This is a genomic window from Telluria sp. GW821-FHT07G12, assembly GCF_059418525.1.
On record NZ_JBWKQA010000002.1, the window covers coordinates 25840 to 83510 of the forward strand.

47 protein-coding genes and 3 tRNA genes (1 of these 50 running past the window's edge) are annotated in these 57671 nt (G+C 66.6%); 25 read left to right on the forward strand and 25 right to left on the reverse strand.

Translation table 11 applies throughout. The features are described 5' to 3' along the window. Position 1: 1 nt before the first annotated feature. The 3 genes from AC07PE_RS08420 (at position 2) to AC07PE_RS08430 (ending at position 339) form a co-directional block, all read left to right on the forward strand. Positions 2–77 (forward strand) — tRNA-Gly (locus AC07PE_RS08420). A gap of 38 nt (positions 78–115) precedes the next feature. Beyond that, positions 116–191: transfer RNA gene (locus tag AC07PE_RS08425), tRNA-Gly, on the forward strand. A gap of 74 nt (positions 192–265) precedes the next feature. Beyond that, a tRNA-Cys gene (locus AC07PE_RS08430) sits at positions 266–339 on the forward strand. Positions 340–587: 248 nt separating this feature from the next. On the opposite strand, the gene AC07PE_RS08435 is transcribed toward AC07PE_RS08430, so the two are convergent. From AC07PE_RS08435 to AC07PE_RS08465, 7 genes are all read right to left on the reverse strand, one after another. Further along, positions 588–1709 carry an alkene reductase gene (locus AC07PE_RS08435; RefSeq protein WP_498763118.1) on the reverse strand — a complete coding sequence of 374 codons (1122 nt, stop codon included), beginning with the start codon at positions 1707–1709 and terminating at the stop codon, positions 588–590. A 52-nt stretch (positions 1710–1761) separates the two neighbouring features. Next, the gene (locus AC07PE_RS08440; protein WP_498763120.1) at positions 1762–2166 is read right to left on the reverse strand and encodes a hypothetical protein; all 405 of its coding nucleotides are present in this window, start codon (positions 2164–2166) and stop codon (positions 1762–1764) included. 1 nt (position 2167) lies between these two features. Further along, positions 2168–2662: a cupin domain-containing protein gene (locus AC07PE_RS08445; protein WP_498763122.1), complete on the reverse strand. Its 495-nt coding sequence runs from the start codon at positions 2660–2662 to the stop codon at positions 2168–2170. Between the two features lie 22 nt (positions 2663–2684). Then, positions 2685–3503, reverse strand: coding sequence for an alpha/beta fold hydrolase (locus AC07PE_RS08450; protein ID WP_498763124.1), 819 nt, complete (start codon positions 3501–3503; stop codon positions 2685–2687). A 17-nt stretch (positions 3504–3520) separates the two neighbouring features. Further along, positions 3521–4264, reverse strand: a complete 744-nt coding sequence (locus tag AC07PE_RS08455) for an SDR family oxidoreductase (protein WP_498763126.1) — start codon at positions 4262–4264, stop codon at positions 3521–3523. A gap of 33 nt (positions 4265–4297) precedes the next feature. After that, entirely contained in the window at positions 4298–5590 is a 1293-nt protein-coding gene (locus AC07PE_RS08460) for a putative bifunctional diguanylate cyclase/phosphodiesterase (RefSeq protein ID WP_498763128.1), read from the reverse strand. Positions 5591–5694: 104 nt separating this feature from the next. Beyond that, positions 5695–6441 carry an SDR family oxidoreductase gene (locus AC07PE_RS08465; RefSeq protein WP_498763131.1) on the reverse strand — a complete coding sequence of 249 codons (747 nt, stop codon included), beginning with the start codon at positions 6439–6441 and terminating at the stop codon, positions 5695–5697. A gap of 116 nt (positions 6442–6557) precedes the next feature. Between AC07PE_RS08465 and AC07PE_RS08470 the strand changes: the two genes are divergently transcribed. The 10 genes from AC07PE_RS08470 (at position 6558) to AC07PE_RS08515 (ending at position 28247) form a co-directional block, all read left to right on the forward strand. After that, complete coding sequence (locus tag AC07PE_RS08470; RefSeq protein WP_498763133.1) at positions 6558–7493, forward strand: LysR family transcriptional regulator; 936 nt, start codon at positions 6558–6560, stop codon at positions 7491–7493. A 191-nt stretch (positions 7494–7684) separates the two neighbouring features. After that, the gene (locus AC07PE_RS08475; protein WP_498763135.1) at positions 7685–10516 is read left to right on the forward strand and encodes an ATP-binding protein; all 2832 of its coding nucleotides are present in this window, start codon (positions 7685–7687) and stop codon (positions 10514–10516) included. 83 nt (positions 10517–10599) lie between these two features. After that, positions 10600–13362: an ATP-binding protein gene (locus AC07PE_RS08480; protein WP_498764741.1), complete on the forward strand. Its 2763-nt coding sequence runs from the start codon at positions 10600–10602 to the stop codon at positions 13360–13362. A gap of 14 nt (positions 13363–13376) precedes the next feature. After that, on the forward strand, positions 13377–16088 hold the full coding sequence (locus AC07PE_RS08485) for an ATP-binding protein (RefSeq protein WP_498763137.1): 2712 nt from the start codon (positions 13377–13379) through the stop codon (positions 16086–16088). After that, entirely contained in the window at positions 16085–18895 is a 2811-nt protein-coding gene (locus AC07PE_RS08490) for an ATP-binding protein (RefSeq protein WP_498763139.1), read from the forward strand. The genes AC07PE_RS08485 and AC07PE_RS08490 overlap by 4 nt, the downstream gene beginning before the upstream one ends. Before the next feature lie 8 nt (positions 18896–18903). Further along, complete coding sequence (locus AC07PE_RS08495) at positions 18904–21375, forward strand: ATP-binding protein (protein WP_498763141.1); 2472 nt, start codon at positions 18904–18906, stop codon at positions 21373–21375. Positions 21376–21395: 20 nt separating this feature from the next. Beyond that, positions 21396–23861: an ATP-binding protein gene (locus tag AC07PE_RS08500; RefSeq protein WP_498763144.1), complete on the forward strand. Its 2466-nt coding sequence runs from the start codon at positions 21396–21398 to the stop codon at positions 23859–23861. Next, positions 23858–26560 (forward strand): ATP-binding protein, encoded by a 2703-nt coding sequence (locus AC07PE_RS08505; protein WP_498763146.1) that lies wholly within the window; start codon positions 23858–23860, stop codon positions 26558–26560. Before AC07PE_RS08500 ends, AC07PE_RS08505 begins: the two co-directional genes overlap by 4 nt. A 142-nt stretch (positions 26561–26702) precedes the next feature. After that, positions 26703–27638: an alpha/beta fold hydrolase gene (locus AC07PE_RS08510; RefSeq protein WP_498763148.1), complete on the forward strand. Its 936-nt coding sequence runs from the start codon at positions 26703–26705 to the stop codon at positions 27636–27638. A 9-nt stretch (positions 27639–27647) separates the two neighbouring features. Then, on the forward strand, positions 27648–28247 hold the full coding sequence (locus tag AC07PE_RS08515; RefSeq protein ID WP_498763150.1) for a flavodoxin family protein: 600 nt from the start codon (positions 27648–27650) through the stop codon (positions 28245–28247). A gap of 55 nt (positions 28248–28302) precedes the next feature. Here the strand turns inward: AC07PE_RS08515 and AC07PE_RS08520 are convergent, their stop codons facing one another. Beyond that, positions 28303–28998, reverse strand: coding sequence for a hydrolase (locus AC07PE_RS08520; RefSeq protein WP_498763152.1), 696 nt, complete (start codon positions 28996–28998; stop codon positions 28303–28305). Positions 28999–29207: 209 nt separating this feature from the next. Here AC07PE_RS08520 and AC07PE_RS08525 point away from each other — a divergent pair, with 209 nt between their 5' ends. Then, positions 29208–31355: a TonB-dependent receptor gene (locus AC07PE_RS08525; protein ID WP_498763154.1), complete on the forward strand. Its 2148-nt coding sequence runs from the start codon at positions 29208–29210 to the stop codon at positions 31353–31355. Here the strand turns inward: AC07PE_RS08525 and AC07PE_RS08530 are convergent. From AC07PE_RS08530 to AC07PE_RS08540, 3 genes are read right to left on the reverse strand one after another with little or no spacing between them, the layout of a single operon-like run. Further along, a complete protein-coding gene (locus AC07PE_RS08530; protein ID WP_498763156.1) occupies positions 31343–31747 on the reverse strand; it encodes a DoxX family protein in 405 nt (134 codons plus the stop codon). The genes AC07PE_RS08525 and AC07PE_RS08530 overlap by 13 nt on opposite strands. Beyond that, positions 31744–32481, reverse strand: a complete 738-nt coding sequence (locus tag AC07PE_RS08535; protein WP_498763158.1) for a hypothetical protein — start codon at positions 32479–32481, stop codon at positions 31744–31746. The genes AC07PE_RS08530 and AC07PE_RS08535 overlap by 4 nt, the downstream gene beginning before the upstream one ends. 2 nt (positions 32482–32483) lie before the next feature. Further along, positions 32484–33692 carry a hypothetical protein gene (locus tag AC07PE_RS08540; RefSeq protein ID WP_498763160.1) on the reverse strand — a complete coding sequence of 403 codons (1209 nt, stop codon included), beginning with the start codon at positions 33690–33692 and terminating at the stop codon, positions 32484–32486. Positions 33693–33876: 184 nt separating this feature from the next. On the opposite strand from AC07PE_RS08540, the gene AC07PE_RS08545 reads away from it, so the two are divergent. Then, positions 33877–34668, forward strand: a complete 792-nt coding sequence (locus AC07PE_RS08545) for an SDR family oxidoreductase (protein WP_498763162.1) — start codon at positions 33877–33879, stop codon at positions 34666–34668. Continuing rightward, positions 34650–35192, forward strand: coding sequence for an antibiotic biosynthesis monooxygenase (locus tag AC07PE_RS08550; RefSeq protein ID WP_498763164.1), 543 nt, complete (start codon positions 34650–34652; stop codon positions 35190–35192). The genes AC07PE_RS08545 and AC07PE_RS08550 overlap by 19 nt, the downstream gene beginning before the upstream one ends. A 22-nt stretch (positions 35193–35214) precedes the next feature. Here AC07PE_RS08550 and AC07PE_RS08555 read toward each other — a convergent pair whose 3' ends face one another. Continuing rightward, the gene (locus AC07PE_RS08555) at positions 35215–36531 is read right to left on the reverse strand and encodes an MFS transporter (RefSeq protein ID WP_498763166.1); all 1317 of its coding nucleotides are present in this window, start codon (positions 36529–36531) and stop codon (positions 35215–35217) included. 189 nt (positions 36532–36720) lie between these two features. On the opposite strand from AC07PE_RS08555, the gene AC07PE_RS08560 reads away from it, so the two are divergent. Genes AC07PE_RS08560 through AC07PE_RS08580 form a run of 5 tightly spaced genes read left to right on the forward strand, consistent with a single transcriptional unit; the run spans position 36721 to position 41747 of the window. Next, entirely contained in the window at positions 36721–37128 is a 408-nt protein-coding gene (locus tag AC07PE_RS08560; protein WP_498763168.1) for a hypothetical protein, read from the forward strand. A gap of 14 nt (positions 37129–37142) precedes the next feature. Beyond that, positions 37143–37658: a hypothetical protein gene (locus AC07PE_RS08565; RefSeq protein ID WP_498763170.1), complete on the forward strand. Its 516-nt coding sequence runs from the start codon at positions 37143–37145 to the stop codon at positions 37656–37658. Further along, a complete protein-coding gene (locus AC07PE_RS08570; protein ID WP_498763172.1) occupies positions 37655–39529 on the forward strand; it encodes an amidohydrolase in 1875 nt (624 codons plus the stop codon). The genes AC07PE_RS08565 and AC07PE_RS08570 overlap by 4 nt, the downstream gene beginning before the upstream one ends. Positions 39530–39539: 10 nt before the next feature. Beyond that, a complete protein-coding gene (locus AC07PE_RS08575) occupies positions 39540–40550 on the forward strand; it encodes a polysaccharide deacetylase family protein (protein WP_498763175.1) in 1011 nt (336 codons plus the stop codon). Positions 40551–40565: 15 nt separating this feature from the next. After that, on the forward strand, positions 40566–41747 hold the full coding sequence (locus AC07PE_RS08580; protein WP_498763177.1) for an MFS transporter: 1182 nt from the start codon (positions 40566–40568) through the stop codon (positions 41745–41747). Positions 41748–41771: 24 nt separating this feature from the next. Here the strand turns inward: AC07PE_RS08580 and AC07PE_RS08585 are convergent, their stop codons facing one another. After that, positions 41772–42101 (reverse strand): alpha/beta fold hydrolase, encoded by a 330-nt coding sequence (locus AC07PE_RS08585; protein WP_498763179.1) that lies wholly within the window; start codon positions 42099–42101, stop codon positions 41772–41774. A gap of 3 nt (positions 42102–42104) precedes the next feature. On the opposite strand from AC07PE_RS08585, the gene AC07PE_RS08590 reads away from it, so the two are divergent. Next, entirely contained in the window at positions 42105–42506 is a 402-nt protein-coding gene (locus AC07PE_RS08590) for an EAL domain-containing protein (RefSeq protein WP_498764743.1), read from the forward strand. 139 nt (positions 42507–42645) lie between these two features. On the opposite strand, the gene AC07PE_RS08595 is transcribed toward AC07PE_RS08590, so the two are convergent. From AC07PE_RS08595 to AC07PE_RS08615, 5 genes are all read right to left on the reverse strand, one after another. Continuing rightward, on the reverse strand, positions 42646–43242 hold the full coding sequence (locus AC07PE_RS08595; RefSeq protein WP_498763181.1) for a TadE/TadG family type IV pilus assembly protein: 597 nt from the start codon (positions 43240–43242) through the stop codon (positions 42646–42648). Continuing rightward, the gene (locus AC07PE_RS08600; protein WP_498763183.1) at positions 43229–43711 is read right to left on the reverse strand and encodes a TadE/TadG family type IV pilus assembly protein; all 483 of its coding nucleotides are present in this window, start codon (positions 43709–43711) and stop codon (positions 43229–43231) included. Before AC07PE_RS08600 ends, AC07PE_RS08595 begins: the two co-directional genes overlap by 14 nt. Next, the gene (locus AC07PE_RS08605) at positions 43708–45294 is read right to left on the reverse strand and encodes a TadE/TadG family type IV pilus assembly protein (protein WP_498763186.1); all 1587 of its coding nucleotides are present in this window, start codon (positions 45292–45294) and stop codon (positions 43708–43710) included. The genes AC07PE_RS08600 and AC07PE_RS08605 overlap by 4 nt, the downstream gene beginning before the upstream one ends. Before the next feature lie 31 nt (positions 45295–45325). Beyond that, positions 45326–45943 carry a hypothetical protein gene (locus AC07PE_RS08610; protein WP_498763188.1) on the reverse strand — a complete coding sequence of 206 codons (618 nt, stop codon included), beginning with the start codon at positions 45941–45943 and terminating at the stop codon, positions 45326–45328. A gap of 266 nt (positions 45944–46209) precedes the next feature. Beyond that, entirely contained in the window at positions 46210–47181 is a 972-nt protein-coding gene (locus AC07PE_RS08615) for an AraC family transcriptional regulator (RefSeq protein ID WP_498763190.1), read from the reverse strand. 113 nt (positions 47182–47294) lie between these two features. On the opposite strand from AC07PE_RS08615, the gene AC07PE_RS08620 reads away from it, so the two are divergent. Then, positions 47295–48128 (forward strand): oxidoreductase, encoded by an 834-nt coding sequence (locus AC07PE_RS08620; protein WP_498763193.1) that lies wholly within the window; start codon positions 47295–47297, stop codon positions 48126–48128. 55 nt (positions 48129–48183) lie between these two features. On the opposite strand, the gene AC07PE_RS08625 is transcribed toward AC07PE_RS08620, so the two are convergent. The 6 genes from AC07PE_RS08625 to AC07PE_RS08650 form a co-directional block, all read right to left on the reverse strand. Next, positions 48184–48507 carry an EthD family reductase gene (locus tag AC07PE_RS08625; protein WP_498763195.1) on the reverse strand — a complete coding sequence of 108 codons (324 nt, stop codon included), beginning with the start codon at positions 48505–48507 and terminating at the stop codon, positions 48184–48186. A gap of 52 nt (positions 48508–48559) precedes the next feature. Continuing rightward, positions 48560–50014: an MFS transporter gene (locus AC07PE_RS08630; RefSeq protein ID WP_498763197.1), complete on the reverse strand. Its 1455-nt coding sequence runs from the start codon at positions 50012–50014 to the stop codon at positions 48560–48562. A 51-nt stretch (positions 50015–50065) separates the two neighbouring features. Further along, positions 50066–50662: a TetR/AcrR family transcriptional regulator gene (locus tag AC07PE_RS08635; RefSeq protein ID WP_498763199.1), complete on the reverse strand. Its 597-nt coding sequence runs from the start codon at positions 50660–50662 to the stop codon at positions 50066–50068. A 159-nt stretch (positions 50663–50821) separates the two neighbouring features. Next, complete coding sequence (locus AC07PE_RS08640; protein WP_498763201.1) at positions 50822–51406, reverse strand: TetR/AcrR family transcriptional regulator; 585 nt, start codon at positions 51404–51406, stop codon at positions 50822–50824. Between the two features lie 9 nt (positions 51407–51415). Next, a complete protein-coding gene (locus AC07PE_RS08645) occupies positions 51416–51928 on the reverse strand; it encodes a hypothetical protein (protein ID WP_498763203.1) in 513 nt (170 codons plus the stop codon). A gap of 114 nt (positions 51929–52042) precedes the next feature. Further along, positions 52043–52477, reverse strand: a complete 435-nt coding sequence (locus AC07PE_RS08650; protein ID WP_498763205.1) for a MarR family winged helix-turn-helix transcriptional regulator — start codon at positions 52475–52477, stop codon at positions 52043–52045. Between the two features lie 340 nt (positions 52478–52817). Between AC07PE_RS08650 and AC07PE_RS08655 the strand changes: the two genes are divergently transcribed. After that, positions 52818–55988: a di-heme oxidoredictase family protein gene (locus tag AC07PE_RS08655; protein WP_498763207.1), complete on the forward strand. Its 3171-nt coding sequence runs from the start codon at positions 52818–52820 to the stop codon at positions 55986–55988. A gap of 242 nt (positions 55989–56230) precedes the next feature. On the opposite strand, the gene AC07PE_RS08660 is transcribed toward AC07PE_RS08655, so the two are convergent. After that, positions 56231–56458 carry a hypothetical protein gene (locus AC07PE_RS08660; RefSeq protein ID WP_498763209.1) on the reverse strand — a complete coding sequence of 76 codons (228 nt, stop codon included), beginning with the start codon at positions 56456–56458 and terminating at the stop codon, positions 56231–56233. Positions 56459–56571: 113 nt separating this feature from the next. On the opposite strand from AC07PE_RS08660, the gene AC07PE_RS08665 reads away from it, so the two are divergent. Next, positions 56572–57671 carry the 5' end (the start) of an Ig-like domain-containing protein gene (locus AC07PE_RS08665; RefSeq protein WP_498763211.1) on the forward strand. 2014 nt of this gene lie beyond the right edge of the window, so 1100 of the gene's 3114 nt are visible here — the first part of the coding sequence; the start codon lies at positions 56572–56574; its stop codon lies off the right edge, out of view.

The following is a 57671-nucleotide window of genomic DNA, read 5'->3' on the forward strand; positions in this document are numbered from 1 at the left end:
TGCGGGAGTAGCTCAGTTGGTAGAGCGCAACCTTGCCAAGGTTGAGGTCGAGAGTTCGAGACTCTTCTCCCGCTCCAGTGATTCGTCGCCGTAGTATTTAAGTAGTAACTCCTAAGCGGGAGTAGCTCAGTTGGTAGAGCGCAACCTTGCCAAGGTTGAGGTCGAGAGTTCGAGACTCTTCTCCCGCTCCAGAATTCAGGGAAGTCCTTCTTCCCGTGTTGATGTGGTCGATAACCCGCCAGGTCAGCATCGTCAAGTCTCCTCGGGCGAGGTAGCAAAGCGGTTATGCAGCGGCCTGCAAAGCCGTCTAGACGGGTTCGACTCCCGTCCTCGCCTCCAGTTTTCCCTCTACATCGATCCTTCAGCACTGCTTTAAAGCCGGTAGCGCACCTCGATATTGGCGGTGCACCACTTTGCGAAACGGCCACGGCCGAGGCATTGTCGTGTCAAGACCAGGGACCACCAAGAGGTGGTCCCATGGCTCCGATTAAGAAAACCAGATCCGGCACGTCCAGTTGTGCGTTAGGCACAAGTTGCTGCCCAAGAGGCTCTGTGCCACCTTCGACATCCACGGGCAGGAAAATGGATCAAGCGGCTTGCGTAGCTGATTGCGCAGGCCTGGCGGGATAATCCGTGTAGCCGAGCGCTCCGCCGCCAAACAAGGAGTTGCCGTCGAAGTCAGCCAGCGGCAGGTCCTCCGCCAGACGGCGGGGGAAATCCGGATTGGCGACAAAGGGGCGGCCAAAGGCGACCAGGTCGGCATAGCCCTGCGCCAGTATGTGTTCAGCGCGCCTCCTATCATATTTACCGGCGACGATGATGGGATGGCGGAAGCGTGCGCGGATCTCCTCGCGGAAAGCATCGGTGAACACCGGCGCGTCTTCCCAGTCCGCCTCGACCAGGTGCATATAGGCGATGCCGCGCGCCTGGAGGAAGCTGGCTGCCTCCAGCACGGTCGGCAAAATGTCCGGGCAATCCATGCCGCGTGCGGTGAGGAAGGGGGCCAGGCGAATCGCCGTGCGCTCCGCGCCGACTTCATCCGCGACCGCGCCGACTACCTCCTTCAGGAAGCGCAAGCGGTTTTCGCGGGGGCCGCCGTACTCGTCCTCACGGCGGTTGGAAGTCGTGCGCAGGAACTGGTCGATCAAGTAGCCGTTGGCGCCGTGTATTTCGACACCATCGAAACCGGCCTCGATGGCATTGCGCGCCCCTTGCCGGAAATCCTCGATTATCGCTGCGATCTCCTCGCCGGTCAGGGCGCGCGGGGTCGGACAGGCAACCATGGCGCCTTGTCCCGTGCCCACATCGACCTTCCAGATACTGCCTTCGAATGGCACCGCCGACGGTGCAACCGGGAGTGCGCCATCGTGGAAGTCCGGATGCGACATGCGTCCAACATGCCACAACTGCAGGAAGATGCGCCCACCCTCACGGTGTACGGCATTCGTCACCAGGCGCCAGCCGGCGATCTGTTCACGGCTATAAATTCCCGGCGTGAAGGAATAGCCTTTGCCTTGCGGCGAGATTTGCGCCGCTTCCGTGATCATCAGCGCGGCCGAGGCGCGCTGAGCGTAGTACAGGGCGTTCATCGCGTTCGGTACATCGCCCGGCTGAGTGCTGCGTGCGCGCGTCATCGGCGCCATCACGATACGGTGCTTGAGTGTCATGGCGCCGACGGCGACTGGTGAAAAGAGCGGATCTTGTTGCATGGTTTTTCTCCTGGATGGATGGGGGATTGCTGCATGGTTCGGACGATATACCTCAGTTCACAGGATCGGCATCGACAAGCATTGCAGGATCGAGAGCGCGAATCCGCGGCTCGACGTAGTAGCCGCCTGCTTCCACATAACTGAGGCACACTCGCCCGCAGACGCTGCATTGCAGAATCGCGCAGCGGTTGTAGGGGTAGTAATGGATGGCGATCGGGGCATCCGGTGACCAATAGGTCGTTCCTCCCTGATGAAGTTCTGCATAGGTCGGTTCGGCATAGGGATCGTCCAGCAGCGTACCGACCCTCAGCATTTGCTCCTGTGGGAAATCGGGAGGGACGCGTGTCCAGCCGCGACAGGCTGCGATTCCGCAGCTGCAATTACCCGTGGCGTGCATTGAGTCGCGCGCGAGGCCCATCAGCTCGCCAAAGCCCAGTTTGTCGGGTGCGGTAAGCATATTACGGGTGCTTCAGAGCCGGGTCGTCGGCCGGATTTTCATAGACCGTGTCGGTCGGGCCGGTACCGGTGATCAGCACGATCACCGGCTCGTCGCCCGTCATCGCGAAGTGCCCTGCGCCCGACGGTTCGGTATAGACAGACCCGGGCGGCAGGGTCTTCAAGGCCGCCGCCGAGAACGAGGCGCCGTAGCCGAAGCGCCAGGTCCCCTTGAGCACCGTGCCGATGCGCTCGCCGGCATGATGGTGGGCTGCGATCTGCGCATGCGGCTGCACTTCCAGCAGCTGTGCGTAAGGGCCTGGTTTCGCGGCGTCGCCGAGGATCGTGACCACTTTCACCTTGGCGTTACCGGAGCCGCCCACGCCGCCGGTCGGCGCCACGGCGCTTAGTTCCGGCAGCGTTTTCGCGTAATTCGGCAGGGGCGCGACGCCGCTCTGCGCTCCTGCGGTCCCGGTCGCCAACACCAATGCAAATTCCATCAACATCAAGCGTTTCATGGTTCTTCCTCCATTCATGTGATCAAAGCCGCGCGGCGGCGTCCAGGATGACTTTGGCGACTTCCTGCGGATGCGACAGCATTGCCGTGTGGCCGCCGCCGGGGACGGGCGTGACCCTGGCTTTGAGGCGCGCCGCCTCGGCATCCTGGAAGCCGGCGGGAATCATCTGGTCGCTGTCGCTCAGCACCCAGTAGCTCGGTTTGGTCTTCCACGCCGCATTCGTGATCTTGCCGAGCAGGACGGCCTGGCTGGTAGGGCCCTGCGCCGTCGCCAGCACGGCCGACTGCTCCTTCGGCAGGTCGCTGGCGAAATAGGTCTGGTAGGCCGTTGCCGTCAGCTTCAGGTAGCCCGCCGAATCCGGGACGATGCCGGCGGTCCAGGGCGCCGGCGGATAAGGGCTGACCAGGTCGTTGACGGACTCGCCGTCGCCCGGCGCGAACGCCGCCACATAGACCAGGGCGCCGACTTTCGGATCGACGCCGGCTTCGGTAATCACGGCGCCGCCGTAGGAGTGGCCGACCAGCAGCATCTTGCCGGTGCGGCCTTCCAGGGCGCGGCGGACGGTCGCCGCGTCTTCGGCCAGCGACGTCAGGTGCAACTGGACCGCGACGACGTCGACGCCTTTGGCCTGCAATAGCGGCGTCACCTGCGCCCAGCTCGAGCCGTCGGCCCAGGCGCCATGCACCAGCACGGCGGTGATGCCGGCAAGTTGCGGCGCCGGCGTGGCGCTCACGGGAAGCGGAGCCGCGTCGCTGGCGCCGCAGCCGGACAGGGTGGAACCGGCGGCTGCTGCGGCGAGCAGGAGTCCGGCGGCACGCAGGGGAAGCGAAGGCAGATGCATGACGTTCTCCTTTCGCCTCAGGCCGCGAAGCCGCCGTCCACCGGCAGGTCGGCGCCGGTGACGAAGGAGGCTTCCGGACCGGCTACCCAGGCGGCCATGGCAGCTACTTCCTCCGGCGTGCCGTGGCGGGGCAGGGCCATCAGGTCGTGCAGCGAGGCGGCGAAGTCGGTTCCGGCCGGGTTCATGTCGGTGTCGGTGGGACCCGGCAGTACATTGTTGACTGTGATGCCGCGGCCACCCAGGTCGCGCGCCAATCCTTTGACCAGACCGGTCAGCGCCGATTTGCTCATCGCGTATACCGCGCCGCCGGCAAAGGGCATGCGATCGGCGTTGGCGCTGCTGATATTGATGATGCGGCCGCCCTCGCGCATGTGGCTTGCCGCCGCCTTGGCGGCGACGAACACCGCGCGCACGTTCACGGACACCGTCTTGTCGAAATCGGCGAGCGAGAATTCGTCGATCTGCCCGGTCAGGAAGACGCCGGCGCTGTTGACGAGGATGTCGAGCCGGCCGAAACGCTCCGCCACGCCGTCGATCGCGAGCTGCAGCGCGCGCGAATCCGACGCATCGGCCTTGATGGCGATGGCGGCGCCGCCGGCGTCGCGGATTTCGGTTGCCAAAGCTTCGGCGGCATCCGCTGAGTTCTGATAGCTGAAGGCGACCGTGGCGCCCTCGCGCGCAAGGCGCCTTGCAATGGCCGCGCCGATGCCGCGCGAACCGCCGTTGATGAATGCAATCTTGCCGATCAAAGTTTGATGCATGACGTACTCCTTCAGGTGGTGGCGAATGTCGGGTCAGGCTGCCTGCCTCGACTGGTAAGCGGATGCGTGCAACCAGGCGGCCATCTGGATGGCGGGGAAAGGGCGCGCGACGAAATAGCCTTGGGCGATGTCGCAATCCAGCGCCTGGAGCATGTCCCAGATGGCGCGGTCGGCCGTTCCCTCGGCGACGACCTTGAGTCCGAGATCGTGGGCCAGCGCGATGGTGGCGCGCACGATGCTGGCGGCGCGCCGGTCGTGCATCATGCGGCTGGTGAAGCCATGGTCGATCTTGATGACCTGCACCGGCAGCTCGGCCAGGTAGGCCAGCGAAGAAAAGCCGGTGCCGAAATCGTCCACATGCAGTTCGAAGCCGAGCGCCCGCAGGCGCCGCAGCTCGGCGATGCTGTCCGCCGGGTTGCGCATCAGGGCGCCTTCGGTGACTTCCAGGCCTAGCGTATGGCTCTCGATATGTTCGCTGCGCAGGATCGCCGGCAGCAGTGCGGACAGGCGCAGGGCCGACACGTCGCGCGTCGACAGGTTGACGGCGAGCGGAATGTCCAGGCCTTGCGACGCCCATGCCGCCGACTGGCGCGCGCTGGCGCGCAGCATGTGCTCCGTCAGCAGCATGATCAGGTCCGTCGATTCGAGCAGCGGCACGAATTCGGTCGGCAGGATCATGCCGCGCTCGGGGTGATGCCAGCGTACGAGCGCTTCGGCGCCGGCCAGCTCGCCGCTGCGCATGTCGATCTTGGGCTGGCAATACAGCTTCAGGTCGCCGCGCTCGGCCGCCGAACGTAGTTCGCCGAGGAGGGACAGGCGCTCCGGCGTGTGCGGGTCGCGGCGCGGATCGTAGACGCCGACCGAGATCCCGAGATCCTGGGCCTGGTACAGCGCCACGTCCGCCTTGCGCAGCAGGACCGAATACACGTCGCCATGCAGGGGGGCGAGGGCGATGCCGATATGGACCCCCAGTTCGCAGCGGAAGCCAAGCGCCTGCAGGGGACGTTCGAAGGCGGCGCGCACCGCGCCGGCGAATTCAAGCACCTGGCGCAGCGCGAACCCGGGCAGCAGCACCGGAAAACGCGAGCCGACCCGCGCGGCCAGTGCTTGCGGCGGCAGTACGCCTTGCAGGCGCACCTGGGCCTCGGCCAGCAGCGCGTCCCCAAGATCGTGGCCGAGTGCGTAGTTGATATTCCTGAAGTGCAGGAGATTGACGATCAGGACCGCGGCGTTGCCTTGCCTGCCCAGATGCTGCGGGGCCAGGGCGTCGAGCCCGGCCCGCGACAGCATGGTCGCTTTGTGTTCGGTGTCGATGGTGCTGTACATGATGTCCCTCCTCCGGGATCGCTTGCGGCCAGTATAGGGACACCGATTTTTTCTCGTTGACGCCCGCAGGCCGGCCACGGGCGAAAACGCAACACCGCGCGGGATCAGGCCGCGAAGCCGCCGTCGATCAGCAGGTCGGCGCCGGTCACGAAGGCCGATTCCGCGCTCGCCAGATAGGCCACCATGCCGGCCACTTCATCCGCCTTGCCATGGCGCGGCAGCGCCATCAGGCCGTGCAGCCCAAGGGCGAAGTCGCTGTCGGCTGGATTCATGTCGGTATCGATCGGACCCGGATTGACGTTGTTGATGGTGATGCCGCGGGCGCCGAGGTCGCGCGCCATGCCCTTTACCAGGCCGGTGAGGGCGGACTTGCTCATCGCGTACACGGCGCCGCCGGCAAAGGGCATGCGTTCGGCATTGGTGCTGCTGATGTTGATGATGCGGCCGCCTTCAGCCATGTGGGCCGCCGCAGCCTTCGATGCGACGAACACGCCGCGCACGTTCACAGCCACGGTCTTGTCGAAGTCCTCGAGCGAGAACTGGTCGACGGGGCCGAGCAGCAGGACGCCAGCGCTGTTGACCAGGATGTCCAGGCGGCCGAAGCGCTCGGCCACGCTGTCGATGGCGCGGGTCAGGGCCACCGCGTCCGAGGCGTCGGCCTTGAGTGCGATGGCCTTGCCGCCGCGCGCTTCGATTTCCGCGACCAGGGCTTCGGCGGCGATGGCCGATGCGGCGTAGCCGATGGCGACGGTGGCGCCTTCGCTTGCCAGGCGGCGGGCGGTGGCGGCGCCGATGCCGCGCGAACCGCCGTTGATGAAGGCGACTCTGCCATTGAGTTTGGTGGTGTTCATGATGATGTCCTTTCGGGGTGGTTGAGAAACGGTAAGGACAGTATCTTCCGACGCAGGTAGTCGCGGTAGTCATCAATCCGAAACTACAGTTTCAACCAATGGTATAAAATCGGCGCATGCAAAACGAACTCACCACCCACCTCGACGCTTTCGTCGCCTCCGCCGACGAGCACAGCTTCTCGGCGGCCGCGCGCCGCCTCGGCATCACACCGGCCGCCGTCAGCAAGAGCGTGGCCCGGCTCGAGGCCGGCCTCGGCGTGCGCCTGTTCCAGCGCAGTACACGCAGCCTGAGCCTGACGGAGGAGGGCGAGCGCCTGTACAGCCAGGTGCGCATGCCCTGGAGCGAGATCGGCAACGCGCTGGAGGAGTTGCAGCAGGGCGCCGGCAAGCCGGCGGGAACCTTGAAAGTGGCCATGGCTCCGGCCGTGGGCCGGACCTATTTCGTGACCATGCTGGACAGCTTCATGGAGCGCTATCCGGACATCGTGCCGGACCTGCATTTCGATAACCGCCAGGTCGACCTGATCGCCGAAGGCTTCGATGTCGCCATCGGCGGCGGCATCGAACTGACCGAAGGACTGATCGCGCGCGAGCTCGCGCACGTGCACATCGTGCTGGCCGCCGCGCCTTCCTATCTGGCGAAGCATGCGGCGCCCGCCGAGCCGGCGGACCTGGCGCGCCACAAGGGCCTGCTGCGGCGCTCGCTCGCGACCGGCCGCCTGGCGCCCTGGGTACTCAAGAACCGGGACGGCGGCGAAGTCGTCGCCAATGTGCGGCCGGTGGCGGTGCTGGACGATCCCGAGGCGCTGGCCAGGGCGGCCGCCTGCGGGCTCGGCATCGCCATGCTGCCGCTGCCGCACGCGCTGCCTCTGCTGCACAGCGGGGAACTGGTGCGCGTGTTGCCCGACTGGCATGCGGAAACGCGGCCGCTATCGATCTATTATTCGAGCCGCAGGCTGTTGCCGGCCAAGGTGAGGGTCTTCGTGGACCACGTGCTCGGCGAAGCCAGGGCGCGGGCTTACGGCGACATTTTCAGGTACGAAAAGCCTTGACCATGTAAATATCATGAATTAGCTTAGGAAAATGATATCGATTACATGCAGATGACATTGTCAGGTCACATGGCCGTGTGAATATGTGTGAATGTCGAATTAACAAGGGTTCACTGGCAGTACAATGCCGCCGCCGCGACAATACATGCACGACGAATAAAGGTGAAAGACTGCTTCCAGGCTGCAAGACCATGACCGCCGATGACTCCAGACAGGGCGACGATGCCGGCATCGCGGACCCGCCATCCAGCCCGGCGCCCGCGCAGCCCGCCTCGGCCCTCGCTTTCGGCCCTTACCGCTTGCACACCGATCCGCTGCGCTTGTGCCGCAGGGATGAAGAAGTGCGGCTCGGCGGCCGCGCGCTCGATCTGCTGATGGCCCTGGTGTCGCGGCCCGGTGAAGTCCTGAGCCGCAGCGAGCTGGAGGCGCAGGTCTGGCCCTACTCGATCGTCGAAGACAGCAGCTTGCGGGTGCATGTGGCAGCCTTGCGGCGGGCGCTGGGCGATGGCATCGACGGCGCCCGCTATATCGCCAACGTGCCGGGACGGGGCTACAGCTTCGTGGCGCCGGTGGCCCGCGTGGGAAGCGAGGCGCCCGAGCCTGTGCCGTCCGTGCTCGACGGCGTGAACAACCTGCCGATCAGCCTGACGCGCCTGATCGGCCGCGACGCGATCGTCGCCAGCCTGTGCGTGGAGCTGGCGCAGCGCCGGCTGGTCAGCATCGTCGGCCATGGCGGCATCGGCAAGACCTCGCTGGCCCTGGCGGTGGCGGCGCAGGTCCGCGAGCATTATCCCGCCGGTGTCTGTTTTGTCGACCTCGCGCCCCTGACTGCGCCCAGCCACGTGATCGAGTCCGTCGCTTCGGCCCTGGGATTGCCGCTGCCCTCGGAATCGAACATGAGCGAGCTCGAAAACTGGCTGCGCCCGCGCCGCCTCCTGCTGGTCCTCGACAACTGCGAGCACCTGCTGGACGCGGTGGCTGCGCTGGTCGAACGAGTGCTCAGGCGCGCCCCCGGGCTGGTGATCCTGACCACTTCGCGCGAGCCGCTCGACGCCGAAGGAGAGTGGGTCCACCGGCTGCAGCCGCTCGAAACGCCGCCCGATGGCCCGCCCATCGACAGCGCCGTCGCGCTCGGCTTCTCGGCCGTCGAGCTGCTGGCCGAGCGGGCCGCCGCCAGCCTGGACACCTTCGAAATCGATGCCGGCAACGTGCACCTGGCGGCGGCCTTGTGCCGGCGCCTGGACGGCGTGCCGCTGGCGATCGAGTTCGCCGCCTCGCGCATCGGCCTGCTGGGTTTGCAGGGCGTTTGCGTTCAGCTCGACGACCGCTTGCGCCTGCTGGGCAGTGGCCGGCGCACGGCCCTGCCGCGGCATCGTACGCTGCGCGCCCTGCTGGACTGGAGCTACCACCTGCTGTCTCAGTCCCAGCAGGAAGTGCTGCGCCGCTGCGGCGTGTTCAAGGCCGGTTTCTCGCTGGAGGCGGCCAACGCGGTGATCGCCGACGAGGCCTTGCCCGCCGCCGTGGTGCGCGAGTGCCTGCTGGACCTGGTCAGCAAATCCCTGGTCCGGGTGGAGCTGGCGCACTCGCCGCCCACCTACAGCCTGCTCGAGATCACGCGCGCCTATGCGCTCGAGCAGCTCGGGGCCGATCCCATCGGCAAGGAAATGTTCCACCGCCACGCGCGCTACATGGCCGGCCTGGTACGGCAGGGTGTTCTCGACTTCGAGAAGATGTCGACGCACCAGTGGTTCTTTTCGTTCTCGGCCGACATCGGCAACTTCAGGGCCGCACTGGACTGGTGCTTCAGTGGCGAAGGCGATGCGGCGATCGGCATCGAACTCTTGGCCACGGTGCTGTATCCGATGACGCTGCTGCTCGGCGAAAGCGAATTCCGCATGCGCGCCAGGCAGGCCCTGGACGCAATTGAAGCGGGTGCGCAGGCGGACCCGATTCACCAGATGCGCATCTTCAGCATGTTCCGCTATGTGTCGCCCGGCGCCGCGGTGACCATGCCGCAGCCGATGCTGGCGCTGGCGGAGCAGGAGCAGGACGCCGGCGCCCAGCTCGAGGCGCTCTATCACTTGCAGACCTACAGCTTCGGCGGCGGCGATTACCACTTGGCCGATATGTATTCCAGGCGCAGCGAAGAAGTCGCCAGCCGCTGCGGCGCCCCCGAAATCATGCACGCCAAGCGCCTTCGAGCCCTGGCATCCCACTACCACGGCGAGCACGCGGACGCCGCCGAGTATGCGTCGACTATCCTGTATGAGGACGACCAGCCGGTGCCCCTGCGGCTGGCGGCGTGGCTGTCGCGGCGACTGTCGATGCAGATCCTGATGTCGCGCATCTTGTGGATCCAGGGGCAGGGCGAGCGCGCCATGACGCTGGCGACCGAATGCGTGCGCAGTGCCGGCGATGCCCGCTTCCCGGCGGCGCTCTCGCAGGCGCTCTGCCTCGGGGCAATTCCGGTGGCGTTCTGGCAGGGCGACGAAATGGCCGTGCGCAGCCTGTTGCAGCTGCTCGACGCCCACCTCGAACAGTGTCCCCAGCCCTACTGGATGATTTGGGCCCGGCATCTGCATGAACTGGTCGCCATGGGCGCGCATAGCGGAGGCCTGGGCGCGCCGCTGCCGGGTCCGGCCGACGCCAAGCTGCTCGACCACCTGGTGAGCTTTGGCGTCTGGATGCATCACGAACAGGCCATGGAGCGGTGGCGCCGGGGTTTCGTGGGCTGGAACGGGCCCGAATTGTTGCGGATCGAAGGCGAACTGCTGCTCCGCCGGCAAGGCCCGGCAGGCTATCGGGCGGCCCACGCGGTCTTCACCGAGGCGCTGGCGCTGGCCGAGAAGCAGCAGGCGCACGGCTGGGCGCTGCGCGTCGTGAACAGCCTGGCGCGGCTGCACAGGATGCAGGAAAGCCGGGGCCGGATTCCCGACCTGCTCGGCCCCTGGCAGGATCGCCTCGGCGCAATGGGCGGCAGCGCGGACGCCGCCGAGGCCCGGCTGCTGCTGCAGGATATCTGATTCACATCTTTTCACACCCGGTCGTCCGGCAGGCCTACTAAGATCGGCGTTGTATCGTCGATTGCCAGCAAGCTGCCGTGACCATGACCCTGGAAAACCCGAACGCGAATGCGCACGCCGAATCCGCCGTACTGGTATTCGGCCCCTTCGCCCTGCACCGCGCCAGCCAGCAGTTGCTGAAGGGCGACCAGGCGGTGCGCCTGGGCAGCCGCGCCTTCGACCTGCTGGTCGACCTGGTCGAAAGCGCCGGCCAGCTGCGCACGCGGGAGCAGCTCGAAGCCCGGGTCTGGCCGCGCTCGATCGTCGAGGAGACCAGCTTGCGGGTGCACATGTCGGCCTTGCGCCGGGCCCTCGGCGACGGGCGTGACGGCGCGCGCTACATCGAGAACATCCCCGGCTGCGGCTACAGCTTTGTCGGCACGGTGACGCGCTTGGCCGGCCCGCCCGCCGCGCCCCCGGCCGCTGACACGGGTCCGCGGCTGATCGGCCGCGCGAACGATTTGCGCGCCCTGCACGAGCAGTGCGTGCGCACGCGCCTGCTGTCGATCGCCGGTCCCGGCGGCATCGGCAAGACGGTGCTGGCATTGGCCGTCGCGGAAGCGGGCAGGGCGCAGTTCGCGGACGGCGTCCTGGTTGCCGACCTGGCCTCCGTCACGGAAGCCGATTGCGTCGTGGATGCCGTGGCCGACGCGGCGGGCGTGCGGCTGCCGGCCGCGGGGCGCCGTGCAGCCTTGTGCGCGAGCCTGGGCCGGCGCCGGCTGTTGCTGGTGCTCGACAATTGCGACCGGGCGGTCGAGGGCGCCGCGGCGCTGGCCAGCGCCTTGCTCCGCCAGGCGCCCGGCATCCACATGCTGGTGAGCACCCGCGAACCGCTCGACGTTCAGGGGGAGCGGGTCCACTGGCTGGGCAGCCTGGCCACGCCCGAGGACGATCCCGCAGACCCGCGCGAAGCCCTGACGTATCCCGCCATCGAACTGTTCGCGGAACGGGCCAAAGCCAAGGACGATCGTTTCGTGCTCGACGAAAGCAGGGTGGCCGACGTCTGCCGGCTGTGCCGCTGCCTGGACGGCATCCCGCTGGCGATCGAGCTGGCCGCCGCCCGCGTCGAGGCGCTCGGCCCGGCCGCCCTGGCCGCCAGCCTTGGCGACCTGCTGGGCCTGCTCACGCGCGCGCGCCGCACGGCGCTCCCGCGCCATCGCACCATGGAGGCGACCCTCGCGTGGAGCTACGAGATGCTGGACGAGGACGAGCGCGCGGTCCTGAGCCGCAGCGCGATCTTCCAGGCCGAGTTCAGCATCGAGGCCGCGCGCGACGTCTGCGCATTCGGCGCCGTCGACCGGGAAGCGGTCGTGCGCTGCATCGAAAGCTTGGCGGCGAAATCGCTGTTGGCGCGCCGGATGGAGGGCAGCACCGCCCTCTACCGGCAACTTCTGCTGACGCGGACCTACGGTTTCGGCAAGCTGGACGAGGAGGACAGGACGGTGCTGGCGCGGCGGCACGCGAGGCACGTGGCGGCGCTGCTCGCGCAGAGCCCGGCCGCGGTGGCCGCGCAGTCTGCGCTGCCCTGGATTGGCGCCCATGGCCGTGCCTTCGACGACGTCCGCGCGGCGCTCGCCTGGGCCTATGGTGCGCAGGGCGATCCGGCGCTCGGCATCGCGATGACGCCGAACCTGATCCATACCTTGCGCTTCCTGGGCATGCCCGATGATTTCCCGCGCCGCCTGATGCAGGCGCTCGACGGGTGCGGCGGTCCCGGGCTCGCGCCCGAGGGCGCGCTGGCGGCGTATACGGCGTTTGCCATCGCCGGCGCCTACAGCCATGCCGAATGCGAGCAGCTGCGCGAGATCGTCGTGCGCCTCCAGGCCCTGCTGTCAGCCGTCGAAGCGCCGGTCTTGCGCAGCCAGGCCCTGGTCGCCATGGGCGCCGCCACCTTCGTCATGGGCGACACCAGCCTGATGCTGGAGGTGGTGCGCGGCCTGCGGGCGCTGGCGGAGCAGGAAGCGGACGCCGCCTACGCCGTGCTGGCGGACCGCCATGAATCGGCCGTGCGCTTTTTCCGCGGCGAGCATGCGGCGGCGGAGGCGCTCTGCCGCCGCGCGCTCGAGCCGGCGCCGCAGTTGGCGGTCGGGGCTGTGTCGATCCCTGTGCCGGCCGCGGTCACCTCGCGCTGGCACCTCGCACGCATCGCCTGGATCCGCGGCAAGCCCGAGCTGGCCGCGCAGCTTGCCCATGAAGCACTCGCTTTCGCCGAGCGATGCCATTCGCTGGCGCAATGCCAGACGCTGGTGGTGATGGCCCTGCCGGTGGCGCTGTGGCGCGGCGAGCATGCCCATGCCGCGCTCCTGGCAGCGCGCCTGGCCTCCCTGGGCGAGGCCGGGGTCGGCCCGTACTGGCAGGAATGGGCGCGGACCTGGGCGGCGGCGATCGTCGGCAGCGCGCAGGGAGCCGAGGCCGCGGCGGCTTGTCCGGACGCCCTGGCGCCGATCGCGCAGGACATGCTGGCCACCTGCGGCGGCATGCTGTGCGAGGCCACGTGGGAACGGGCCGAGGCAGGCGAGATCGACTGGTGCGCAGCCGAAGTCTGGCGCGTGCGCGGCGAGCAGTTGCTGCGCCAGGGCGCAAGCGCGCACGACGCCGCGTGCGCCTTGTTCCTGCGCGCGCTCGACCTGGCCCGCAAGCAGCAGGCGCTGGGCTGGGAACTGCGCATCGCCTGCAGCCTGTTGCGGAGCTGGCGCGGCACCCCGCGCGCGGCGGAAGGACGGCGCCTGCTGGAGGACACGCTGGGCCGCTTTACCGAGGGACTCGATACTGCCGATTGCCGTGCCGCGCTCGCGCTGCTGGCCTGAGGGAGGACACGCGCATGCCCGTCTCCACCCACGACACCGGTTTCACGCTCGACCAGGCGCGTGGCGAAGCCTGGTTCGGCGGAATGCGGATCGACCTCGATGCCGACGCCTTCGCGGTTCTGCAGGCCCTTCTCTCCGCGGCCGGGGCCACGCTCGATCCGGCGGTCCTGGCGCGCCAGGATGGCGCCGCGAAGCTGTGGATGTGCATGGCAAGGCTGAACGATGCCCTTGCGCGCTGCTCGCCGCTGGCCGGCTACGTCGCCAGCCAGCCGGGCCAGGGCTACCGCCTGGTACGGACCAGGGCGCGCGACGGCCGGCTGCTTGGACGGGCCAATGAGCTGGCCCGGGTGGCGGAGCTGTTGCAGGCCCATCGCTTCGTCACCGTCGCCGGACCGGGCGGGATCGGCAAGACCACGCTCGTGCGGGCGGTGGCGGCGCGCTGCGCGGACCTGTATCCGGATGGGGTGCGCTTCATCGACCTGGCCGCACTGTCCGAAGGCCGCGAGCTGGCCGGCGCCCTGGGCGCGGCGCTGGGCATCGCACGCCTGACGCGCGAGGGCCTGGCCCAGCTCGGCGCCTTCCTGCACGGCCGGCGCATGCTGGTCATCTTCGATTGCTGCGAGCATCACACCGGGGTCGCTGCCGAAGCCTGCGAGTCGGTGCTGCGCGCCGCCTGCGGGGTCGACATCCTGTGCACCAGCCGCGAACCGCTGCTTGCGCAAGGCGAACGGATCCTGCGGCTCGGACCGATCGGCCTGCCGGAGGACGCCATGGCGCAGGATGCTGCGGCCGCGGCGGCTTGTCCGTCGGTCCAGCTGTTCGTGGCGCGGGCCACCGACGATCATGGCGCCGGCTTCGTGCTCGACAGCCGCAATGCCGCGCTGGTCTGCTCGATCTGCCGGGCGGTGGAAGGGGTGCCGCTGGCGCTCGAACTGGCTGCGTCGCTGGTGCGCTCACTGGGCCTGGGCGCACTTGCCTCGCAGACCTCGAAGTGGTTGCTGGAAGCGCCCGCCGGCCCGGCGCATCCCGGTGGCCGGCATCGCACGCTGTCCAGCATGCTGGACTGGAGCTACGACGCGCTGGCGCCGCACGAGCAGCAGGTCCTGCGCGCCTTGTCCGTGTTCCGCGGCGGCTTCACGCTCGAAGCGGCCGGCGTGGTGGCTGCCTTCGCGGACGTCGATCCCGACTGCGTGCTCGATACCGTCATCGGGCTGGCCAGCAAATCCCTGGTGAGCGCAGCGGGGGAGGGCAGCGCCCATCGCCACCGCCTGCTGGATCTGACCCGGGAATATGCGTTCGACAAACTGGCTGCCGGCGGCGAGCTGGCCAGGGTGCAGGAGCGTCATCTACGCTGGCTGTGCCAGCTGATGGAAACCCTGGAGCGCGACTGGATGACGCTGGGCTGGCGCGCCTGGGTCGACCTGTACCGGCCCTGGGTCGACGATATTCTTGCTGCGATCGACTGGGCGCTGGGGCCCGGACGGCAGCCCCTGCTGGGCGCTCAGCTGGCCGGCATCGGTTTTTCGCTGGGCGACCAGATCGGGCTCGCGCGCGAGTTCCACGAGCGTGTCCAGCATGCGATCCGGGCCGTCGAGCCGCTGTCGGACGTTCCCGCCGCGGTGCTGCTGCGCCTCAATTTCGTCAGCGCCGACGGGCCCGGCCTGTCCGCGCCCGGACAGATGAAGCGCATGTCCAGGGCCGAGTGGGTCGTCAAGCTGGCACGGGATTCGGGTTTGCCGATGCTGCAGGGGGCCTCGCTGATCGCCATCTGGGGCTCCCCTTTTTTGCGCGGCGACTATCCGCGTTCGCTGGCGAACGCCAGGCGTATCGCGCGCGCCGCCCGAGTGGAAGCCGATCCTTATCTGGAACTCATCGGGCAGCGCACGATGGCGCAATCGCTGCACTTCATGGGACGGCACGAGGAAGCCCGGCGCTGCACTGCTCTGGCCCTGGCCAACGGCGGCATGCGCATTCCGCTGGCCTACCAGCCGTCGCCGGTGCAGGTCGGCACCTCCTGCCGCATCATTCTGGCGCGCCTGCTGTGGATGCAGGGTGCGGCGGACCAGGCGCTCGCGATGTGCGAGGAAGCGCTGGCGGCGTCGGAGAGTGACCGCCCCTCGGCAATGTGCCAGGTGCTGTCCATGGCCGCGGTGCCGGTCGCGCTGTGGCGCGGCGAAACTGCGCACGCGGCCGCCCTGGTGCGGCGCCTGCGCGGCCGCGCGGAGGCGCACGGCATGGGCTTCTGGATCGAATGGGCGCAGCGTTTCGAGGACGCGCTTGCGGTGATCGATGGCGCCGCGCAGCCGCAAGACCTCCCTTCCTTCGGCGACAGGCGCGAATTCCTTGCCAAGTGCCGCGACCACCTCGTCACCTTTTCCACCAGACTGCTGAGCGAGGAGGCGGTCGAGCGCTGCGAGGCGGGCCTGGTCGCATGGTGCCTGCCCGAGTTGTTGCGCGCGCAGGCGCTCCACCGCCTCGCTTCGGATGCGCCGCAGCTTGCCGGCGCCGCGGAAATGCTGTTGCGCCGGTCCCTGGATGTGGCGCGGCAGCAGGGCGCGGCGGCGTGGTCGCTGCGCAGCGCCACCAGTCTCGCGCTTCTGTACCAGCGCCGGGGCGAGCAGGCGGCGGCGCGCGCCACGCTCGAACCGGCGCTGGCGTGCTGCCGCGAAGGCGAGGCGACGGCTGACCTGCGCGCCGCCCGAAGCTTGATGGATGTTCTGGGATGAACGACAGCATGAACGCTCCCGGCAACCAGGTGCTCGAAGCCAGCCAGGCGGCCATGCTGGCCTTCGGTCCTTTCCGCCTGCAGGCCGACGGCTTGCGGCTGTATCGCGGGGACGAGGAAATAAGGCTCGGCGGCCGTGCGCTGGCCCTGCTGCTGGCCCTGGTGTCGCGGCCGGGTGAGATCTTGAGCCGCGGCGAGCTCGAAGCCCAGGTATGGCCATACTCCGTGGTCGAGGACAGCAGCCTGCGGGTCCATGTGGCGGCCGTGCGGCGCGCACTCGGCGACGGCGTCGGCGGCGCTCGTTACATCGCCAATATCCCGGGGCGCGGTTACAGTTTTGTCGCCACGGTGTCGCGCAGCGGCATGGAAGCGCCCGGCGCCGCGGCGGCTCCGGTCCAGTCGGAAAGGATCAACAATCTGCCGACCTGCCTGACCCGCCTGATCGGGAGGGAGGCTAGTGTCCGCGTCCTGTCCTCCGAACTGGCCCTTCGCCGGCTGGTGAGCATCGTCGGCCATGGCGGCATCGGCAAGACATCGCTGGCCCTGGCCGTCGCGGCCCAGGTGCAGCAGCAGTTCGCCGGCGGCGCCTGTTTCGTCGACCTGGCGCCGCTGATCGCCTCGGACCACGTGGTCGAAGCTGTCGTTTCGGCCCTTGGCATATCGATGTCGCAGGAATCCCAGATGGGTGAGCTCGAGAGCTGGCTGCGCTCGCGCCGCCTGCTGCTGGTCCTGGATAATTGCGAGCATCTGCTGGACGAAGTGGCGGGACTCGTGGAACGCCTGCTCAAGCGCGCACCCGGCCTGGTGATCCTGACGACTTCGCGCGAGCCCCTCGATGCCGAAGGCGAGTGGGTGCACCGGATCCAGCCGCTCGACGCGCCGCCCGATGGGCTGGCGATCGACAGCACGCGCGCACTCGGCTTTTCGGCGGTCGAGCTGCTGGCCGAGCGCGCCATGGCGAGCCTGGATGACTTCACGATCGACAGCGACAACGTCCACCTTGCGGCGGCGCTGTGCCGGCGCCTGGATGGGGTGCCGCTGGCCATCGAATTTGCCGCCTCCCGCATCGGGCTGCTCGGCCTGCAGGGTGTCTGCGTGCAGCTCGACGACCGCCTGCGCCTGCTCGGCAGCGGGCGCCGCACGGCCCTGCCGCGGCACCGGACCCTGCGCGCCTTGCTGGACTGGAGCTACGACCTGCTGGCCCGGCCGCAACAGGAAGTGCTGCGCCGCTGCGGCGTGTTCAAGGGCGGCTTTTCGCTCGAGGCGGCCAACGCCGTGATCGCCGACCCGCAGCTGCCGGCCGCGCTGGTGCGCGATTCCCTGCTCGATCTGGTCGCCAAGTCGCTGGTCCGCGTGGACCTGGCGGACACGCCGCCGCGTTACAGCCTGCTCGAGATCACCCGCGCCTACGCCCTCGAGCAGTTGGACCGCGACCCACGCCGGAACGAAGTGCACCGGCGCCATGCCGGCTACATGGTCGACCTGGTCAAGCGCCGCGCGGCCGAATGGACGGAAAGCTTGCCGCAGCAGTCTTACCTCAGCTATGCCTCCGAGGCCGGGAATTTCCGCGCAGCCCTCGAATGGTGCTTCGGTCCCGAGGGCGATGCGTCGATCGGCATCGCTTTGCTGGCGACCGATTTTCATCCGATGGCCCTGTATCTCGGCGAGAATGAATACCGCATGCGCGCCAGGCAGGCGCTGGACGCGATCCTGGCGGGTACGCCAGCCGACCCGATGCACGAAGTCCGCATCTTCAGCGTGTTCCACTACATTTCGGCGGCCGACGGCGACAAGCCGGCGCTCGACCGCCTGCACCAGATCGCCGAGCAGGGGACCGACGAGGGCGTCCGGCTCGAGGCGCTCTATCAGCTGCACGCCCATAACTTCGGACGGGGGAACTACCACTTGTGCGGTCCGCTTTCCCGGCGCAGCGAAGAAGCGGCGCGCCGTTGCGGTCCCGCCGAGATGCTGCACGCCAGGCGGTTGCGGGCCCTGGCATCGCATTACGGCGGCGAGCATGAGGTCGCGGCGGAATACGCATCCTCGCTGCTGTACCACGACGACCAGCGCGTACCCTTGCGGCTCAGTGGCTGGCTGTCGCGGCGCCTGTCGATGCAGATCGTCATGACCCGCGTGTTCTGGATGCAGGGACAGGGCGCGCGGGCGAGCGAGCTGGCTGCCGAATGCTTGCGCCATGCCCGGGCTGCGCGCTTTCCGGCAGCGCTCTCCCAGGCGCTGTGCCTGGCCGCGCTGCCGGTGGCCTTGTGGCGCGGCGACGACGGCCTCGCGCGCTCGCTGCTGCTGGAGCTCGAATCCCATCTTGCCGAACATCCGCAGAAATACTGGGGTCCCTGGCTGAACGACCTGCAGCAGGTGATGGCCTTGCGCGCCCTGCCGCCCGTCTTCGTTACGCGCCTGCCTGACGCCCCGGACGCCAAGCTGCTGGATCATCTGGTGACCTTCGGCGCCTGGGGCTACCAGGAGAAAGCGCTGGAACGCTGGCGCCGCGGCATGGTCGGCTGGAACGGTCCCGAATTGCTGCGTATCCAGGGCGAACTGCTGCTGCGCGGCGCCGCCGCCGGCGACGCGGCCGCGGCGGAAGCCGCGTTCATGGAAGCGCTGGCGCTGGCACGCCAGCAGCGGGCCCACGCCTGGGGTCTGCGCGCGAGCAACAGCCTGGCAAGGCTATGGCTGGCGCAAGGGCGCCTGGAAGACGCCGGAAAGCTGCTCGAACCATGGCTGCCGCGGCTCGAAGCGATGGGCGAAGCCGTGGATGCGAACGAAACACGATTGCTGCTGGAACGCTGATGACTCACATGATTTCATATCAGACCTGCCCGCCGCCCCGGCCGTCCCAGTCGCCCCCGGGCAAGCGTATGCTGGGCCGCGCGGAAGAACTGGCAAGGGTGGCCGAACTCCTGCAGGAATACCGCTTCGTGACCATCGTCGGGCCCGGCGGAATGGGCAAGACCTCGCTGGCCGCAGCGCTGGCGAAGGAGTGCGCGGAACTCTACCCGGACGGCGTGCACTTCATCGATCTGGCAGTGCTTGCGGAAGGACGCGATGTGATCGGCGTCCTCGGCGCCGCGCTCGGCATCGCCCGGCTGACGCGCGACGGCCTGCCGCAGCTCGCCAGCCGGCTGCGTGGGCAGCGGATGCTGATCGTCTTCGACTGCTGCGAACGCCATACCGGGCCGGCCGCGCACGCCGGCGAAGCCCTGCTGCGCGCGGCGAACGGCATCGACGTGCTGTGCACCAGCCGCGAGCCCCTGCAGGCGCGCGGCGAGCGGATCGTACGCCTCGGGCCGATCGGCTTGCCGGACGCGGGCCATGCCCCGGATGCGGCGGCGCTGCGCTTTCCCGGCATCGAAATGTTCCTTGCGCGCGCACAGATCGACGGTCCCGCCGGCCTGCTCCTCGATCGCCGGAGCATCGCCCTGATCTGCGAGATCTGCCGCGCGGTGGACGGTGTTCCGCTGGCGCTCGAGCTGGCGGCTGCCCTGGTCCGGCCGCTGGGCCTGGAACGCCTGGCGCGGCAGACCTCGCAATGCCTGCTGGCGCCAACGCCGGCGCAGGCGCCCGCGGAGAACAGGCACGGCACGGTCGCGGGCATGCTCGACTGGAGCTACGACATGCTGTCCGCCGATGAACAGCGGGTATTGCGCTGCCTGGCGGTGTTCCGTGGCGGCTTCACGCTGGAGGCGGCGGGCGCGGTCGCGGCCTGCATGCCGGCCGATGCCGACGCTGCGCTCGACACCGTGATCGAACTGGCGGGCAAATCGCTGGTGAGCACAAATGCCGCCGGCGGCGCCGTTCGCCCGCGCCTGCTCGACCTGACCCGCGAATATGCCTACGGCAAGCTGGTGCGCAGCGGTGAACTGCATGCGGTGCAGGAGCGCCATGCGCGCTGGCTTGGCGGCCTGGCGGAAAGGCTGGAGCGCGAGTGGATGGAACTCCCGCGCGGCGCCTGGCTGGAGCTGTACGGTCCCTGGGTCGACGACATCCTCGCCGCCATCGACTGGGTGCTGGAATCGGGCGGGGATGCGCTGCTCGGCCTCAAGCTGGCCGGCGCCGGCTTCTTCCTCGGCGACCAGCTCGGCGTGGCCCGCGAGTTCCAGGGCTGCGTGCAGCGCGCCATCGAAGCATTCGGCGATCCGGAAGATGCGCCGACGTCCACCATGGAACTCCTGTGGCGCCTGAGCTTCGCGGATACGGATGGACGGGACCTGAGCGGACACGACTACCGCAAGAAGATAGCCGATGCCGAGCGCAATCTGGAATTCGCGCGCAGGAGGGGCTCCTCCCTGCTGCAAGCCTTTCCGCTGATGGCCATGTGGGGATGGCCTTATATCCGCGCCGATTATCCAGCTTCGCTCGCCGGTGCGGAGCGGGCCGCCAATGCCGCGCGCGAGCACGCCGATCCTTACCTGGAGCTGTTCGGGCAGCGCACGATGGCGCAATCCCTGCACTACCTGGGCCGTCACGCCGAGGCGCGCCGCTGCGCCACCCTGGCGCTGGAAAAGAGCGGACTGCGGATCCCGCTGGCCTATGCGCCGACGGCCGTGCAGGTGGCGACCTCGATGCGCATCGTGCTGGCGCGCGTGCTGTGGATGGAAGGCGCCGCCGACCAGGCGCTCGCGATGAGCGAAGAGGCGCTGGCGGCGGCGGAACGGGACCGTCCGGCGGCGCTGTGCCAGGCCCTGTGCCTGGCCGCGGCGCCAGTCGCCATCTGGCGCGGCGAGCTGAGGCCGGCCGCGCGCCACCTCGCGCGCCTGCGCGATTGTGCCGAAGGCCATGGACTGGGCTTCTGGCTCGACTGGACCAGGCGCTTCGAACATGCGCTGGCCGTGATCGAGGGGAGGGCGGATGCGCATGGCCTGCCGGGCTTCGACGATACCTTCGAGTTCTCCGCCAAATGCCGCGATCAACTGGTCACCTTTTCGCCTGGGCTGCTGGCCGACGATGCGCTGCTGCGCAGCCGGAGCGGCCTGGTGGGGTGGTGCCTGCCGGAGTTGCTGCGCGCGCAGGCACTGCGCCTGCTGGCCTCGGATCCGGCCGACGGCGCGGGTAGCGCGGCGGCTTTCCTGCAGCAAGCAATGGCCGTGGCGGAGCGGCAGGGAGCGCTGGCCTGGACCCTGCGCGGCGCCACCAGCCTTGCCGTCCTGTACCGGAGCCGCGGCGCGGCGGGCCAGGCGCGCGCCGTCCTCGAACCCGCGCTGGCCCGCTGCCGCGAAGGGGAGGCGACCGCCGACCTGCGCGCAGCCCATGCGCTGGTATCCTCCCTTTGATCTTGTCGAAGGAGACATCCATGATACCTGCCATTCCCGATACACCTGGCGCCCGCCGGCGAACGCCGGCGATGGCCGGGCGCCTGCTCGGCCGCGCGCCGGAGCTGGCGAAGGTGTCCGAATTGCTGCAGGCGCAGCGATTTGTGACCGTCGTCGGTCCTGGCGGCATGGGTAAAACCACGCTCGCGCGGGCGGTGGCGGCGCATTGCGCCGAGTTCTACCCGGACGGTGTGCATTTCGTCGACCTTGCCGTGCTGGCGGAAGGCCGCGAACTGGCGGGCGCAATCGGCGTGTCGCTCGGTATCGAACGCCTGACGCGCGACGGCCTCGGGCAGGTGGGGACATGGCTGCGCGGCCAGCGCAAGCTGATCGTGCTGGATTGCTGCGAGCGCCATACGGCGGTGGCGGCCCATGCCAGCGAAGCCTTGCTGCGTGCGGCGCCGGAAATCGATGTCCTGTGCACCAGCCGCGAACCCCTGCTGGCGCGCGGCGAAAGGATCGTCCGCCTCGGGCCGCTGGCCATGCCCGGGCCCGCCGAGGCCCAGCATGCGGCGCTGGCGGCGCGTTTTCCGGCGGTCGAACTGTTCGTGGCGCGCGCGGGCGGCGAGGACGCGGCGGCCTTCACGCTCGACGACGGCAACGCCGCGCTGGTATGCGACATCTGCCGTGCGGTCGAGGGCGGGCCGCTGGCGCTCGAACTGGCTGCATCCCTGGTACGACGGGTGGGAGTACGCCAGCTGGCCCGGCAGACCTCGAGATGGCTGCTCGACGCCGGCTGCGTCCAGGACCAGGCGGCCGACCGGCACCGCTCGGTCGTGAGCATGCTCGACTGGAGTTACGACACCCTGACGGCGCAAGAGCAGAGGGTCTTGCGCAGCCTCGCGGTGTTCCGCGGCTCGTTCACGCTGGAAGCGGCCGGCGCGGTGGCCGCCGGCCCGGATGACGAGCGTACGGACATCCTCGACACCGTGATCGAGCTGGCCGGCAAATCCCTGGTCAGCATGAGCGCGGAATCCGCCCACAAGCCGCGCCTGCTCGACCTGACCCGCGAATATGCCTACGACAAGCTGGTGCGCAGCGGCGAGCTGGATGTCCTGCGGAGGCGCCATGCCGAGTGGCTGGGCGAGCTGATGGAAACGCTCGACGTGGACTGGATGACGCTGCCGCGCAGCGACTGGGTGGCCCGCTACAGTCCCTGGATCGACGACCTGCTGGCCGCGATCGACTGGGGCCTCGCGCCCGGCGGCGACGCGCTGCTCGCAGCCCGGCTGGCCGCGGTCGGGTTTTCCATCGGCGACCAGATCGGCTATTCGCGCGAATTCCACGACCGTGCGCAGCTTGCCGTCGAGATCGTCGGCAAGCTGGCGGACCAGCCGCCGACTACCGTGCTGCGCCTGTTGTCGGTGGTCGGCGATGGCCGCGATCTCTCCGGCCATCCGATCTTCCGCTTCAATGCCGAGTTTGCGGATTGCCTGGAAGCCGCCAAGCGAGCAAAGATCCCGTTGCTGCACGGCGCGCCCCTGATATCGCGCTGGGGCGGGCCCTATGTGCGCGGCGATTACCCCGACTCGCTCGAGGGCGCCGGGCACATGGCGGAGGCCGCGCGGGAAAGCGGGGACCCGTACCTCGAGCTCATCGCCCAGCGCACGATGGCGCAATCCCTGCATTTCCTGGGACGGCACCGCGAAGCATGGCCTTTCGCCCGGCTCACCCTGGCCAACAGCCACAAGCGGATTCCTCTGGCCTACCTGGTGTCGCCGATGGACGTGGGCGTGTCGATCCGCATCACGATCGCCCGCATGCTGTGGATGGAAGGCGCCGCCGACCAGGCCGTCGCGATGAGCGAGGAGGCGCTCGACCTGTCGGAAAACGACCGCAAGGTGTCGATGTGCCATGTGCTGGCCATGGCCGCGGTGCCGCTGGCCCTCTGGCGCGGCGAAACGGCCTACGCCGGGCAGTTGACCCGGCGCCTGCGCGAGCGTGCGGAGCGCCACGGCATGGCCTACTGGGCCGGCTGGGCCCAGCGCTTCGAAGACGCACTGGGGGTGATCGAAGGCCGCGCCGATGCGCAAAGCCAGCCCTTCTTCACCGATACCCATGCCTTCTCCGCCAAGTGCCGCGATCATCTGGCGACCTTCTCTCCCTTGTTGTTGACGGACGATGCGGTCGCGCGCGCCGATGCCGGCAAGGTCGGCTGGTGTGTGCCGGAGCTGTTGCGCGTGCAGGCGCTGCACCGCCTGTCCGGCGATGCGGACGACAGTAGCGGCGCTGCCGCAGCGCTGTTGCGCAGATCGCTGGCCGTGGCGCAGGAGCAGGGCGCGCTCGGCTGGGCGCTACGCAGCGCCACCAGTCTTGCCGCCCTCTACCTGCACCGGGGCGCAGCAAGCCTGGCACGCGCGACGCTGGAGCCGGTCCTGGTGAACTGCCGCGAAGGACATGGCACGGCCGACGTGCGCGAGGCTCTCACACTGACGGCATCCTTGTGACAACGCCGCACGCCATCACGCTCGACCGCAGCCGTGGCGAAGCCCATGTAGGCGCTTCGCGTCTCGAGCTCGATGCCGGCGCCTGCATGGTGCTGGCGGCCTTGCTCGACGCCGACGGCGCGATCGTCGATCCGGCGACCCTTCGCGCGCGCTGCGGCGCCTCCCGGCTCTGGGACAGCGTGGCGAACCTGAACGACGCACTGGCCCGTTGCGCACCGGCGGCAGGCCATGTCGCCCATTTCCCGGGGCTGGGTTATCAGCTCGTGCGCGGTATGCCGTCCTCGGCGCTCCCACTCGGGCGCGCCGCCGAGCTGGCCCGGGTGGCGGCGCTGCTGGCAGCGCATCGCTTCGTCAGCATCGTCGGACCTGGCGGGATGGGCAAGACCACGCTCGCGCGCGCCGTCGTGGCGCAGCTTGCGGGCCGCTATCCGGACGGCGTACGCTTCATCGACCTGGCCGTCCTTGCGGAAGGGCGCGAACTGTTCGGCGCGCTCGGCGCTGCGCTCGGCCTGTCGCACCTGACGCGCGAGGGGCTGCCGCGCCTCGCCGCCTCGCTGCGCGGCCTGCGCATGCTGGTTGTCCTGGATTGCTGCGAGCACAGCACGGGCGCGGCAGCGCAGGCCAGCGAGGCCCTGCTGCGAGCCGCGCCCACGCTCGATGTCCTGTGCACCAGCCGCGAGCCGCTGCTCGCCCACGGCGAACACATCGTCCGCCTCGGACCCCTCGGTCTGCCGGACGCCGGCATCCCCTGCGAGGCTGCCGAAGCCGCCCGTTTCCCCGCCGTCGAACTGTTCGTGGCGCGCGCGGACGCCGACAGTCCGGCCGGCTTCGTGCTCGACGATGGCAATGCCGCGCTGGTATGCGAGATCTGCCGCTCGGTGCAGGGCCTGCCGCTGGCGCTGGAGCTTGCGGCATCGCTGGTTCGGCCGCTGGGCTTGCACAAGCTGGCGCGGGAGACCGCGGCATGCCTGCTCGGGGCCGAGGCCGCCCAGGCACATCTGGGCGGACGCCACCGCACGCTGTCCAACATGCTCGACTGGAGCTACGACGTGCTGGCGCCGCATGAGCAGAAAGTGCTGCGCTCCCTGGCCGTGTTCCGCGGCGGGTTTACGCTGGAAGCGGCAGGCGCGGTGGCGTCCGATGCGGCCATGGACGCCGACGCCGTGATCGACACCGTGATCGACCTCGCCAGCAAATCGCTGGTGAGCATGAGCCCGGAGAATGGCGCGTACCGCCCCCGGCTGCTCGACATCACCCGTGAGTATTTCTACGACAAGCTGGTCCGCAGCAGCGAGCTGCACGCCGTCCAGGACGCGCATGCGCGCTGGCTGGACGCGCTGATGTACAGGCTGGAAAGCGACTGGACGGTGCTCGCGCGCCGCGCCTGGGTGGACCTGTACGGCCCGTGGATCGACGACATCCTCGTCGCCATCGAATGGGCGCTGGGTCCGGGAGATGCGCCACTGCTGGCCGGCCATCTTGCCGGCATCGGATTCTTCCTCGGCGACCAGGCCGGCCTTGCCCGCGCTTTCGACGGCAGCGTGCAGCGTGCGCTTGCGGCGGTCGGCAAGCTGCCGGACGCGCCGGCGGCCATCCTGCTGCGCCTGATCATCGTGAACGCGGATGGGCGCGACCTGTCGAATCATCCCTTTGCCAGGCTGGTCGCGGAGGCCGAGGACTGCCTGCAGCGGGCGCGCGACTCCGGCCTGCCGCATCTGCAAGGCGCGCCACTGTCGTCATTGTGGGGATGGCCCTACGTGCAGGGCGATTATCCGCTGTCCTTTGCCGGCGCGGAGCGGATCGCACAGGCGGCGCGGGCCAGCGCCGATCCCTACCTCGAACTGATCGGACAGCGGACGATGGCGCAGTCCCTGCATTTCATGGGCCGGCATCCCGAGGCGCGCCGCTTCGCCATGCTGGCGCTGTCGAACAGCAGCCGGCGGATTCCCTTGTCGTACTCGCCGTCGCCGGTACAGGTCGGGACATCGATGCGCATCATCGCGGCCCGCCTGCTCTGGATGGAAGGCGCCGCCGACCGGGCCCTTGCAATGAGCGAAGAAGCGCTCGATTCGTCGGAGAACGACCATCCGGTGGCGATGTGCCAGGTGCTTGCGATGGGAGCGGTCCCGGTCGCGTTCTGGCGCGGCGAACTGGCGCGCGCGGCGCAGCTGGTCCGGCGCCTGCGCGAACGCGGCGAACGCCATGGCATGGGTTATTGGGTCGACTGGGCCGCGCGTTTCGAGGACGTGCTGGACGTGCTCGAAGGCCGCGCCGGGCCGCAGGACCGCCCCTCGTTCGCCGATACCCGGGAGTTCTCGGCGAAATTCCGCGATCATCTGGCTAGCTTTTCGCCGGCGCTGCTGACCGGCGACGCCATCGCGCGCGTCGAGGCCGGCAAGGTCGGCTGGTGCGTGCCCGAGCTGCTGAGGGCGCGGGCCCTGCGCGCACTGTCCGGGGACGGCGACGACGCGAATGGCGCCGCTGCGGCGCTGCTGCGGCGGGCACTGGCCGTCGCGGCAGAGCACGGCGCGCCGGCATGGGCGCTGCGCAGCGCCACCAGCCTGGCGGCCCTCCATGTGCAGCACGGCAGGAAAGCACAGGCGCGCCAGGCGCTGGAGCCGGTGCTGTTGCGCTTGCGCGAAGGCTGGGGCACGGCCGACCTGGAGGCCGCCAAGGCGCTCATGGTAAAGCTGGACTGAATCGCGCCGCGCTTCACGGTTTTTCACGCCGCACCATCCCGTGAATTCACCTCGTTTCACTCGGCATCGCGCAGCGGCTGCTCCAAGATAAGTGTACGCACATGGCGTGCGGTGCCCAGTCCACTTATCCAAGGAGCCATCCATGAAAGTCCCCCGTCTCTCATTGTTCCACGCGCTCAAGCGTGGCGCGTGTGGGCTCGTCCGCAGTCTGATGATGTTCGCGCTGCTGTCACCCCCGGTGTTTGCCGAGACCCCGCAAAGCAAATTCGCCGAGGTCAACGGCTACAAGATCCACTATCTCGTGGCCGGCAAGGGCGATCCCGTCGTCCTGCTGCACGGCTATACCGAAACCAGCCACATGTGGCTGCCCCTGATCGACAAGCTGTCGCGCGACCACATGGTCATTGCGCCGGACCTGCGGGGCTTCGGCGAATCCTCGCTGCCGAAAGACGGTGTGACCAAGGCCGAGCAGGCCCAGGATGTGCATGCGCTGGTGGCCAGCCTCGGCCTGCCGAGCGTGAAGGTGGTCGGCCACGACATCGGCCTGATGGTCGCCTACGCCTACGCTGCCCAGTACCGCGACCAGGTCAGCAAGATCGCCCTCATGGATGCCTTTCTGCCGGGCGTGGGCAACTGGAAGGACGTGTGGCTGCTGCGCGACCTGTGGCACTTCCATTTCTACGGCGAGACACCGCTGGCGCTGGTGAAAGGCCGCGAGCGCACGTATTTCGAGCATTTCTGGAATGATTTCGCCGCGGACAGGAAGCATTCGCTGCCGGAAGCGGACCGGAAGTATTACGCGGCGGCCTATGCCCGTGAAGGGCGCATGCGCGCCGGCTTCGAGGCCTTCAAGGCTTTCGAAAAGGATGCCGCCGACTTCGCCGGCTTCGCGAAAACGCCGCTCACGATGCCAATGCTCGTCCTGACCGGCGAGAAGGCGTCCGGCCAGGTCCTGATCAACCAGGCCAAGCTGGTCGATACGAATGTCGAAGGCGTCATCGTTCCCGGTGTCGGCCATTGGCTGATGGAAGAGGCGCCGCAAGTCGTCATTCCGAAACTCGTCGATTTTCTGAAATAAGGAGCCATCATGCGTAAAGTTACCGTCGCAATCGTTTATCACTCCGGCTACGGCCACACCGCGCGCCAGGCCGCCGCCGTCTGGCGCGGCGCGAATGCCGTCGAAGGCGTGAATGCCCGGCTGTACGCGGTCGAAGGCGCCGACGCGCCCTGGGCCGAATTGACCAGCGCCGACGCCCTGATCTTCGGCGCCCCGACCTACATGGGCGGCCAGTCGGCCCAGTTCAAGGCCTTCCAGGACGCCACCTCGCGCACCGTGTTCGCGGCCGGCGCCCTGTGGCGCGACAAGGTGGCGGCGGGCTTCACGAATTCCGCTTCGCGCTCGGGCGACAAGCTGGCGACGCTGCAGCAGCTGGCCGTGTTCGCCGCCCAGCACGGCATGCACTGGGTGAACCTGGGCCTGCCGCCGGCAAACAACTCCAGCACGGGATCGGAAGAAGACCTGAACCGGCTCGGTTTCTTCATGGGCGCCGCAGCCCAATCGAATGCCGACGAGCCGCCGGAGCTGGCGCCGCCGCAGGCCGACCTGCTGACGGCGGAGCACCTGGGCCGGCGCGTGTCCGAGGTCACGCTCAGGCTCATGCACGGCGAGGCCGCTCTGGCCGGATGAAAGAAAAAGGGGCCAGTTCAGTTCAGCGGCCCCTTTTTTGCTTTCTACCCCTCGATCAAAGCAGCTTTTCCGGCAGGTAGGACGGGTACACGGTTTGCGGCGCCTTGTGCACCATCGAATACGCGTACTCGACCCCGACGCCGTAGGCGCCGCAGTGCGTGCGAACGATGTCCATGACGGCCTCGTAGGTGTCACGCAGCGCCCAGTCGCGCTGCCATTCGAGCAGCACGGACAGGGCGGTCACGGGCTTCGCGCCCGCCTGCTCGACGCGGCGCATCGCGTTGTCATGCGCCATTTTGCTGACGTCTCCACAGCAATCCTCGGCGACGTAGACTTCATAGCCGTCCGCGATGGCCTGGACGGTCGGCAGCGCTACGCAGGTCTCGGTCCACAGCCCGGCCAGGACGATCTTCTTCTTGCCGGTGCGGGCAATCGCGGCGACGAAATTGTCGTCGTCCCAGCTGTTCATGGTGCTGCGCTCGACCGGCTGCTGGCCGGGAAAGACGGCTTGCACCTGCGGCCACATGTAGCCGCTGAAGGCCCCGGTTTCCACTGTCGACAGCACGGCGGGCACGCCGAACACCCGCGCCGCCTTGGCCAGGACCAGGTTGTTGTTGACGATGCCCTGGCGGTCGGCGCTGCCGACGCCGAACAGCATCTGCGGCTGCAGATCGATCAGCGCGAGCACGCAGTTGTCCGGCGTCAGCAGGCCTTTGCCGCTACGGGCGGCAAGCCGTGGCGTTTCATTCATGGCGATCTCCTCGACGAAAAGCGGCCCCTGGCCGCAAGCGCACGGGATGTGCGGCTTTCGAGACCAGCTTAGGGAATGCGGCTGCAGACCGACAGTAAATTGGCGTGAAGTCCGAGCGGGCCGGGCGGCGGCCGGCCGCTATTCACACATATTCACACCGCCCCTTCGGGAAGCTCTTTTATCATGCCGCTAACAGTCAGGAGAACGGCATGAACCGCACACGACGATCATTCAAGCAGGGCCTTTTGCTCACCGCCTGCGCCTGCAGCTATGCGCATGGGCAGGAGAAACCTTCCACCGAGCTGCCCGAGGTGATCGTCACCGCAGAGCGCGCCACCAGCCTGGCGCGCACGACACCGGTGTCGGTGGGCGTGGTCGAGCGCGGCGAGATCGACAGGAAGGGCGTCAACGACCTGCACGACCTGGTCGGCGTGGTCGCCGGCGTCGCGGTGCCGAATGGCTTCAGCAACATGCCGCAGGCGGTGGCGATCCGCGGCATCGGCGCGTCGAACCCGGCGATGAGCCAGGCGGTCGGGATCTACGTCGACGATGTGCCGCTGCTGCGCGGCTATGCCACCGGCCTGTGGGACTTGCCGGACATCGAGCGCATCGAAGTGCTGCGCGGGCCGCAGGGCACCCTCTACGGCCAGAATTCGAGCGGCGGCGCGGTCCGCTTCGTGACGCGCGACCCCTCGGCCGAGAAGACGGCATGGCTGGCGGCGGCCGCCGGCAATTTCGGCACCTTCGAAACGCGCGGCTACGTGAACGGCGCCTTGAACGAGCGCTGGAGCGCCAGCCTGGCCTTCTCGCGCCGCGCCAATGACGGCTTTTCCTACAACGCGACCCGTCGAGAGGATGTCAACAACCTGGACGTCGCCCAGTTCCAGGCCAAGCTGCGCTACGCCCCGCGCCCCGGCCTGGAAGCAATCCTCGCCGTCGACGGCGCCGAGGACCGCTCGGACTCCAACACCACCAATTACCCGCTCAACCATCCGGGCGCCGCGCCGCGCGTGACCTTCACCAATCTACCGCGCGGCGCCTTCCGGCGCGATGCCGGCGGCCTGTCGCTGCGCATCAAGGACGAGCTGGGCGGCGGCTTGACGCTGCGCTCCATCACCGCCGTGCGGCGTTACCACGACGATCCGGCCGTGGTCGACTACGGCGGACTGGAAGTGCAGCGCTTCGGCATCTCCCAGAAGGTGGACCAGACCGCGGTGTCGCAGGAGGTCCAGCTGCAGTCGAAAGCCGAGCGGCTCAGCTGGACCAGCGGGGTGATGCTGGTGCGCGACCGCTTCAACTTCGACCGCCTGTCGTCGGTCGCTGCGCTGGCCGCCCCGGCCACCGCGTATTCGCAGGCCGTGACCTACCTCGAGACGCTGGACGCCGGCATCTACGGCCAGGGACGCTACCTGCTGGCGCCGGACACCGGCTTGACGGCCGGCCTGCGCGCCTACCGGACGCGCCAGACGGGTTCGAACGGCTTCTGGCGCACCGACGCGGCCGGCCGCCGCACGGCCGAGGTCTATGTGGCGCCGGACCTGGAGACCACCTCCTCGGGCGTACTGCCGCGGATCGGCCTCGACCACCAGTTCAACCCGGACACCTTCGTCTACGCCAGCATCGCGGAGGGCGCCAAGTTCGGCGGCTTCAACCGCGCCGCGGAATCGCTGCTGTCGGCCCAGGCGGCGACCAGACCGGAAAAAGTGCGGACCTGGGAGGCCGGCGCCAAGCTGCGCCTGGCGGGCGGCAGGGCCAGCCTGAATGCCGCGCTGTTCTACAACGATTACCGCGACTACCTGGCCTCGCTGAGCGGCATCCGCATCAATGGGGTACTGGTCAACGACGCGGTGATGGTCAACGCCGGGAAGGCCCACACCTACGGGGTCGACCTCGAGCTGGCCGCGCAGATCGCCGCGCATACCCGCTGGACCATGACACTCGAAGCGCTCGGGTCGAGGATAGACGCGTTCACGAACCCCGCCGGCACCGCGACCGGCAACGTGGTCGGCCACAGGCTGCCGAACGCGGCGCCGCTCAGCGCCGGCACCAGCATCTATCACCAGCAGCCGCTCGCGAACGGCGCCGCGCTGGCGCTCGAACTGTCGGCCATCTACCTGCGTTCGCAATTCCTGGACGTGGCCAACAACCCCCTGACGCGGATACCCTCGCAGAACTACCTGAACGCGGATCTGTCGTGGCGCTCCCCGGACCGCCACTGGACCGTCTCCCTGCGCGGCAAGAACCTGGCAGGGAAGAGCTATGCCATGCTGCGCCAGGTGATCCCGCCGCTCGGGGTCGACGCCAGCTATTACAACCCGCCGCGGACCATCCTGCTGACCGTGCGTCACGACTGGTAGCGCGCGTCGAGCGACCAGCGTCCGGGCCCGCACACGCCGACCGTCGAGAAGATGACGATCAGCAGCCAGCCGAACTGTCCCTCGGCGATGCTCCAGCCGGAGTGCACGACCAGCATCGCGACCGCCAGCACGGCCAGCACCACCAGGCTGGCAGCCCGGGTGAACAGGCCGCATGCGATCAGCAGCGGACACAGGACCTCGGCGGCGATCGCGGCCGCCAGCGAGACCGGGGCGCCGAAGCCGAAAGGGTCTTCGATGCGGGCCAGCTCCGCCTGCGAGTGGACCAGCTTCGGCAAGCCGTGCACATAGAACAGCAGGGCGCTGCCGGCAATCCTGAGCCGCAGCAGGCCGGCATCGACCGCGGCCGCTGCACCGGGACGCGCGGCCTTCATGGCGCCCCCACCAGGAAGCCGACACTGGCGCCATCCTCGCAGCGCCTTTCGCTCTGGCGGCGCTCCTCGAAGGCGGCGCACAAGCGGTTGCCGGCAGGGTCTTCCAGCCCGGGATGGACGCGTACCCGATAGCTGCCCCGCTTCCACGGCGAGCTTGGCACGAAGCGCCACTCGGTCTCGCCGGCGCCCAGCACCGCCTTGCCGGCGACGTGGCGGCCATCCGGGCCCGCTACCGCAATCAGCGCGGCGGCGCTGGCATTGATGGCCGACGGCAGGCCGAGCACCAGCGGCGCCTTGCTGCGCGCACGGGGCGCCTGCAGCTTCCATGCCGCCGGCGCCAGTCTGTGACCGTAGGCGGCGCCGACATGCCAGGACCGGACCAGCGGGTGCGCCAGACGCGGATCCCTGACTTCGATGCTGATCCGGTCGCCCTCGTGCAGCGCCGGCCCGATGGCCAGGTTCGGCCCGACCCCGTGCTTGATGCGTCCGGGCTGCATCAGTACCACAAGATTGCGCTCGCCGCTGTCCGGCAGGGCGATGTCGAGCAGGGCGTCGGCGATCGGCTTGCCGGCCGCATCGCGCAGGACGATCGCCTGCAGGGGCAGCGCCGGTAACGGCCGGTTGAAATGCAGCTCGATGCGCAGCAGATTTGCCGGCACCTCGGGCCCCGACGGCGTGATCGTGCCGGCAGCGCCCGCGAGGGCCAGCGGAAGAAGGACGGCGGAGGCGCCCATGATCAGCGCACCAGCTCCGGGTACCCTTCGATCGTGCGCCAGTACTTGTGGTACTCGTGGAACTTGTCGGCTGCCGGATAGGTATAATCCCTGAAGTCGTATTCGTTGACGAAATCGCTCAGGCGCAGGTAGGCGCCTTTCGGGATGGTCACCAGCTGCATGGCGCCGCTGGCATCGTCGCGGCGCAGAGCCAGCAGCAGCTTGTCGTCCAGGTTATCGAAGCGCGTGACCGCCGACATCGGCGTCATGGTGCCCTTGACGCCGGCATACGGCTTGTCGGGCACCGAGATCGGCTCCTGCAGGCCGGGCAGCCTGGCCTGTTCGGCGATGTCGCTTACGCTCATCAGGTCGGCGGAGCGGCTCGAGTTCGCCAGCAGCACCATCTCCTTGTCGCCCAGCTTGTAGCTGACCATGCCGACCGGCGCGCTGCCCCAGCCCATCTCGCCGATGGTCTTGCCGACAATATGGGCGCCGTCCTCGATCGCGTTCAAGGGGATCAGCACCAGCGGCGTGCAGGTATAGGCGGCGACCATGCTGGGCACGCCGTCGACCGTGGCGAAGCTCATGGCGCGGATCGGCGCGCGCGTTTCGACCTGGTTGTGCACGGGGTGGTACATCTCCACGGTCGTCGTGCGTCCCTTGCCATTGAAGGGCAGGTCGAACACGCGCAGGGTCGAGGCAAAGTTCCGGTTCGACAGGCCGGCCAGGTAGAGCTTCCCGTCATGGACTTTCATGTCGGTCACCGTCAAGGCCGGCGCCGGCAGGTCGCGCCAGAATGACTCGCCGGAGGAAGGTGCGTCGGCGATCGCGACGAAGCTTTTCAGGCCGGCCGTGGGCAGGGGCCTTACCTTGCCGGCGGCGTCGATCGAGACCACGGCCGCCTTGCCGCCCGCCGTGACCGATACATAGGCGATGCCCGTACCCGGCTGCACGGCCAGGTCTTCGAAGCGCAGCATCGTATCCTTCAGCTTGAGGGCCCTGGCGATCGGCTTCTGCACGTCGTGCAGGTTGAAGGGCCCAGCCGGCGCCGCACTCGCAGCCGGCACTTTCACGGCATACACCCGGGCTGCCTTCCAGTCGGCGATGTAGAGCGTGCCGGCGTCGTCGAAGGCGAGTTTGGCGGCGGTCCTGAGCTCGGCGCCCTGGGCCTGTGCGGCCAGCAGGAACAGGCAAATCGAGGCGAGCTTCACGGGCTTGGAATGACGGAACATGATGTTCTCCTTTTGGTCGGGGAGCTTCATGGTGGCGCGGCGCCATGCCGCCAGCCAGTGAATCTTCGTGAAGGGCCGCTTGCCTGCGCCGCGCGCCGATTTCACACCGATTCACTGTCGCTACGCGCGTGGCCTGCCTACACTTGTTACGCAAGCACAGGCCCAATCCGTGGAGGGATATATCATGAATCGCTTGAAAGGCAAGGTTGCCATCGTCACCGGGGCAAGCGCCGGGATAGGCCGCGCGACAGCCAGGCTGTTCGCCAGCGAAGGGGCGCTGGTCGTCGCCGGTGCGCGGCGGCTGGCGGAGCTCGATGTCCTGATCGCGCAGATCGAGGCGGCCGGCGGCGAAGCGGTGGCGCTGGCTGGGGATGTCAAGTCGGAGCGCTATGCGCATGCGCTGGTCGAACTGGCGACCGGCTGCTATGGCCGCCTCGACATCGCATTCAACAATGCCGGTACGCTCGGGGAGACCGGGCCGACCTCCGGCATCAGCCACGAAGGCTGGCTATGCGCCCTGCACACCAATTTGAGCAGTGCCTTCTTCGGCGCCAAACACCAGATACCGGCCATGCAGCAGTCCGGCGGCGGATCGATGATCTTCACCGGCACCCTGGTCGGCAGTGCAGGGGCCTTCCCCGGCGTCGCGGCTTACGCGGCCAGCAAGGCCGGCCTGATCGGCCTGACCCAGGCGCTGGCGGCCGAGCTGGAAATGGACGGCATCCGCGTCAACGTGATCCTGCCTGGTGCCGTCGATACGCAGATGTACCGCGACATGAATACCACAGCCGAATCCCGGGCCTTCATGGCCGGCCTGCATGCGCTGAAGGGGGTCGCCTCGCCCGAAGAGCTGGCGCGTTCCGTGCTGTTCCTTGCCTCCGACGACTCGTCCTTCGTCAGCGGCTCAGTCTCGCTGGTCGACGGCGGCGCCTCCGTTACCCGCACCTGGGCACAAACATGCGCCAGCCAGCGGTAAGCCTCGTCATCGAGCACTGCCTCATCGATGGCGCCGTGGCGGCTTACGAGGCGTGGCTGGAAGAAATCGTTCCGGCCGCGCGCCGTTTCGCCGGGCACCAGAGCATCGATATCCTTCGGCCCGGTCCGCACTCGACCCGCTATACCCTGGTGCTGCGCTTCGACCGCATGGAACATTTGCGCGCCTGGCTGGAGTCCGCCGAGCGTGCCGCGCTGATCCAGCGTATCGAGCCCTGGCTCCAGGCACAGGAGACGCTGCAGGCGGCAAGCGGCCTGGATTACCTGTTCGCCGCGCCCCCAAGCCGGCCGCCGCGGCCCGCCAAGCAGTTCCTGCTGACCCTGTCGGCCATCTATCCCCTGACTACGGTCATTCCACTGGCGGTCCAACCCCTGCTGGCCGCCATGCCCTGGCTGGCGGCGGGCTGGTCGAGCAATCTGCTTATCTCCGGCATCATCGTCTACCTGATGGTGTATGTCGTCATGCCGCCTTACACCAAGCTCGTCGCGCACTGGCTGAATTCCTGAGGGCCTGCCTCATGGCCGGCGCTCAGGTTACCGGACGGCGCGCCGCACCCGATGGAGCGAAAGCCAGCAGCACCACGCTTGCCAGCAGCGAGGAGGCGATCACGGCGAACATCGTGTAGGCACCCTTGCCGTGCAGCAGAGGCAACAGCAGCAAGGGACTGAGCGCCGCGCCCACGCGGTTGACCGCCCATGCGCCGGCGACGGCGCGGCCGCGTGTCGCGGTCGGGAACAACTCGCTGACATAGAGGTTCAGGAAGGACAGCTGCATCGACACCAGCAGGGTGAAGGCGAAGCTGCTGGCAATCAGCAGCGCGGCCGTCCCGCTGGCGACGAATACCGATCCGGCTGCCAGCATGCCGAGCGAACAGGCGATCATCGCGGTGCGGCGTCCGAGGCGGTCGATCACGGTGGCGACCAGCACGTTGCCGAAGAAAGGCCCGAAGGTAGACAGCCCGACGAACAGCAGGGTGTCGGTCAGCTTGAATCCCTTCTGCGCCAGTACGGCGCCGCTGAGCAATGGAAAGGCCACCGTCGACCACGGGCTCAGGAAGGACAGCGCCGCCGCCAGCGGCCATGAACGCCTGGGCACGGCGGTATCGGCTTTTGCGTTGGCCTGGGCAGGCTTCGATGCGGCCAGCAGGGCAGGGGAGCGTTCGAAGCGCAGGCAGGCATGGTCGGCGTCGATCATGCGCAGGCGCGCCGCCAGCCAGCGCGGCGACTCCGGCAACAGCAGGAACAGCAGGCCTGCCAGGCCGGACCCGGCACCGCCGAAGATGAAACCCCAGCGCCAGGCTTCCAGTCCCAGCGGCTGCAGGGGCGTCAGCGCGCGGACCAGGAAAATGCCCGCCGCCGGACCAAGGGTGGCGACCCCGATCGTCACCATCATGAAAGGACCGCGCCGGCCTGCCGGCAGCAGATCGGTCAGGTAGGTGATCACCAGCGGCGGAAAGCCGCCGAGCGCCATGCCCGATATGCAGCGCCATGCTGTCACGCCGGCGATATCCGAACTGAAGGCGGCGCCGAACGAAGCCACGAACAGCAGGAGCAGCAGGCCGATGAGCGTGAGCCGGCGGCCGTGGCGGTCCGCAAGCCAGCCGGACAGCGGGGCGCCGACGATGGCGCCGACGAACACCGAGGACAGCAGCATGGAGAGCTGGGCCGGCGCCGCGACATGCGGCGGGCTCGAAAACACGGCTGCAAGTGCGCTGCTGAGCGCCATCTCGAGCAGGTCGAATCCGAATCCCAGCGCGCACAGGGCGATGGCAAAGGCGTGAAGACGGGTGAAGGGTACACGGTCCAGACGTTCGGCGACCGTCGGCGTCGTCAGATCGGCATGCATGGCAGCTCCAGGTGAGGATGTCGCTGCATGATAACCCGCACAGGGTGCGTCCGAACCCCTTCGACGCCCGCTTTCACGGAAATTCACACGGCCAGTTTGCCCGTGTTTTCACCGCCTTCACAAGGATTAACTGGCGTCTTGCAACTGCGGCGACGAAGATGAAATCGTCAACCGAGTGCAGGAGCCATCATGAATTCCGCCATCGTCATCGATCCTCATCCAGTGAGCAGCGCATGCCGTTTCGAAGCTGAAAAAGTGGGCTTGCGGCGCATCCGCCTGTCGCTGGCGCGGCAGTGCCTCAGCGCCAGCGTCGGCACCTTCTTCGCTGCCGACAAGGTCTTGCTCGGCTGGGCCATGCGTAACCACGGACCGCTCGAATGCGAATTCGAGATCGTCTACGACGACGGCCATACGCTGGCCGGCGAATACCGCTTCCAGCGCCGCCGGACCACGCGGCCGGCGCTGATGGCCTTCGTACGCAAGACCCTGCGCACCCTGTGCGAAGGCACGGGCAAGGCGGCGCCGGTGCGCGGCCTGGTCGAAGGGCCGCACCGCTTCCTGGCGAACTACGAGACCGAAGATTTCACTTCCAACTGACGAAAGGAACAATCATGTCATCGCTATCGACGCTCGGCGTTATCCATACCGCCATCAGCCTGGTCGCCGTCGCGGCCGGTATTGCCGCCTTCCTGCGGGACGGCGCCATCGGTTCCCGCTCGGGACGGGGCAAGCTGTACATCGTCTCCACGGCCTTTACCTGCCTGAGCGGCTTTTTTATTTTTGCCCACGGCGGCTTCGGCAAGCCGCACGTACTCGGCGTGATCACCCTGTTCGTGCTCGCCCTCGCGCTGCTGGCCGAACGCAGCCTGGTCTTCGGCAGAGGTGCGAGCGCGGCCGCGATGGTCGCCTATTCGCTGACTTTTTATTTCCACCTGATTCCGGCGGTGACCGAGACCTCGACCCGCCTGCCGGCCCACGCGCCGCTGGTGGCAAGCGCGGAGTCGCCCGTGCTCGGCGTGGTGTACGGGCTGCTGTTCCTGGTCTTCCTGCTCGTTACCTGGCGCCAGCTGCTCCGGCACGGCGGACGCAAAGGACGCAGGGGCTTCGCGCAAGGAGCCAATCCATGAATGGGCAATCCCTGGTGTCGCCAACGCGCATCCTCATCAACGGCAGGTTCGCCACGCTGGACCGCGAGCGGCCAGAGGCCAGCGCGGTCGCCATCCGCGACGGCCGCTTCCTCGCGGTCGGCAGCGCGGAGGAAGCGATGCGCCACCGCGAGGCGGGCAGCCAGGTGATCGACCTGAACGGGCGCACCGTGGTGCCGGGCCTGAACGACTCCCACCTGCACCTGATCCGCGGCGGATTGAACTACAACCTCGAGCTGCGCTGGGAAGGCGTGCCCTCCCTTAGCGACGCCCTGCGCATGCTGAAGGAGCAGGCCGAGCGCACGCCGAATCCGCAGTGGGTGCGGGTGGTAGGCGGCTGGAGCGAATTCCAGTTTGCCGAGCGCCGCATGCCGACGCTGGAAGAGATCAACGCCGCCGCGCCCGACACCCCGGTGTTCATCCTGCACCTGTACGACCGCGCCCTGCTGAACCGCGCCGCCCTGCGCGCCGTCGGCTACACCAAGGACACGCCGAACCCTCCGGGCGGCGAAATCCAGCGCGACGCTGCCGGCAACCCGACCGGCATGCTGATCGCCCGCCCGAACGCGATGATCCTGTATGCGACGCTGGCCAAGGGCCCGAAGCTGCCCTACGACCTGCAGGTGAATTCGACGCGCCAGTTCATGCGCGAACTGAACCGCCTCGGCATCACCAGCGCGATCGACGCCGGCGGCGGCTTCCAGAACTATCCCGAGGATTACTCCGTCATCGAGGAGCTCGACCGCAACAAGCAGCTGAGCATCCGCATCGCCTACAACCTCTTCACGCAGAACAAGGGCCAGGAGCTGGAAGACTTCCAGCGCTGGACCAGGATGGTGACGCCGGGCCAGGGCAGCGACTACTACCGCCACAACGGCGCCGGCGAGATGCTGGTGTTCTCGGCGGCCGACTTCGAGGACTTTCTGGAGCCGCGCCCGGAGCTTGCGGCCGGCATGGAAGACGAACTGGAAAAGGTGGTGCGCCATCTGGTGGCGAGCCGCTGGCCCTTCCGCCTGCATGCGACTTACGACGAATCGATCACGCGCATGCTGGACGTGTTCGAAAAGGTCAACCGCGACATCCCCTTCAATGGCCTGCACTGGATGTTCGACCACTGCGAGACCATCAGCCAGCACAACATCGAGCGCGTCAAAGCGCTGGGTGGCGGCATCGCCATCCAGCACCGCATGGCCTTCCAGGGCGAGTACTTCGTCGACCGCTACGGCAAGGAGGCCGCGAAGGCCACGCCACCGGTCAGGCAGATGCTGGAGACAGGCGTGCCGGTGGGCGCAGGCACCGACGCCACCCGCGTGGCCAGCTACAACCCGTGGACCGCGCTGTACTGGCTGGTGACCGGCCGCACCGTGGGCGGCCTGCCGCTGTACGGCGACAATGGCCTGCTCGAGCGCAGCACCGCATTGGAGTTGTGGACCGCGGGCAGCGCGTGGTTCTCCAACGAGCAGGGACGCAAGGGCCGCATCCAGGCCGGCATGCTGGCCGACCTGGCGGTGCTGTCGAAGGATTTCTTTACGGTGCCCGAGGAAGAGATCAAGGCGCTGGAATCGGTGCTGACCGTGGTCGGCGGCGATATCGTCTACGGCGCCGCCGAATTCACCAGCCTGGGGCCGCCGCCGATTCCGGTACTGCCGGAGTGGTCACCGGTGCAGAAGGTACCGGGACACTGGCGCAAGGCCGCGCCGCAGCCGCAATCGCACATGGCCATGCCGCACCAGTGCTCCGGTCCCTGCGGCGTGCACGCCCACGCCCACGACAAGGCCCGCAAGTCGACCGTCCCGGTGCAGGACTTCGGCAGCTTCTGGGGTGCCTTCGGCTGCAGCTGCTTCGCTTTCTAATGAGGATGACATGATGACGCAATTTGACGACAACCCATCCGCCAGGCCGGGGCTTGCAGGGCACCGTCGCCGCTTTCTTGGCACCGCCGGCGCCGCCATGGGTACGCTGGCGGCCGGGGCGTGGCCGGCGGAGGCGGTGGCAACCCCGGCCGCAGCCCCGGCCGATGAGCAGTTCTGGCCAGGAGGCGCGCGTCTGGTGGTGTCGATTTCGATGCAGTTCGAGGCGGGTGGGCAGCCGCCGAAGGGCGCCGACAGTCCGTTTCCGAAGGTGGAACTGCCCGCGAACATACCGGCCGATCTTGCCGGCGAATCCTGGTTCGCGTACGGCTACCGCGAGGGTATTCCGCGTCTGCTCGAGCTTTGGGACAAGCACGGAATACAGGTAACCTGCCACATGATCGGCGAAGCGGCAAAGCGCCATCCGGACATCGCAAGACTGATCGTCGCTCGTGGTCACGAGGTCAGCGGCCATGGTCCCCGATGGACATCCCAATATGCGATGACGCCGGGTCAGGAACGTGAATTCCTGCGAGAGGGCCAGGCGATGCTCGAAGAAGTCACCGGCAAGCGGCCGCTCGGCTACAACTGCAACTGGCTGCGCCGTGGACCCAACACACTGCGGCTCCTGCAAGAACTCGGTTACCTGTACCACATCGACGATCTCAGTCGCGACGAGCCTTTTATCGAACAGGTGAACGGCAAGGACTTCGCGGTCGTCCCTTATACGCTACGAAACAACGACATCCTGTTGGTCGAAGGCCGCAATTATTCGCCGACCCAGTTTCTGGAGCAGATCAAGCTCGACTTCGACCAGTTGTATGAGGAGGGCGCGCGGCGGCGCCGCATGTTCTCGCTGAGCGCACATGACCGTATCAGCGGATCGCCGCAAATGGTGCGCGTCTGGGATCAGTTCCTGCGTTACGCGAAAAGCCACCCCGGCGTGAAATTCATGCGCAAGGATGACATTGCCCGCTATGCCTTGCAAAGCCCGGCAACCTTGCGCGAAACCGAAACCATCTGACCATGAGGCCTTGCCATGCCGCTCCCCATCCTCGCCCTGGCCTTCGCCACCTTCGCCATCGGCACGACCGAATTCGTCATCATGGGCATCCTCCCGGATCTCGCACGGGCACTTTCCGTGTCGATTCCTTCAGCAGGCTTGCTCGTCAGCGGCTATGCGCTGGGCGTGGCCGTAGGCGCACCTGTGCTCGCAGTGCTGACTAGCCGCATGCCGCGCAAACTCGCGCTGCTTCTCTTGATGAACATCTTCATCCTTGGGAATGTGTTTTGTGCGCTCGCTCCCGATTATCCGGCCCTGATGATCGCGCGCGTCGTCACATCGTTTGCACATGGGTCCTTTTTTGGCATCGGTTCTGTCGTAGCCGCCTCATTGGTGGCGCAGGACAAGCGGGCAAGTGCCATCGCCTTGATGTTCACAGGTCTGGCGCTTGCCAACGTGCTCGGCGTTCCGTTCGGGACTTTCATCGGTCAAACGCTCGGCTGGCGCGCCACCTTCTGGACTGTCACGGCCCTTGGGGTGTTTGCCGCCGCGGCCGTGGTTGTGCTGGTGCCCTCCAGCGAGGACAGCGGTGCGCTGAACCTGAGGAACGAACTCGGCGTGCTTGCCAAAGCACAGGTCTGGCTTGCTCTGGCGATGACTGTACTCGGCTTCGGTGGCGTATTCGTCGTGTTCACCTATATCGCGCCGATTCTCGAGGAGGCAAGCGGCTTTGCGCCCTCGTCGGTCACTCTGCTGCTTGTCCTGTTCGGCGTCGGTCTTGTGATCGGCAACGGTGCGGGCGGTCGGCTTGCGGATCGCAAGGGCGTACACAGCTTGCTGGGCTTGTTTGCTGCCCTAATCCTGATCATGGCAATATTTACGCACACCATGCATTCGCCAGTGCCTGCAGCAGTGACGCTTTTTGTTTGGGGAATCGCTGCTTTTGCCACCGTTCCGGGTTTGCAGATGTACGTCATGCATCATGCGCAAAGCGCGCCGAATTTGGCGTCCACCTTGAACATTGGCGCTTTCAATATTGGAAACGCCTTGGGTGCCTGGCTTGGCGGAGTGGCATTGTCACGACATGTTCGTCTGGACGGCTTACCCTGGCTAGCTGCCATGATGACGCTCGCCGCGATCGGTGTGACCTCCGTTGCGATGCGTCTCGATAGCCCTCAAGCTAAGCAGGTTCAGCCTGCACAATCCGTGGTCGAGTAACAGCGATTGGCCCGTGCCGTGTCTTCAGTTTGTACCGAGGAAAGACTGCATGGCTTTTACCGTCTCGGCGGGCGCCTCTTCCATCAGCCAGTGACCGGCCCCCGGCACCACCACTTCAGTGACCGTGCCGGCGGCGTTGCGCATGACGGCTGCCTGGTTCGCGCCGAAGGACTTTTCGCCTTCGATGGCAAGAACCGGCATCGTGAGTTTGGTCTTGACGAATTCCGCATTGTCTTCGGTGTCTCGACGGATTGATTCGTGAAGGCCAAAACGGCCTGCAAAGCCGTCTAGACGGGGGAGATCACCGAAGGCGCTGTCGTCTCCAACCTCACGGATGCGCTCGACAAGCTGCACGAGATCAGGTCCCTCGGCGTCGAGCTTGCCGTGGATGACTTCGGCACCGCTTACTCGTCGCTGTCTTACCTGAAACAGATGCCGGTCGACCGCCTGAAGATCGACCAGAGCTTCGTGCGTGAGATCCCGGACAGCGCCGACGATTGCGCCATCGTGCGCGCGATCTTGGCGATGAAGGGTGCCAGGAGGTTCAGGGGTATCTGTTGTCGCCGGCGGTCAACCCCGACCACTTCATTGCACGTTTCCTCGGTGCGGGGCGGGTGCCGCAGCCGGTCCATTCCTAAGTGGCCTCGAGGTGCTTGGGCGGGGAAGAGCGCCAGCTTTCGCGAGCCCTGCAGTTTCACTATCCGCGTTTCCGTGCTTCCTTTCTGCACCTTCAAAACACCCACATCTCCTTCAGTCTGAAGGGGCCCGCGGTTACGGTATCTTTGATTACCTTGCCCTACTGTGGCCGCTGTCTGGGTCGTTGCTCGGATCTCCGCGCCGCCGTTGAGGCTCGCCTCAAGGCGATCACGAATCCAATCGGATTGATCCAAGTGCTCCATCATGGACAAGGACATGGTAAAGCGCCAGGTACATAGCCAAGGGATTCGGCCGTAGCGATTGTCGTCGCCTTGTGCAATGTCGTGGATATGTTGAGGAACGGAATAAGCATTTCCGACCTCACCGCCGTGCAAGCACCTGCCGTATCCGGCTCGCAGACTTCGGCCTGAACGAAACGAATGCAGTTGTTAGCACTGGGGTTTTTCATGCAGACCTCCCTGTTCTTCGCCGCGCTTACCGGCCAGTCCGACTCCGGGATGACCACAAGGGTGTAGTTCAGATAACTGAGGCGGACGTAGTTGTCGGTAATAGGAGCGGCAAAAGGGAGTTCGCCAGGAGAGTCACGGAAAACCGCAGACTGCTTCACTTTCGCGATGCGAGCCGTGTCGTTTGGATATACATGAACGGCAGCAGCGGCAGCACGTCGGGTCACTTCCTGCAATGTATTGTAGATATACAGCAAGCGCGCGACTTCGATTATTCCGAACACGAGAGTGAAGAAAAGTGACGCCAGCAGCACAAATTCGATAGCCGCCGTGCCGCTTTGCGAAATGGAAGGGCGGCGCAGTTCGCTCCGCGGAAGGTCAGTTGCCCACATAGTTCAGCGTTACCGAAGCGTTGATTGAGATCTGGCCCCAGGTTTCGACATTGAAAATGGGATCGGCCATAAAGAATCCCATTTCTACGGTGACTGTTCTCGGCAACGATCCGATTGGAATCGTGCGACCGCAGCGCGCGCCGCCATTGCAGTACGCCTGTGGAGAAATCATTTCACCGCCCGGCGCGAGCTCCGCAACTTCCCTTGTTGCGATTTCGACGGCGCGACTCACAGCAGCGTCGGCCAGCGTTGTCGATAACATCTCAGCCTTGGGAACAGATGCGAGATAGCGTGCAGCGTCCTGTACAGCTTTCTGCGCTGCCGTGTAATGCCAAAGGCAGCGGGCATAGAAGATCGGTAATGCGAGAAAGATGATCAGGATCGGCAGCAGCACACCAGCTTCGATTGCTGCGGAGCCGCGCTCGCGAGTGCGAGGTCTGAAGGCCGATCGAGGGAGTCGCATTTTCATGGATAGAGCCTTACTTCACCGGTCAGTGATTTTTCTGTGACCAATCCGCTGAATTCAGCAATCAGGCTGTCTTGCGTCGCGGGGACGGTCATGAAAAACTTCGCGATCGCAAGTACGGTCGCCTGCACATTGGTGCCGGAGGGTGCTGCGGGAGAACAGGAAAGCAGAGGAATATTCAATACTCGGCGCTGGCGCATGGCCACGGTACCGGAAGCGACCGTCGGTGCCAGATAGAACCCGTTGGCAGTCGTCGTGGCTTGATACGGCGTGTTTGGGATGCCTGGATAATTGCTTTGCTTTGTCGGGCCCGATTTGTAGAGAGTTGGCCAGACGCTGGCATCAAAAGTGGTAAAGCCGCCAGCTGGCTCGGCACTATCGATCGGGGACGGCGCCCTGACAGCTCTGGTGTTAGCCCAGAGCGGGCCATAGTCGCCATTCGATGTAGGTGGCGTCGGATAATCGTCAGGGAGATCGGCGACTGTTTCGAGTTTGTTGCGCGCCGTCGTTGTCAGCGCAGCAGGCTTGCCTGTAGCTGGATTCATCCACTTCACGCCATTCGCCTGATCGTAGGCGTAGTCTTTAATATTTGCATCGGGTGGTGAGACGCTGGGCTCGCACGAGCCGTTGGTATACGTGTTGAATCGTGAGTTGAGAGGAGTGTGCTGAGACGCGAGCGGCGATGCCGAAGGCAGTGGCGAGACACGGATGTCGCCTCCGCTCAGCCGAGGCACCCACATTGTTCCGTTGCACATGAACGGGCCGAGAATGGAGGCATTGAATGTCGAGCCGCTCGTTCCTGGAGCTGCAGCCGGGTTGATCGCGAAACGGACAGGAGTAGTGCCGTTCGGATTGAGTTGCATGAGGTCGTAGCTCACACCGCGGCGAAAGCCGTACTGCACCAGTTCTGAAAGGGTCGTACCATCACTCGCAGTTGCCGTACGCTCCGTTGCGCTGTCGGTGGACATTGCACAGATTCCGATAGGAGTCACATTGATTGAGGTTCTACCCGCCACTGCACTGTCTCGAAGCTGAATAGTGGCAAGACTGCTGGCAAGAACTCGGATGAAGTAGGTTTCAACGGTCGTGATCGCTGTGTCAAGACCGTCCGTATCCACTTTTGCAAAGTAGAGACCCGAAGCCGCCGCGTCGGACCCGGGGCCGAGTGAGGATGCAGGGACCCAAGTGTCGGAACGTGAAGGCGATGCCCCGAAGCTGAGAGCGTCATCGCGCCAGACGAAACTGCTGCCGTTGCCAAAATACTGATATTTGAGAGTATCTGCCGTCTGCTGCGCCGCTGCCTTTGCCGCGACAACGCCGGCTGCCGTACCGTTAAGTTCATGTGCGGCGGCCAGCGCCACTTCCTTGGCCATCCCTTGCAGGTCAACCTTTCGGTTGTACAGCAGGCCCATGTCGATCGCCAGACCACAAAAGCCGATAATCAAAATCAGCAAAGGCCCGAACATGACCGCAAACGCCCCATCCTGACGGTCTCCCAAAAAAATGCGCTTGTTGCGCGGCGTCTTCCAGCCAACGGGATTTTGTGTGGGGGCAGTCTTGCACCTTGATGGCCTGCGTTTGCTCATCTTTTCACACCCGCGCATGTTGAGTTCAACATCAATCTGGAAGTAATTGCGACTCGGAAGCACTGGACATGCTTCTCACGCTGCGCCGGTTGCGCCACAATCTTTCTGCTCTAACGAGCAGCACGAAGCAGGTGCAAGTCCAGAAAATCCAGCAGGCAATGGCGAGAAACATGGGGTCGATTGAATGGCGTCCAATGAAAAGTGCCAGCCCGATCCCAGCCAACATCATTGTGGCCGCCGCAAAAAAGTGGTTCCGGCAAAAAGGGAGGCGCGACCATGGAATAACGCTCAGAGGGACAACCAGTGCGGCGAAAAGGAGAGTCGCGCCGATCAGTATGAAAAGACCGATGAGGCCGCCTATCGCACATAGGAACAATGCATACCAAGTCCCCGAGCCGGAGATACGCCTGCGTTTATACGGCCTGAGGCCGTCATTATCGAAAGGTCCTCGCTGGAAACGCGAAAAATGTTTTACGGAGAGAAAAACAAGAATCGAGCCCGGCACTGCTGCCAGCACTTGCCCGCGTCCGCTCACGTGCATCAGTAATAACCAGGTCTCCAGAAGGGCCCACCCGCTTAGCGAAAAGACGAGCGCAATGAATGAGCTGCTCAGAAGAGAATCTGCACGCCGGGCAGAGTTCAGGTTCATGGAATCCCCACTGAATTTGGTGGGCGTCACGATATTCCGGGTGGGAACTGACGCAAGCAAGCGGTCAAGGGACAGTCTGGGTTACACAGCGACTTGCTGCAATTAAACTTTCCAAAAATCTTGATCGGTGTCACAGCAGTTGTTGCATGCCGTCGTGACGGCTGTGCCTACGCGTGACTGAACTTGGATTCATGTCACAGGTGCAACCGCAACGAGGTTCTAGTCGGCAGCTTGTCCGCAAACGGAAGCCGCCGCAGAAGCATGCATCAGTGAGAGGACACGAAAGCCGCGTTCGCGTGCGCCGGCGGCACCGCGAATTCAGCCTTCATGCGCCTGACTTCCTCGACCGGACTGCGTCCGAACAGGCGCTTGAACTCGCGGCTGAACTGGGTCGGGCTGCCGTAGCCCACCGCATGGCTGGCCGCGGCCGCGGTCATCCCGTTCCTGACCATCAGCAGGCGTGCCTGGTGCAGCCGTGTCGATTTCAGGTATTGCACCGGCGAGGTCCGGGTGACGCTGCGGAAGTGGCTGTGGAAGCTGGGCACGCTCATGCCGGACTCCTTCGCCAGTTCCTCGACCGCGAGGCCCGAGGCATAGGACTGGTGGATGCGGCGGATGGCACGCGCGATCTTGCCGAAGCGTCCCCGCATCGACAGCGCCGCGCGCATGGCGCCGCCCTGGGCCCCTGTCAGCACATGAAAATAGATCTCGCGGACCAGCGCGGGCCCCAGCACGGCAGCCTGCAGCGGATCGCCCATCGCCTCGAGAAAGCGCAGCACCGACTCGGCCATCCTGCGATCCATCGGGGTCGACATCATCCCTGCGGGCGTGGTTTCGTCGATGCCGCCGTTCTGGGCCAGCTGGAGCATGAGGTCGGCCGCCAGCTCGAAGTCGAGGTGCATGTAGATGGCCAGCAGCGGTTCCTCGGCGCTGGCGTCGGTCTCCATCGTGAATGGCACCGGAACCGACACGGCCAGGTAGTGCTGGTCGTCATAGACGTAGACCTGGTCGCCGAAATAGCCGCGCTTGCGGCCCTGGCACACGATCACGATGCCCGGGTCGTAGAGCACCGGGGTGGCCTTCAGCGGCCGGTTCGAGCGCAGGAAGCGCACGTCAGGCAGCCGGCTGAGGTTATAGCCTTCCTCGGGCGCGAGGCTGGCCAGCAGGCTGACCATCCTGTGCCGCAGCATGGCACGGCAGGCGGAGTCGGCGTTCGCGGCGGTGCTGTCGTAATTCATCGGATTGGGCAAGGATCAAAGACTGGCAGCGGTTTTCTACGGCCTGTTCCCATCCTATCATTCAAGCCTCGAATGCAGGATGTCATTTCAATCGTAAGTGAAGGAGAATTCCCATGACAGGAAAAAAACGTCTGCTCATCACGGGCGTCAGCAGCGGTTTCGGGCGTGCGCTGGCGCAGGAAGCACTGGCGCAGGGCCACGAGGTGATCGGCACCGTGCGCAACGCGCAGGCGGTCCAGGATTTCGAGATCCTGGCGCCGGGGAGGGCGATAGCGCGTATCCTCGACGTGACGGACCATGCCGCCATCGAAGCTGTCGTCGGCGGGTTCGAGGAAAGCGTGGGGCCGATCGACGTCCTCGTCAACAATGCGGGCTACGGGCACGAAGGCGTCCTGGAAGAGTCCCCGCTGGAGGACATGCGGCGACAGTTCGACGTCAACGTGTTCGGCGCGGTTGCCATGATCAAGGCCGTGCTGCCTTATATGCGCGCGCGTCGGCGCGGCCATATCCTGAACATCACCTCGATGGGTGGCTATATCACCATGCCCGGCATCGGCTACTACTGCGGCAGCAAATTCGCATTGGAGGGAATCTCGGAGACGCTGGCAAAGGAAGTGCAGCCCTTCGGCATTGCCGTCACCGCGGTGGCGCCGGGTTCGTTCCGCACCGACTGGGCAGGGCGCTCCATGCAGCGCACGCCGCGTTCGATCGCAGATTACGACACACTGTTCGACCCCATCCGCAAGGCGCGCGAGGAGAAGAGCGGCAAACAGCTGGGCGATCCGGTCAAGGCCGCACGGGCCATGCTCGCCGCGATCGAAGCCGGAGAGCCGCCGGTGCATCTCCTGCTCGGCAGCGACGCGCTGGCGCTGGTGCGCGGCAAGCTGTCCGCGATGGCGGACGAGCTGGATCGATGGGAACAGCTGACGGTGTCGACGGACGGTTGAACCCGGAGCCGGCCCGCGCCGGCGCCGCGGGCCGGGGTCCCGGTCTTGCCGGCTGTTAGATCGAGACCGCCTGTGCGCGCACGCGCATAGGCGTGAGCTGGGTGTAGCGCGCCACGTCCGCCATCACTGCCTCCGTTTCCGGCGAATTGAATGCGGCTTGGGCCGCGGCTTCGTCGCGGAACACGCTCTCGCAAATGGCGATCGTACCTTCCTCCTTCAGCGCAGGGTAAAAGGCCTTGATGCTGAGAAGGCCGTACTTCCCCCAGGCGTCCATGCACAGCGGCAGGTGCGTGTTGGTGTAGTAATCGCGGTCGAAGTGAGCGTCGGGCGTGCCCTGGTAATAGACGTAGAAGCTAACTTGCTTGTCGTTTGCACTCATTTGGTGTGACTCCTTTGTGGCGCATGCGGGCGCCGTTGAAAAAAACGGTGGATCAAGCGCCGGACACCCGGCCTTGGGTGGAAGCGGCGGCGGCGCGGCGGGCGAGCGTCATGCCCAGCACCACGCCGGCGCCGAGGCAGACGGCAATGCACAGGGCGGCGACGACGAAGGCGTGCGAGATCGCCGCCGGGTCATGCCGATCGCCGAGGACGGTGTAGAAGATCCCGCCGATCAGGGCCACGCTGAGCGCGGTGCTCACCTGCAGGGTCGAGCTGGCGATGCCGGCGATCATGCCGGAATAGGCGGGCGCCACGCGGCCGGTGATCATTTTCATCAGGGTCGGCAGGGCGAGTCCTTGTCCGAAGCCGATCGCGAACAGCAGCACGGCAAACGGGGGCGATGCCGGCGCGGCGCCGTCCGGGGTCGCGGAGATCAGCCATGCCAGGCCGAGGAAGCCGGCGGTTTCCAGTGCCATGCCGAGCGGATTGACCCAGTCGCCGTAGTGCCGGCGGAAATAAGGCGTGGACAGAGGTCCCAGCAGGAAGCCGGCGCCGAAGGGCAGGAAGACCAGGCCGGCATCCAGGGCGCTGACGTGCAGGGCGTTCTGCAGATAGCTTGATAACAGCAGGAAGAAGGAACCGATCGAATAGAAGGATAGGGCGATGAAGAGGGCGCGGCCCAGTCCCGGCGCGCGCAGTGCCGCGGGGTTGAGCAGCGGCGCCCCGCCGGCCTGCGCGAGCCGGCCCTCAAAGCGCCAGAAGAAGCGGGCCAGCAGGGGCGCCGCGGCCAGCGACAGCCAGGACCACCAGGGCCACCCGGCCTCGCGGCCTTCGATCAGCGGCACGATCACCAGTGCCAGCGTCAGCATCGACAAGACCATGCCGCCCGGATCCAGCTTGCCCGCGCCTTGCTCGCCGGTCCGCTTCAACAGAGGGATGCCGAACACGATCACCAGCAGAGCTACCGGCAGGTTGACCAGGAAGACCGCGCGCCATCCCATGCCGAACGGATTCAGCGCGATCAGGATGCCGCCCAGCGCCTGCCCGATGACCGAGGCCAGGCCGAACACCGCGCCGTACAGGCCGAGGGCCCGCGGCTTTTCGGACTCCGGGAAGATGGCCTGGATGGAGGCGAGCGCCTGCGGCGCCATGACCGCGGCGGTGATGCCCTGCAGGGTGCGCCCGGCGATGAGGGCCCAGGGCGACCAGGCGACACCGCACAGCACCGAGGCGGCGGTAAAGCCGACCAGGCCGAGGAAGAACACCCTGCTGCGGCCGTACAGGTCACCCAGGCGCCCGCCGGTAATCAGGGTCACCGCATACAGCGCGGCATACGAGGAAATGACCATCTGCTCGGCCGAGGACGAGGTGCCCAGGTCGCCCTGGATGGAGGGAAGGGCCACGTTGACGATGAAGAAGTCGAGCGGCGGCAGGAAGGCGCCGACCAGCAGGACGGCGAACATCGCCCAGCGGCGCGGCTCGGGCGGAGCGGGATCAGTTTGTGACATGCAACCTCCTTAGGGAACCGTTCGGTTCCAAATTGAGCAAAAAAATTTGAATCAGTCGAGAACGCGGAGGGTGTTCTCCACCATCGCGACCATGTCCGCTTCGGCGACGCCGGTTTTCCCCAGCACGCGCATGCCCTGGATCTGGCAGACCAGGAAGCGCGCCAGGGCCTGCGCATCGCGTTCGGGGAACTCGCCGCCGGCCTGGCCGCGGACGATGGCGGCGGCATACAGTTGTTGCAGGCGCGCGAACATGGCACGCGCCCGTTCCGCGATCTCGGGGTCGTGCGCGGCCTGTTCCGTCGCCATGGAAACGACCAGGCAGCCACGCCGCCCGGCCTCGTCGGAGGATTGGGCCGCATGGCGCAGCAGCGAACTGCGGATTGCCGCCCTGGCGGAACCCGGTTGCGACAGCTGCTCCGCGGTCCGTGTCAAGCCGTCGGCCGTGTAGCGGTCGAGGGCGGCCAGCAGCAGGCTCTTCTTGTCGCCGAAGGCCTTGTACAGGCTGCCGCGCGACAGACCGGTTCCCGCGATCAGGTCGGGCAGGGACGCGCCTTCGTAGCCGTGGTCCCAGAACACTTCCATCGCGTCGCGTGCAGCGTCGTCCAGCGCGAATTCGCGCGGCCGGCCAAGCCCGGCATGGTCTCCCATCGCTAACCCTCCCAGTGGTTCGATCAATATGTGGACCGATCGGTTCCGATATTAGCACCGCCCGGGGGATCAATGCAAGCTTGAATCCCCGCATATCACTCGTAGCCGCGGTCTTCCCAGTATCGATGCTCGCTCAGTAGCGGCCGCTGCCGTCGACCCTCAGCCTTTGGCTGCCAGGCGCGTCAGTTGCGGGTCCATGATGACGCCGAAAATCGCGGTGTCGCCATAGGCCCTTGCCGACAGCATCGCGCCGTGAACGGTCGCCATGAAGGCTTCCGCCTCGATGCGCGGCGCGTCGGTCAGCTTGATGACGCCTTGCGCGGCCCCTTGTTCGAAGACCGAGGTGAGCCACCCGGAGAGGAAGCGGAAATAGGCGCGGACTTCCAGCGCGACTTCTTGCGGCAGCACCGGCAGCTCGTTGGCCAGCAGCGCGCAGATGCAGAAGGGTGCGCTGGCGTCGCCGATGCAGGATTTCCAATAGCCGATGTAGGCGCGCAGCTGGTCGAGCGGTCCAGGAATCGCGCGTACGAGATTCTCGATGCCTGTTTCCGCCTCATTGCGATAGCCTGCGACCAGAGCCCTGACCAGCTCGGCCTTGCTCGGGAAGTGGTGGTGGATGCTCGGTTTGCGTATGCCGACCACGTCGGCGATGTCCGCATAACTGAACCCGTTGTAGCCGCCGCTGACGATCAGCGAGCGGGCGCTGGCGAGGATGTCCTCGGCGGTGGAAGATGTCTTGTTCATGGCTTGATCCTACCTTTCGGTAGGTTGGTTGTCAAATGCCGCGCGACGGCGCAGCTGCAGCAGCTGGTAGGCGGTGCCGATCAGGAACAGCGCGAACACGCAGGCGAGGGCAAGCTTCACTGGCGGCGAATCCGGACCGTGGCCGATCGGATGGCCCACGGGCAAGCGGCTCAGTGTTTCATTGGTTCCCGGAACCAGCAGGAGCATGAAGCTGAAAGACATGAGGGCGACCTGGATGTAGGCGCCCGCGCGCCGGAGAAAGGCGATGCGCGGCGCCAGGGTGGCGGCCAGCATGACGAGCAGGGTGAGAAGGCCGAGCGCATGCCCCGGGTTGAAATGGCCGGTGCTGGACAGGCCGAAGCTGGTCACCACCGATACCAGCATGCCGGCCCAATACACTTTGCCGGCGCTGCTACGTGGATCGATTTTTCCGTGGCGGGCAAATGCGAAAACGCCGGCGGCCACAGGGATCAGGCTCAGCACGGTGTGCAGGATGCCGAGAGAGGAAAGCGGATGTGCCATGGCAGAACTCCTTTTAAAAAATGTATACCTACTAGTTGGTCGGATCAATGAATCAAAAAAATGCCATCCGTGGATGGCGGGAGCGGCCGGCCGCCTCGCGCCGGCCCGCCCAGTTCAGTCTTGGGGAAGCAGCTTCCTTACCTTGTTCAAGGTGGCTTTCAGTTCCTTGAAATCGACGTCCCCACAAGGCGTCGATGCTGCCGCAAGCTTGCCTGCGACGCTGGACGCGGGCAGGGCCAGCGCCCGTCCCGCTTCGGTCAGGCTCACCAGCACCTGGCGTTCGTCTTGCTGCGAGCGGCGCCGTTCGACAAAGCCGCGCTGCTCCAGGCGCTTGAGGAGCGGCGTCAGCGTGGTTGGATCGAGGCCCAGCCGGCCACTGATCTCCGATACGGGCAGTCCATCACGTTCCCACAAGGCCATCATCACGAGGTATTGCGGATACGTCAGGCCCAGTTCTTCGAGCGGCGCGCGATAGGCGCGGGTGAACGCCAGGTTCAGCGCGTAGACCGCGAAGCAGAGGTGATCGTCGAGGCGTGGCGCCTGTTTCATGGCGGAGATTTTCTTGGTTGGCCGTTTGATGGTGTAACGTTAGATGGTGTACCGGGTATTGTCAAGCGTATTTTGCGTGGCCTGCCAAGCACACACGAGCTGCACTTGATGTATCTACCAACTAGAAGGTATGCTGTTCGCAGTAGAGCGGCAGCCGAGTTCGGTAGTGTTTTTTCGCCAAGAAAGTAGGCAGATATTTAACGACCGTTTTCATCTTTGTAAATACCAAAGAACGCTTGTTCTTGATTTATTGACAGTAACTGCAGCCATCGGTAAGGTTTCCAAAGTTGCCGTACGGCAACCATAATCGACCACGCTTGATCAGCGGAGAGGACATTCCATGACATCGACACAAGGGCATCGCGCCTTGCTGCTCGCGATAGCGCTGGCGCTATCCGGCTGCGGCGCCGACAATGCCGGGCAGCCAGGGCAGGGCGCCCAATCCGGCGCGCGCTTCCTGGCCAGCAGCTCGGCCTCGCTCGAGACGGCGCTGACGCCGGTTTCGGCGCAGGCCAGCGCCTCCGAGCGCGGCGACCTCGGTCCCCAGGCTGCCATCGACCACGACGGCGCCACGCGCTGGAGCAGCGCCTTCAACGACGACCAGTGGCTGACACTGGACTTCGGCAGCCCGCAAGCCATCAACCGGGTCCGCATCGACTGGGAAAACGCGCACGCGGCCAGCTATGCGCTGCAGGTCTCGGACGACAACAGCAACTGGACCACGGTCAAGACCGTCGACAACAGCCAGGGCGGCACCGAGGACTGGAGCAATCTGGGCGCCCAGGGCCGCTACCTGCGCGTACAGGGCATCAAGCGCTCGGGCCAGTACGGCTACTCGATCTTCGAGATCCAGGCCTTTTCCGGGACGCCGGCCGCCACCGAACCGCCGCCGCCGCCACCGCCGGTGGATGTCAGCAAGCCGGGCGTGGCGGTCAAGCCGGTGGAGGCCACCTCGTCGGCGGTCGAGAACGGCGGCCTGGCGGCGAAGATGGCGATCGACGGCAACCCCGCCACGCGCTGGGCCAGCACCGCCGAAGACGGCGCCTGGATCCAGTTCGACTTCGGCCAGCCGACCGCGCTCGGCTACCTCAAGCTGGTCTGGGAGAACGCCTATGGCAAGGCCTACGACCTGCTGGCGTCCAGCGACGGCAAGAACTGGAACCTGGTGCGCAGCGTGAGCAATGGCCGCGGCGGCACCGAGGAATTCTTCAACCTCGGCGTGCAGGCCCGCTACCTGCGCCTGCAAGGCGTGGCGCGCGCCACCAACTACGGCTACTCGCTGTTCGAAGCAGAGTTCAAGTCGCCGGGCAGCGACAACACCCTGCTTGCCGCCACGACCTCGGCGCCGGCCTTCCCGGACAGCGGCAGCGGCATGCAGCCGCTGCCGGCCGCGGACCAGCCGATCGAGACGCTCCAGTTCACGCTGCCCGACGGCACCCTGGTGACCCGCTTCGGCGCGCGCGGCCTGGCGCGCCACGGCCGCGAGCGCGGCGAGGAGTGGAACGAGATCGGCTACGGTCCCAACGAGACCATCGACCCCGCCACCGGCCTGCCGCTGGATAAAGGCCCCGGCAACTACCTCACCTTCGTGCCACAGTACTTCAAGAACCGCACCTGGGGCGTGGAGATCATCGACAACAGCCGCGTGGCCGGCGTGACCAAGCCCAGCCTGATCGTCAACCAGTACACCACGGTCGATTTCCTGTCTGGCGGCGTCGCCTTCTTCCGCGCCTTCGACCGTCCCGGCGTCACCGGCTACGGCTGGATGGCGCCGGGTGAGCTGGTCGACCGCAATGTCCCGGTCTGCAAGCCGGTCGCCTATCCGAACGGGCCGAGACTCAGCAGCGCGAACGGCATCAACGGCGCCTGCACGCTGCTGATCAAGGACTATCCGGGCCACGACGGCATCGGCGCCGACGGCTTCCCGAACAAGGTCTATGTGCCGGGCCGCGCGCTGGCGCAAGGCGACGTGATCGAAGTCTCGCCCTCGATGTTCTCGACCACCGAGTCGATGCAGGCCAACGGCGACAACGGCGGCATCCGCTACTACTCCTACGAATGGGCCTATGTGGTCGGCAAGGGATTGCGCCCTTGGTATGGCGTGCAGCCGCGCCTGAACACGCTGCCGCTGCCTGACGAGACCCTGTCGGGCGGCCTCGGTTCGGTGTCCTACAACTACTCCGACAATGCCTTGTTCATGTTCCAGCAACCGCACACCCATGCCGGCATGCGCAACATGCAGCGCTTCGTCGAAGGCCGGCGCCTGGTCCACAGCAACTTCACGACCGGCGCCCACAACGAGCCGGGCAACGACGTCAACCAGGCGGTGGCAGGCCTGCAGGGCCAGCGCTTCAACCAGTCCGCCTGTATCGCCTGCCACGTCAACAACGGCCGCAGCCCGGCGCCGGGCGCGATCGGCCAGCGCCTCGACAGCATGTCTGTGCGCACCGCGGCGCTCGATGCCGGCGGCCGCCAGCTCGCCCATCCGACCTACGGCATGGCAGTACAGATGAATGCCGTCTCCAGCAGCGGCGCGCCGCAGAACTGGGGCACGGGGGTGCGCGTGGCCGGCTTCGATGCGCAGACAGTGACGCTGGCCGACGGCAGTACGGTCGAGCTGCGCAAGCCGAAGCTGGCCTTCGAAGGACCGGTGCCGGACGCCTGGTCGCTGCGCGCGGCCCAGCCCATGATCGGCGTCGGCCTGCTGGAAGCGGTGCCGGAAGCGGACATCCTGGCGCGTGTGCGCTCGACCCCGGACCTTGATGGCGTCAAGGGCATCGCCAACTTCGTCTTCGATCCGGAGTCGGGCGCGGTGCGCCTGGGACGCTTCGGCTGGAAGGCCGCCAAGGCCACGCTGCGCCAGCAGGCCGCCGCCGCGCTGATGACCGACATGGCCGTGGCCTCGCCGGTCTACCCGAACCGCAGCTGCCACTTCGACCCGGCCGGCTGCGCCAAGGCCGGCGCCCAGCGCGGCATTGCGGAGGGTGACCTGCAGCTGATCTCGCACTACCTGTCCCTGCTGGCGGTGCCGGCCCAGCGCAGCCTGGAAAGCGGCTTCCCGAAAGGCGTGGCGCCGCTCGACGAGCACCGCGTCGTGCCGCAGCAGGTCGCGGCCGGCGCCAAACTGTTCACCGATATGCGCTGCGCTGCCTGCCACACGGTGGAGATGAAGACCGGCCCGGGCCACCTGTTCGCCGAACTGCGCAACCAGACCATCCGCCCCTACAGCGACCTGCTGCTGCATGACATGGGCGCCGGCCTGGCCGACAAGTATGCCGAGGGCCGCGCCAGCGGCAGCCTGTGGCGCACCGCGCCGCTGTGGGGCATCGGCTATACCGAGAAGGTGATGGGCAAGGAAGGGCAGGTCGGCTATCTGCATGACGGCCGGGCGCGCAACCTGAGCGAAGCCATCCTGTGGCACGACGGCGAGGGGCTGCGCGCACGCCAGCGCTTCGCCAACGCAAGCAAGACCGACCGGGAAGCGCTGCTGGCTTTCCTGCGTTCCTTGTAACAGGCGCGACGGGAGTAAGGCCGCTCGCACGGCGGGCGGCCTTGCCGGTTTTCCCGGCCCCAGCCGAAGCGCTCGGCATCCGCGCACTTTTCGTGGCGACTTCCTGTCGCCGCGCGCATCTGCCGCCGCATCGCACCTGTTCCCTTCTCGGCACTGCAATTAGTCCACTTGGACTAAGCAGTGGTCATGATCTCGTCTTTTTTGCTAGGTAATATGCAACGCTCGAAAAGCAATTCCTGTTGTCAATTTTTCATGGTCTTTTCGCAGGCGATCATGGCACTCAAGGTATTGGACGTGACAATTTTGCAACGTGCATTATTTCCTTTTGACACCAAATTATCTAGAGGATTTTGTTTTGTACAGGGAAGCAAGGCAGGTTTGTCGCGGCTTCCCCGCTGTTCTTGAAAAATTTGCATTTGCTTTTGTGCATTTGTTAATGCATATTGCACGACGGGCGCATCAGTTTCCACACGTATACTAAGAAGAGGCTCAGGTTATGAACGGAAAGAATCGGGTTGGCAAGCAAGGTTTGCCTCGTCGCGCACTGCTCGCGATGGCATTGGCGGCAATCAATTTCGGCGCCATGGCGCAACATCTGGAAGAAGATCATCGCGAATTCGAAGCCACGCTGTACGCACCGTACGCGGGCGACACCCAAGGCAGCCGCAGCTTCACCCTGAATTTTTCCTATCCCTTCGTTGAAAGCGCCCAAGACGTTTTCTGGCGCCTCGAACTGCTCGACGCGCGCGGCAACGTCATCCAGCGCTGGCAGGGCATCGAACGCCTGAGCGGCGCACCGCTGAAGGTCAATATCGACTGGGCCGCGCGCGGCGCCGATCCGAGCCTGGCCGATGGCGTCTACACCGTGCGCATGGTCGCCACGGCCAAGCCGACGACCGACGAGGGCCCCGACACCAGCGCCGAGGGGATCGACACCGTCCTCGCGGAAGCCGAAGACGCCGAAGAACAGAAATGGGAGATCGTCGTCGGCGCGCCATCGACGGCCGCCATGCCCAGCGCCTCGACGCTCGCCGCGCCACAGCCCACGACCAGCACGTCGACGCGCCTGCGCACCACCGCGGCCTTTGCCGTGGCCAGCACGCAGCCGGCCTACACGGTCTACTTCGGCAACCTGCACAGCCAGACCAACCACAGCGACGGCGGCGGCAACCTGGCCAGCTGCTCGGGCGCCCAGAATCCCCAGACCGGCACCGCCGGCGGTCCGGCCGAGGCCTACGCCTATGCGAAGAACAAGGGCCTGGACTTCCTGATGGCTTCCGAGCATAACCACATGTACGACGGCTCCGACGGCACCAACACCGGCGCCGACGCCGCCAAGGCGCGCGCGCTGTACCAGTCGGGCCTGAAGGCGGCCGCCGATTTCAATGCCGCCAACCCGACCTTCCTCGGCATCTATGGCCTGGAGTGGGGCGTCATCAATAACGGCGGCCACATGAACATCTTCAACGTGCCGGAACTGCTGGAATGGGAATACAACAGCAGCGGACAGCTGATCGGCGACACGTTCACGGCCAAGGGCGACTACGCCGGCCTGTACACGCTGATGGCCCAGCGCGGCTGGGTCGGCCAGTTCAACCACCCGTCCAGCAGCGGCCAGTTCATCGTCAATGGCAAGGCGCTCGGCTACACGGCCGACGGCGACACCGCGATGGCCCTGTGCGA

Coding starts and splice junctions, on each gene's coding strand:
- AC07PE_RS08580 (WP_498763177.1), top strand. CDS start 40,566: ATGCCGCTCCCCATCCTCGCCCTGGCCTTCGCCACCTTCGCCATCGGC.
- AC07PE_RS08655 (WP_498763207.1), top strand. CDS start 52,818: ATGACATCGACACAAGGGCATCGCGCCTTGCTGCTCGCGATAGCGCTG.
- AC07PE_RS08605 (WP_498763186.1), bottom strand. CDS start 45,294: ATGAGCAAACGCAGGCCATCAAGGTGCAAGACTGCCCCCACACAAAAT.
- AC07PE_RS08620 (WP_498763193.1), top strand. CDS start 47,295: ATGACAGGAAAAAAACGTCTGCTCATCACGGGCGTCAGCAGCGGTTTC.
- AC07PE_RS08610 (WP_498763188.1), bottom strand. CDS start 45,943: ATGAACCTGAACTCTGCCCGGCGTGCAGATTCTCTTCTGAGCAGCTCA.
- AC07PE_RS08495 (WP_498763141.1), top strand. CDS start 18,904: ATGATTTCATATCAGACCTGCCCGCCGCCCCGGCCGTCCCAGTCGCCC.
- AC07PE_RS08550 (WP_498763164.1), top strand. CDS start 34,650: ATGCGCCAGCCAGCGGTAAGCCTCGTCATCGAGCACTGCCTCATCGAT.
- AC07PE_RS08485 (WP_498763137.1), top strand. CDS start 13,377: ATGCCCGTCTCCACCCACGACACCGGTTTCACGCTCGACCAGGCGCGT.
- AC07PE_RS08635 (WP_498763199.1), bottom strand. CDS start 50,662: ATGGGAGACCATGCCGGGCTTGGCCGGCCGCGCGAATTCGCGCTGGAC.
- AC07PE_RS08450 (WP_498763124.1), bottom strand. CDS start 3,503: ATGCATCTGCCTTCGCTTCCCCTGCGTGCCGCCGGACTCCTGCTCGCC.
- AC07PE_RS08575 (WP_498763175.1), top strand. CDS start 39,540: ATGATGACGCAATTTGACGACAACCCATCCGCCAGGCCGGGGCTTGCA.
- AC07PE_RS08500 (WP_498763144.1), top strand. CDS start 21,396: ATGATACCTGCCATTCCCGATACACCTGGCGCCCGCCGGCGAACGCCG.
- AC07PE_RS08530 (WP_498763156.1), bottom strand. CDS start 31,747: ATGAAGGCCGCGCGTCCCGGTGCAGCGGCCGCGGTCGATGCCGGCCTG.
- AC07PE_RS08615 (WP_498763190.1), bottom strand. CDS start 47,181: ATGAATTACGACAGCACCGCCGCGAACGCCGACTCCGCCTGCCGTGCC.
- AC07PE_RS08510 (WP_498763148.1), top strand. CDS start 26,703: ATGAAAGTCCCCCGTCTCTCATTGTTCCACGCGCTCAAGCGTGGCGCG.
- AC07PE_RS08520 (WP_498763152.1), bottom strand. CDS start 28,998: ATGAATGAAACGCCACGGCTTGCCGCCCGTAGCGGCAAAGGCCTGCTG.
- AC07PE_RS08440 (WP_498763120.1), bottom strand. CDS start 2,166: ATGCTTACCGCACCCGACAAACTGGGCTTTGGCGAGCTGATGGGCCTC.
- AC07PE_RS08470 (WP_498763133.1), top strand. CDS start 6,558: ATGCAAAACGAACTCACCACCCACCTCGACGCTTTCGTCGCCTCCGCC.
- AC07PE_RS08640 (WP_498763201.1), bottom strand. CDS start 51,406: ATGAACAAGACATCTTCCACCGCCGAGGACATCCTCGCCAGCGCCCGC.
- AC07PE_RS08565 (WP_498763170.1), top strand. CDS start 37,143: ATGTCATCGCTATCGACGCTCGGCGTTATCCATACCGCCATCAGCCTG.
- AC07PE_RS08475 (WP_498763135.1), top strand. CDS start 7,685: ATGACCGCCGATGACTCCAGACAGGGCGACGATGCCGGCATCGCGGAC.
- AC07PE_RS08455 (WP_498763126.1), bottom strand. CDS start 4,264: ATGCATCAAACTTTGATCGGCAAGATTGCATTCATCAACGGCGGTTCG.
- AC07PE_RS08435 (WP_498763118.1), bottom strand. CDS start 1,709: ATGCAACAAGATCCGCTCTTTTCACCAGTCGCCGTCGGCGCCATGACA.
- AC07PE_RS08595 (WP_498763181.1), bottom strand. CDS start 43,242: ATGTGGGCAACTGACCTTCCGCGGAGCGAACTGCGCCGCCCTTCCATT.
- AC07PE_RS08560 (WP_498763168.1), top strand. CDS start 36,721: ATGAATTCCGCCATCGTCATCGATCCTCATCCAGTGAGCAGCGCATGC.
- AC07PE_RS08515 (WP_498763150.1), top strand. CDS start 27,648: ATGCGTAAAGTTACCGTCGCAATCGTTTATCACTCCGGCTACGGCCAC.
- AC07PE_RS08630 (WP_498763197.1), bottom strand. CDS start 50,014: ATGTCACAAACTGATCCCGCTCCGCCCGAGCCGCGCCGCTGGGCGATG.
- AC07PE_RS08465 (WP_498763131.1), bottom strand. CDS start 6,441: ATGAACACCACCAAACTCAATGGCAGAGTCGCCTTCATCAACGGCGGT.
- AC07PE_RS08645 (WP_498763203.1), bottom strand. CDS start 51,928: ATGGCACATCCGCTTTCCTCTCTCGGCATCCTGCACACCGTGCTGAGC.
- AC07PE_RS08490 (WP_498763139.1), top strand. CDS start 16,085: ATGAACGACAGCATGAACGCTCCCGGCAACCAGGTGCTCGAAGCCAGC.
- AC07PE_RS08480 (WP_498764741.1), top strand. CDS start 10,600: ATGACCCTGGAAAACCCGAACGCGAATGCGCACGCCGAATCCGCCGTA.
- AC07PE_RS08540 (WP_498763160.1), bottom strand. CDS start 33,692: ATGTTCCGTCATTCCAAGCCCGTGAAGCTCGCCTCGATTTGCCTGTTC.
- AC07PE_RS08650 (WP_498763205.1), bottom strand. CDS start 52,477: ATGAAACAGGCGCCACGCCTCGACGATCACCTCTGCTTCGCGGTCTAC.
- AC07PE_RS08555 (WP_498763166.1), bottom strand. CDS start 36,531: ATGCATGCCGATCTGACGACGCCGACGGTCGCCGAACGTCTGGACCGT.
- AC07PE_RS08545 (WP_498763162.1), top strand. CDS start 33,877: ATGAATCGCTTGAAAGGCAAGGTTGCCATCGTCACCGGGGCAAGCGCC.
- AC07PE_RS08535 (WP_498763158.1), bottom strand. CDS start 32,481: ATGGGCGCCTCCGCCGTCCTTCTTCCGCTGGCCCTCGCGGGCGCTGCC.
- AC07PE_RS08570 (WP_498763172.1), top strand. CDS start 37,655: ATGAATGGGCAATCCCTGGTGTCGCCAACGCGCATCCTCATCAACGGC.
- AC07PE_RS08625 (WP_498763195.1), bottom strand. CDS start 48,507: ATGAGTGCAAACGACAAGCAAGTTAGCTTCTACGTCTATTACCAGGGC.
- AC07PE_RS08525 (WP_498763154.1), top strand. CDS start 29,208: ATGAACCGCACACGACGATCATTCAAGCAGGGCCTTTTGCTCACCGCC.
- AC07PE_RS08445 (WP_498763122.1), bottom strand. CDS start 2,662: ATGAAACGCTTGATGTTGATGGAATTTGCATTGGTGTTGGCGACCGGG.
- AC07PE_RS08600 (WP_498763183.1), bottom strand. CDS start 43,711: ATGAAAATGCGACTCCCTCGATCGGCCTTCAGACCTCGCACTCGCGAG.
- AC07PE_RS08460 (WP_498763128.1), bottom strand. CDS start 5,590: ATGTACAGCACCATCGACACCGAACACAAAGCGACCATGCTGTCGCGG.